Genomic DNA, 52,867 nt, shown 5'->3' with positions numbered 1-52,867 from the left:
TACTCACCCGTTCGCCACTCGAGTACCCCGAAGGGCCTTTCCGTTCGACTTGCATGTGTTAAGCACGCCGCCAGCGTTCGTCCTGAGCCAGGATCAAACTCTCCATGAAAAACCAGAGAAAAACACGCACCCCCCCAAAAGAGAAGGCAACGCGGATTTCAACACAATCTTCCCAGCAGAGAAAAAATCCCAACCAAAAAAACAACTGACAACCACCCCCGAAAGGGCGGCATCAACAAAAAACAGTGCCGGACTCAAAACCGACACCACAAAAAATGGCATAAACAATCCATCAACACACTATCGAGTTCTCAAAGAACACACACCCACGTCGTCAGGACCTCGTCGAGGCCGTCCGTTCGTGAACTTGTTCAGATGTTGTCACTCCGTCTCCGGGGCAACTTTTCCAGCCTAGCAGAGGTTCTCGGCGACGCCAACCCGGTGTTCGGGAGGCCATCTCGACTCTGCCCACCGCAGTCGTGAACCCCGCTCACGCGGTGATCAGTGGATCTGTGATGGTCTGCGCTGAAGCCCGGTTTCCTTCTACCCGGTGATCTCTCTCCGGGGCGGCGCCGTGGCGCGCTGACTTGGAAGAAGTTACGCGGATTGCGGCAGCGGCGTCAAATCGGGTGGTGAAGGGCGTGTCGCACCCGGTGTGACCTGCGGCGTTCCTGGTACGTCCGCCCCGTTTTCGGTCGAAATCGACTGCTGGACAGCAATACTGAGACCCACGCCACACGAATCGGCCCTCAGGTGCCGGTGACCCGCTCGATCTCGGCACCCAGGCCGCGCAGCTTGTCGATGAACTCCGGGTACCCACGATCGATGTGGAAGACGTCGTGCACCTCGGTGACACCGTCGGCGACCAACCCCGCCAACACCAACCCCGCGCCGGCGCGGATGTCCGAGCACCACACCGGAGCACTCGAGAGCTGCTCGATCCCACGGATCACCGCGTGATGACCGTCGGTCCTCGCATCGGCCCCGAGTCGGATCATCTCCTCCACGAAACGGAAGCGTGCCTCGAAGACGTTCTCGGTGATGACCGACATACCCTCTGCGACGGCCGCGAGCCCGATGGCCATGGGCTGCAGATCGGTCGGGAACCCCGGGAACGGGAGCGTCGAGAAGTTCACCGCGGTGGGTCGGTCGAGCTGCCGTACACGGAACCCGTTGTCGAAGCGGTCGACCAGCGCCCCGGCATCGCCGAGTTTGTGCAGCACGAGTTGCAGGTGCGCCGGGTTCACCCCGGTGACTGTGATGTCCCCCCGTGTCATGGCCGCGGCCACCCCCCAGGTGGCGGCGACGATCCGGTCCCCCACCACCGAGTGTGTGGTCGGTGTCAGGGTGGCGACGCCCCGCACGGTGAGCGTCGAGGTCCCTGCACCTGCGATGTCGGCCCCCATCTGGGTCAGCATCTCGCAGAGGTCCACGATCTCGGGCTCGCGCGCGGCGTTGTCGATGGTCGTGACACCGTCGGCCAGCACCGCCGCCATCAGGATGTTCTCGGTGGCCCCCACCGAGGGGAACTCCAGTGCCACCGCCGCACCGGTGAGCCGGTCGGCCTCGGCGACCACGCATCCGTGCTCGATCGTGCTCTGTGCACCGAGTGCACGGAGACCGGCCTGATGCATGTCCAACGGACGCGACCCGATGGCGTCGCCGCCCGGCAGCGCGACGACCGCGCGGTGACATCGGGCGAGCAACGGCCCCAGCACACAGACCGAGGCACGGAACTGCTTCACCGCGTCGAAATCGGCGTGGAAGCTGGGCTGGGCCGGCGTGTCGATGTGGACGACCTCGCGGTCGAGAACCACCGTGGCACCCAGTCCGCGAAGCACTTCCGCCATCAACGGGACATCGGCGATCAGGGGGCAGTTCGTGATCGTCGTCCGCCCCTCGGCGAGCAAGGCAGCGGCCATGAGCTTCAGGACACTGTTCTTGGCTCCCACCACGGACACCTCACCCTGTAGGCGGGCACCTCCGGTGACGAGAAAGCGATCATTCACCCCCTGAGCCTATCGACCCCCGGCCCACGGTCGGCCCCGGGAGCGCCACCGACACAGACGGTAGGTTGACCTGCATGGCCGTTCACCTCACCAAGATCTACACACGCACCGGCGACGACGGCACCACCGGACTCAGCGACTTCTCCCGTGTCAGCAAGACCGACGCCCGCGTCGTCGCGTACGCCGACTGCGATGAGGCCAACGCCGCGATCGGGACCGCGATCGCGCTCGGTGCGCCCGACGACCACGTGCGGGCGGTCCTGGTCACGATCCAGAACGACCTCTTCGACGCAGGCGCCGACCTCGCGACGCCTGTCGTACCCGATCCGGAGTACCCGCCCCTGCGGGTGCAGCAGTCGTACGTCGATGCGCTCGAGACGTGGTGCGACGAGTTCGCGGACGGTCAGCCGCCGCTCGACTCGTTCATCCTCCCGGGGGGCAGCGTCCTGAGCGCGCTCCTCCACCAGGCGCGAACCGTGGTCCGGCGCGCGGAGCGATCGGCGTGGGCAGCCGTGTCAGCGCACCCCGACGACATGTCGGCGTTGCCGGCGAGGTACCTGAACCGACTGTCCGATCTGCTGTTCATCCTCTCGCGCGCGGTCAACACCGACGGAGACGTGCTGTGGACACCCGGCGGCGAACGTCAACGTCCGTCGGCGAAGGACTGAGCCGTCAGGCCGAGCGGCGACGCTGCGACCGGACCGGCGGCCGAGACTCGACCCACGACTGGAACGCGGTGATCGCGCCCGGGGCCATGGCCAGCTCGTAGTCCGCCCCGTCGGCGCCGATCTCCACGATCGTCATCGCGTCGATCACGTCGACCTCGGTGCCCTGGGGACGACGGCGACCCCGGGTCTCGATGGACTGCCGGGCGATGACCTCGCTCGGTCCCGTGCGGAGACTGCTCAACCGGTAGAAGACCATCGTGTTGTCGTCGTAGCGGACGATGCCGTGCCGCCAGCCCTGGTCGGGTCCGGCCGGAAGTGGGCGCAGGAGCACCGCGGTTCCGCTGTTGCGCAACCGGTTCACGCGGGAACCGACGACCACGACCATCCCCACGGCGAGCACAGCGAGCGCGACGGCGATGGTCACCACGACCGTCGTCGTGTTCATCGCCACCTCCTGTCCGAGCCCCGCCGACCGCAGGGCATCGTGTCCGCGCCGGTGTGTCGCGCGCCGGATACAGCGATCCCCGCAAACACGACGTGTTTGCGGGGATCGGCACCGTATCGGCGCTGACCTCCCCAGAATGCCACGGCGACAACGCCGTGGGCATCTGGCGAGGTGGAGATCACTTCTCCTGGTTCAGCTGTTCCACCGCTCGGATCCGAGACAGTGCACGCTCGTGCTCCTCGGTGCCCTCCTCGGACGACTCGAGGTCGGCGCGCGCGGCGTCGACATCGATGTCACGAGCCCACTCGGCGGACTCCGCCAGCACCGTGACCGTCTCACCGGTGACCGAGAGGAACCCTCCCTGCACCGACGCGACGCGACGTTTGCCGTCGGACTGCTCGATCATCACGAACCCGCCGGGGATCAACTGTCCCAGAAGCGGCTCGTGATGGTTGAGGATGCCGAGCTCGCCCTCGGTGGTCTGGGCGATCACGAAGGTGGCCTCGCCCGAGTACAGCCGTTCCTCGACGGAGACGACCTCGACCGGAAAGCCTGTGTCAGCCATGGGCGTCGATCACTTCCCCGAGATCTTCTGGGCCGCGGCCTCCACGTCGTCGAGACCACCGCAGCTGTTGAACGCCTGCTCGGGCAGGTGGTCGAACTCGCCCTTGGCGACACGGTCGAACGCCTCGATGGTGTCCGACAGCGGGACGACCGAGCCCTTCTGGCCGGTGAACTTCTCGGCGACGATGAAGTTCTGACCCAGGAACTTCTGGATGCGGCGGGCACGCTGCACGGTGACCTTGTCCTCTTCGGACAGTTCGTCCATACCGAGGATGGCGATGATGTCCTGCAGTTCCTTGTACTTCTGCAGGATGCGCTTGACCTCGTTGGCGACGCGGAAGTGCTCGTCACCGACGATCGAGGCCTCGAGGATGCGCGAGGTCGAGGTCAGCGGGTCGACGGCCGGGTAGATGCCGAGCTGCGAGATGGGGCGCGACAGCTCAGTGGTGGCGTCGAGGTGCGCGAACGTGGTCGCGGGTGCCGGGTCGGTGTAGTCGTCGGCGGGGACGTAGATCGCCTGCAGCGAGGTGATCGAGTTACCGCGCGTCGAGGTGATCCGCTCCTGGAGCTCGCCCATCTCGTCGGCCAGGGTCGGCTGGTAACCGACCGCGGACGGCATACGACCGAGCAGGGTCGAGACCTCGGAACCGGCCTGGGTGAAACGGAAGATGTTGTCGATGAAGAGCAACACGTCCTGGTGCTTCTCGTCGCGGAAGTACTCGGCCATGGTCAGGGCCGAGAGGGCGACGCGCATACGCGTGCCCGGCGGCTCGTCCATCTGACCGAACACCAGGGCGGTGTCCTGGAGGACGCCCATCTCCTCCATCTCGAGGTGGAGGTCGGTTCCCTCACGGGTGCGCTCGCCGACGCCGGCGAACACCGAGGTACCGGCGAACTCACGGGCGATACGGGTGATCATCTCCTGGATCAGAACGGTCTTGCCGACACCGGCACCACCGAACAGACCGATCTTGCCGCCCTTGACGTACGGAGTCAGCAGGTCGATGACCTTGATGCCGGTCTCGAGGATCTCGGTCTTGCCCTCGAGCTGGTCGAAGGGCGGCGGCTTGCGGTGGATGCTCCACAGTTCGCCGTCCTGGCCGGTACCCGGCGCGTCGAGGCAGTCGCCGAGGGCGTTGAACACGTGGCCCTTCACGACGTCGCCGACGGGAACCGAGATCGAACGACCGGTGTCGCTCACCTCGGTGCCACGGGTGAGGCCGTCGGTGGGCTGCATCGAGACGGTGCGCACCAGGTTGTCGCCGAGGTGCTGCGCGACCTCGAGGGTCAGGGTCTTGGCGACGGACTTCAGTGCGATCTTCGCGTGGAGGGCGTTGAACAGTTCCGGAACCGACCCGCGCGGGAACTCCACGTCGACGACGGGACCGATGACGCGGACTACGCGCCCCGCCGACTCGGTCGCCGAGGAGCCGCTGGGGGCTTCGGTTGTTGCTGTGCTCATGGTGGTCACTTCCTGGCTTCGGGGGCCGTTACGTCGTTGTCGTGTGTTCGTGGCCCCGACGAGCGATGCTCGCGCGCGGCCGTTGCGTCATTTCGCGAGTGCGCTGGCTCCGCCGACGATCTCGCTGATCTCCTGGGTGATCTGTGCCTGGCGGAGCTGGTTGGCCTGCCGCGACAGATCGGTGATCAGCTCGTCGGCGTTGTCGGTCGCCGCCTTCATGGCGGTGCGTCGTGCCGCCGACTCCGAGGCCGCGGCCTCGAGCAGCGCCGCGTACACGCGCGTGGCGATGTACTTGGGCAGCAGGGCCGAGAGCAACGTCTCCGCGCCCGGCTCGAACGAGTAGTTCCGATCCGGGTTCGCGTCCGAGTCGTCGCCGTCGTCGCCCTCGTCGTCGCTCGACACCACCAGCGGCGCCATGCGACGGACCTCGGGCACCTGGCTCAGCATCGACGCGAATCGCGTGTAGACGATGTGCAGTTCGTCGACGCCCTCGGTCGACGGCAGATCCTCGTCGCCGTCGGCCTCCACCTGCTCACCCGAGCCGGCAACGAACAGGTCGACCAGTCGGTCGGTGGCCGTCTTGGCGTCGGAGTACCGCGGCTGCTGGCTGAAGCCGGTCCACGAGCCGGCCACCTCGATGTCACGGAAGGTGAAGTACAGCAATCCCTTCCGACCCATCACGAAGATGATCGGCTCTTTGCCCTCGTCACGCAGCAGGGAGAGCAGCTCGCGCGTCTCCCGCAGCACGTTCGAGTTGTAGCCACCACACTGGCCGCTGTCGCTGGTGACCACCAGCACGGCGGCCCGCTTGGGCTCGGGACGCTCGACGAGCAACGGATGGTCCAGCGTGCTCGACTTGCTCGCGAGCTCGGTCAGAACCGTCGTCATCTCCTCGGCGTAGGGCTTGGACGCGGTCACCCTGGCCTGGGCCTTGGTGATCCGGGACGTCGCGATCAGCTCCTGCGCCTTGGTGATCTTGCGCGTCGACTGCACCGACCTGATGCGTGAGCGCAGTTCACGGATGCTTGCCATCGGCTGCCTCACACCCCTTTCGGATTGGTCGTACGGACATGGTTGGTCACCGGTCTACTTCTTCTTGAGCTTGATCTCTTCGTTGGCGACCTCGTCGGGATCCAGCGAGCCGGACTCCTCCTCGTTCACCACACGCGAGCCGTCGCTCGTCAGGTAGCCCTGCTTGAACTTGTTGACCTCGGCGACCAAGGCCTCGGCCTGATCGTCCGACAGCGCCTTGCCGCCGGCGATCGAGTCGTACACACCCGACGCGGCGTGGTGCAGGTGGCTGACGAGCTCGCCCTCGAAGCGCTTGACGTCGTCGACGGGAACCGAGTCGAAGTGACCCTCACCGGCGAGGTAGATCGTGATGATCTGGTCCTCGACCGACACCGGGCTGTACTGGTTCTGCTTGAGCAGCTCGACCCACCGGGCGCCTCGCTCGAGCTGCGCCTTCGACGCGTCGTCGAGGTCGGAGGCGAAGGCCGAGAAGGCCTCCAGCTCACGGAACTGTGCGAGCTCCAGACGCAGCGAACCACTGACCTTCTTGAGGCCCTTGGTCTGCGCGGCGCCACCGACACGCGACACCGAGGTGCCGACGTTGATGGCCGGACGCACACCCTTGTTGAAGAGGTCGGACTCGAGGAAGACCTGGCCGTCGGTGATCGAGATGACGTTGGTCGGGATGAACGCCGACACGTCGTTGGCCTTGGTCTCGATGATCGGCAGGCCGGTCATCGAGCCGCCGCCGAGCTCGTCTGACAGCTTCGCGCACCGCTCCAGCAGACGCGAGTGCAAGTAGAAGACGTCTCCGGGGTACGCCTCGCGACCCGGCGGGCGACGCAGCAGCAGAGAGATGGCGCGGTAGGCCTCGGCCTGCTTGGTCAGGTCGTCGAACACGATGAGGACGTGCTTGCCCTCGTACATCCAGTGCTGGCCGATCGCGGAGCCGGTGTAGGGCGCGAGCCACTTGAAGCCGGCCGAATCCGAGGCCGGAGCGGCGACGATGGTCGTGTACTCCAGCGAGCCCGCGTCCTCGAGCGCCTTCTTGACGCCGGCGATCGTCGAACCCTTCTGACCGATGGCGACGTAGATGCAGCGCACCTGCTTCGCCGGGTCACCGGTCTCCCAGTTCGCCTTCTGGTTCAGGATCGCGTCGATGCAGACCGCGGTCTTGCCGGTCTTGCGGTCACCGATGATCAGCTGGCGCTGGCCGCGGCCGATGGCCGTCATGGCGTCGATGGCCGTGATGCCCGTGGCGAGCGACTCCTCGACCGGCTGGCGCTCGAGCACGCTGGCGGCCTGGAGCTCCAGCACACGGTCCTCGGCGGATTCGATCTCGCCCTGACCGTCGATGGGCTGGCCGAGCGGGTTGACCACGCGACCGAGGAACTTGTCGCCGACCGGGACCGAGAGCACGTCGCCGGTACGCGAGACCTGCTGACCTTCCTCGATCGACTCGTAGTCACCGAGGATGACCACGCCGATCTCGTCCTCGTCGAGGTTCAGCGCGACGCCGAGCACGCCGCCGGGGAACTCGAGGAGCTCGTTGGCCATCGCGCCGGGCAGGCCGCTGACGTGCGCGATGCCGTCGGAGGTGTCGGTCACGACACCGACCTCCTCGCGGGATGCCTCTGCTGTGAACGACGAGACGTACTGCTCGATAGCGCCCTTGATCTCGTCAGATGAGATCGTCAACTCCGCCATGGGTTTTCGTCTTCCTTGCGTAGGGGTGTGATCTGTGGTTGGTGGGTCGCCGGTCGGCGACTACGTGGGCAGCTCGTCGGCCGCGCGGGCCAGACGGGTCGCGATGTCGGCGTCGATGACCTCGTCGCCGATGGCGATCCGCAGTCCACCGAGCAGGTCGGGGTCGACCTCCACCTGGGTGGAGATCTCACGGTCGTAGATCCGACCGAGGACGGTGGTCAACTTCTCACGCTGCTCGGCGGAGAGGTCGGTTGCGGCGACGACGTGCGCCACCGACTCCCCTCGCCGCGCCGCGGCCAGCTCGGCCAGGTCCGACACCGCCGAGGCGGCCGACTGGCCACGGAGCAGGCGCACGGTCTGGGTGATGAGAGCCGCGGTGGTCTCGTTCGCCTTGCCCGCCAGCACGGTGTCGAGCAGTCCGAGTCGTCCCTCGATCGGCGCGTTGACATCGGACAGCAGTGCGCTCAGCTTGGGCTCGGCCACCAGCAGCCGGCCGAAGCGGAACAGCTCGTCCTCGACGTCGTCGATGGAGTCGGCCTTCTCCGCCACGATGAGCAGCGCGTACCGCGCCAGACGCTCGATCGCGAAGGTGAAGTCGCTCGTCGCCGACCAGCGGCCGGTCACCGCACTGTGCAGAAGCGCCCGGGTGTCCTCGCCCGAGGTGGCGAAGATGCGGTCGGAGAGTGCGGTCTTCGCCTCGGTGTCGTCCGAGGGCTCCGCGAGATGCTTGCGCAGGACGGGTTCGCGACCCAGGAGGTCGACGACGTCGGCGAGTTCCCCGGCGAGCCGGGTCAGTCCGTCGGCGTCGAGCGAGCCGGTGCGCGTCTCGAACTCCTTGCTGAGTGCGCGGACCGAATCGCGGCTCGCCGCACGCATCGAGTGGAGTCCGACGAGATCCGACGGTGCGGAGATACGCGAGTCGACATCGTCCGGACCGGCCATGCCCTCGAGCTCGGAGATCACGCGGTCGATGGACTCCTGCTGGGCGGAGACGTCGCCGAGGTGACGGCGGACGATCTGCCCGGCGAGGTCGACCGAGGCCAGACCCAGGTCACCGCGCAGCTGGCGGACCAGGCTGGCCCGGTTGAGCGCGACCTGCGTCTTACCGTGCTCGGTGATGCGCTTGACCTCGGCGTCGGCCTGCGCCGCCATCTCCTCGGCGATGGCCTGGGCGTCGCCTCGGGCCTCCTCGCGGATCTGGCTGGCCGAGGCACGGGCCTCTTCCACCGCGTTGGCGTGGGCTTCCTTCGCCTCGACCAGACGCTTCTTCGCCTCTTCGCTCTCGGAGAGCTGGGTGGCGATGGTGTCCTGCTGCTTCTTCATCGCCGCACTCACAGGTGGCGCGACGTAGCGCACCAGTACGAAGACGATGACGATGAAACCGACGAGCTGTCCGATGAAGATCCCCATGGTCAGCTCACCGTCCCGCTGGTCGTGGCCTGCTTGTCGAACGCCGCGTCATCTGCGGAGACCTCGAACCCGAGGACCCTGCTCGCGAGTTCCGACGAGAGGCGGCCGACGTCTTGACGGGCCGCGGCCGCGGCCTGTTCGCCCTCCGACCGCAGTTGCGTGGTGGCCTCGGCCAGCACGCCGTCGGACTCGGCGGTGGCGCGCTGGCGCATCTGCTCCAGCGTCTCGCGCCCCTTGGCCCGGGCCTCGTCACGGATACCGGTGGCCTCGCCGCGAGCCGACTTCATCGCCTCGCGGTACTCCGCTTCGGCGTTCTCGAACTCCTCAGTGGCCGTCCGGTTGTCGTGCCCGGTCTGTGTGACCGTCTCCTCCCGCTCCTCGAGCACCGCCTTGATCGGCGGGACGACGAACTTGCCGATCACGGCCAGCACGATGAGGAAGATGATCAGCACGACGAAGAACGTGCCGTTCGGTATGAGGAAGTTCTGTGCGGCGAGCGCCATGGTGTCTACCTGATTCCGTGTCTACCCGGGCCCCGTGGTCAGGAAGCCGAGATCGGCGTGGCGAAGACGAACAACGCCATGAATGCCAGGTTGATGAAGTACGCGGCCTCGACGAGGCCGACGGTGATGAAGAAGGGCGTGAACAGGCGGCTCTGGGCCTCCGGCTGACGGGCGATTCCCGCGATCAGCTGAGCACCGGCCAGGCCGTCGCCGATGCCGGCGCCGATGGCACCGCCGCCGAGGATCAGGCCGCCGCCGATCAGTGCGCCCATTCCAATCGTTGGATCCATGTGACTTTCCCTTTCGCTGTACTGGCACTCACGGTGCCAGTTCTGGTGTCGGCCGATGCGGTCATCAGCCAGGTCTGGCGATCGACGCGGTGTCGACCGTCGTATTTCGTGGCCGTGGGGTCCGGCCTCGCGTTCGAGGCCGGCCTCTCGGCGGTCTGGTCCGGTCCGGCGGGTGCCGAACGGAGATCTGGTGCGCGGTGGAGCTAGTGCGCGTCCTCGGACTCCATCGACTGACTGAAGTAGAGGATGGTCAGCAGGGCGAAGATGAACGCCTGGATGAGTCCGACGAAGAGGTCGAACAGCTTCCAGATCGAGTTCGGCGCCCACATGATGTACGGCGGGAACAGCGTGATCAGCGAGACCATGATGCCACCGGCGAAGATGTTGCCGAAGAGTCGCAGCGACAGCGAGACCGGCTTCGCGATCTCCTCGATGATGTTGATCGGTGCCAGCCCGATCACGTGGCCGCGCACCAGTTTCGCCGGGTATCCGAGCGGACCGCGCTTGCGGAAGCCCGCGGCGTGGTACCAGACGAACACGGTCAGCGCGAGCGCGTAGACGTAGTTGATGTCCGACGCCGGGGGCTTGAGCCACTCACCGGCGACGCCCTCGGAGTTGCCGTACTGCGCGGGGAGCACGGCGAGCCAGTTCGAGATGAGGATGAAGGTGAACAACCCCACCGCGAGCGGGAGCACGAACGGCGCGACGCGCATGCCGATCGAACTCTCGATCTGACCGCGCATCTGGTTGGTGACGGCCTCGAAGAACAGCTGCACACCGTTGGGGACGCCACGCGAGGTGACCTTCGCCCGCAGGATGAACGCCAGGCCGATCAGGATGATGGCGGCGACGGCGGTGCCGATGATGGTGTCGATGTTGAACGACATCCCGAAGAAGTCACGGACGATGTGGTGTCCGACCTCGATCTTGGAGTCGGACTCGGCCCCGGATTCGGCCTCTGCGGCCCATGTGGATACGGAGGTCATGACTGCTTGCGGAGTCCTTTCATGACGGGGATCACCGTGGAGAGGACCACGATCACCTGACACAGCGCCAGCCCGAACATCACGCCGAGTCCCTCGGGCCGGAAGATGAATGCCACCGCGAGTGCGGCGACGGTGATGATGCCCAGACGCACCGCCGTGTTGAGTACGACGGGCTTCTTACGGGGGTTCTCGTCGTCGGCGGTGGCGGCACCGACCGACGCCTGGACCATCTTCGCGTTGGCGAGGGAGAGCACCATGCCGACGGCGAACCACACGCCGAAGAACACGTGCCCCACCACCGCACTGATGACGAGGACCGCCGTGGCCGCGACGCCGGCGATGATCGCCGGGCGCGCCAGACTGAGCGGGATCTCGGGATAGAACTGTGTCGACTCGGGGGCTGACATCGTCATCTGCCTCTCCTCGGGTCGGGAGCGCGCGGTGCTCGTCGTCGAGCGCCGCGGTCGTGCGGGCGGGTGGCCTCACGGTCGGTCGTCCACTGCCCGTTGCCAGAGCACTGTCCATCGAGCGTGCGTGCCGCGCAAAGTAAAGCGGACGTAAGCTCACCGGTTGCTGTGACCATATCAACCTGCCGCCGGGGGTGTGACGTGGGGTGGGGCTCGGTGGGACGGGTCCCGGCTGAGGTCGACCGACCTACTACGCGCCATAGTACTACACCGACTAATATGTCCGGTTCACCGCGCCCGGAACAGGCGTCGCGGGGGGTTCCACGCGGCGGTCGACGGCGCGACGACGCAGTCGCGGGACGATCGTCGCGATCATCGCGAGGACCAGGCCGGCGGCGAGTGCGGGCGCGACCACGGTCACCGGGAACACCGTGCTGGCCGCGACACTGAACGCGAGGACCGCGACCCACAGGTAGATGACGAGCACCACGCGTCGCTGCGAGTGTCCCAGTTCCAGCAGTCGATGGTGCAGGTGCATCTTGTCCGGCGTGTAGAAACCGACGCCCGCACGGGTCCGACGGATGACCGCGAGCAGCATGTCGAGCATCGGGATGAACATGACCGCGGCGACGAGGATCAGCGGCGAGAGCAGCGAGAACAGGTCGGCCGGACCGTAGGCGTTCACCGCGATGCGACCCGAGGCACTCGTCGACGCCGTGGCCAGCATCAGGCCGATGAGCATCGATCCCGAATCGCCCATGAAGATGCGTGCGGGCTGGAAGTTGTGCGGGAGGAATCCGAGGCACGCACCGGCCAGGCTCACCGAGATCAGCGCGGGCGGGTAGTAGCTGACGTCTCCCCCCTGGTCGCGGAGCAGACCGAGCGAGAACATGAGGATGGCCAGCGCGGCGATGAAGGCGAGGCCCGCGGCCAGACCGTCGAGGCCGTCCACGAAGTTGATCGCGTTGATGGTCGCGACCGTGATCGCGATGGTCAGCAGGCCCGACTGCAGCGGGTCGAGCACGACGGTCCCGGTGTCGCCGATCGGGATGGGGACGACCGTCCAGCTCACGCCCATCAGCACCAGGACGCCCGCCGCCGTCAGCTGACCGACGAACTTCGTCAACGCGTCGAGACCCCACCGATCGTCGATGATGCCCACCGCGACGATGACCAGCCCCGCGACGAGCACCGCGTTCATGTCGTCGGTGTAGGCGAAGCCGCGCGTGAGCGCAGGGAGCTGTTGGGCGAGGACGATCGCGGCGAGAACCCCGAGGAGCATGCCCACCCCGCCGAGCCGGGGTGTGGGGATCGCGTGGACGTCGCGCACACGGGGAACGGCGACCGCGCCCACCCGCGTGGCCACGACACGGACGAATCCCGTCGCGAGGTAGGTGATGACGGCAGCGGTGAGGCCGACCAGCATCAACTCGCGCAGGGGCACACCGGCACCGCCGGTGGACACGTCTGCAGCCGCGAGAAACACGGCTCAACGGTACTGGTGCGCGACCGCGATGTGGTCATCCGCACGCGCCCGACGTGGATGTGGCGCCCGGGGCGTCAGTCGAGGAGGGTGGCCGTCTCGACGCCGAGCACCTCGGCGATCTCCGCGGCGGCGACGGCCCCGGTCCGCAGGATGCGTGGGGCCGAACCGGTCAGGTCGACGATCGTCGACGGCGTGGCGTGGGCGGCGGGACCGCCGTCGAGGTAGACCGAGACGTCATCGCCGAGCTGGCCGCGGGCCTCCTCGGCGGTGGTGGCCGGCGGCTGTCCCGACCGGTTGGCACTCGACACCGCCATCGGACCGACCTCGCGCAGGACCTCGATCGCGACAGGATGCAGGGGCATCCGCACCATGACCGTCCCGCTGGTGTCGCCGAGATCCCAAGCCAGCGACGGGGCCTGCTCGACGACGAGACTCAACCCGCCCGGCCAGAAGGCGCGGACGAGTTCACGCATGCGGGTGCTGACCGACAGCACGAGGCCGTCGATGGTGTCCCAGGAACCCACCAGCACCGGCACCGGCATGTCGCGGCCCCGGTTCTTCGTCGCGAGAAGGGCGGTGACGGCGTCGGAATCGAAGGCGTCGCAACCCAATCCGTAGAGGGTGTCGGTCGGCATGACGACGAGCCGACCCTGCCGCACCGCACCGACGGCCGCGTGGACCCCTGCGCTGCGGGAATGGTCATCATTGCAATCGAACACCGTGCTCACGCAGTCATCCTTGCACGTGCCCGCGGGCGCCATCGGTCGCGCCCGTGCCCGCCGACCCGGGGTCGTCGGTCACCCGGCGGGCGGTCACGAACCGGGGTCGACCGGCCAGATCGGCGTGCGCGGTGATGTCGGTGAAGGCACCCGAGGACTCGAACGCCGCCACGACGGCGTCGGAGGTGGAGTCGTCGTGTTCGATGCCGCACGCTCCTCCGGCGCGCAGGATGCCTGCGATCACGCCGATCATCGGCGCGATCACCGACATGCCGTCGTCGCCACCGAAGAGCGCGACAGCGGGGTCGTGGTCGACGACCTCCGGGTCGAGCGATGCACCGAGCGGGACGTACGGCGGGTTGCTCACCACGACGTCGGCACGCAGGTCGCCGAGCGCGTCGGGGTCGAGCACGTCGGCGCGCCGGGTCGTTATCCGTCCGCGCACCGCGTCGGTGGTCTCACCGGCGTTGCGCAGCAACCACGTCCACGCCCCGGGATCGTTCTCGACGGCGGTGACCGATGCATCGGGGACCGAGGCCGCCACCGCGAGGGCGAGAGCACCGCTGCCGGCACACAGATCGACCACCGCCGGCGCAGGGACGTGGCGGGCACACTCCCCCACCGCCCACCCGAGCAACGCCTCGGTCTCCGGGCGCGGCACGAAGACCCCGGGCCCGACGGCGAGGTCGATCGGACCGAAGGCCGCTCGACCGATGATGTGCTGCAGAGGTTCTCGGGCCGCGCGGCGCGTGATCAGGCCCTCGAGGCGGTCACGTTGCCCGGCGTCGATCGCGTCGACGACGAGCAGCCGCCCGCGGTCGACGTCGAGCACGTGTGCGGTCAACAACTCGGCGTCGACCCGTGGCGATGCGACACCCGCGGCGCGCAGGAGGTCGGTCGCGGCACGCAGCGTCGCGCGCAGGTCGACGGTCGGGGAATCCGACCCGGTCACTGCGCCTCGAGCCGGGCCTGCTTGTCCGCGGCGGTCAGGGCGTCGAGCAAAGCGTCGAGGTCGCCGTCGAGGACGGAGTCGAGGTTGTTCGCCTTGTATCCGATCCGGTGATCGGTGATGCGGTTCTCCGGGAAGTTGTAGGACCGGATCCGCTCGGAGCGGTCCACGGTCCGCACCTGGGCCGTCCGGCCCTCGGATGCCTCGGCCTGGGCCTTCTCCTCGGCCGCGGCCTGGAGACGGGCGGCCAACACCTGCATGGCTCGGGCCTTGTTCTGCAGCTGCGACCGCTCGTTCTGGCACGTGACCACGATGCCGGTGGGCAGGTGGGTGATGCGCACGGCGGAGTCGGTCGTGTTGACGCCCTGCCCGCCCTTGCCGGAGCTGCGATAGACGTCGATGCGGAGGTCGGACTCGTCGATCTCGATCTGCTCGACCTCGTCGGGTTCGGGGTACGCCAGCACCCCGGCGGCAGAGGTGTGTATGCGGCCCTGGGACTCGGTGACCGGAACACGTTGTACGCGATGGACTCCGGCCTCGAACTTCAGTCGGGACCACACCCCGTCGGGCGAGTCCCCCGCCGACTTGATCGACAGCGTCGCGTCCTTGTAGCCACCGAGGTCGGACTCGGTGACGCCGAGGATCTGCGCCTTCCAGCCGTGGCGTTCGCAGTACTTCAGGTACATCCGCGCGAGATCTGATGCGAACAGTGCCGATTCCTCACCGCCCGCGCCGGACTTGATCTCGAGGACCACGTCATCACCGTCGTGCGGATCGCGCGGGGCGAGAAGATCGGTGAGCGCGGCGTCGAGGGTGGCGACCGCGAGTTCGAGTTCGGGGATCTCCGCGGCGAACGAGGGGTCGTCGGCGGCCAGTTCCCGCGCGGCCTCGAGATCGTCACGCGCAGTGGACAACCGGGTGTGGGTCGTCATCACCGGGGCGAGCTCGGCGAAACGCTTGCCGACACGCCGCGCGGTCGTGGGGTCGTCGTGGAGCGACGGATCCGACATCTGCGACTCGAGGCCTGCGTACTCGGCCAGCACGTCGTCGATCGCGGTTCCCGCGGGCTTCTCGGTCACGATACGACTCCGTTCTGGCGATGAGGGGTGGAGAAAGCGAAGACGCCCGCCCCGTGCGTGTGCACGGGACGGGCGTCGACGGACGGGCTACTTCGAGGCGTCGGCCTCGGTGGCCGCGGCGCCCTTGGGGCTGCGCTTGCCGTAGCGCTTCTCGAACCGTGCGACGCGGCCGCCGGTGTCGAGGATCTTCTGCTTGCCCGTGTAGAACGGGTGGCACTGGGAGCAGACCTCGACCGTGATCTGGCCGCTCTCCTTCGTGCTCCGGGTCTGGAAGGTGTTCCCACAGCCGCAGACCACGGAGGTCTCGACGTACTGGGGGTGGATGCCCTGCTTCATCTGGTGTCCCTTTCATGGTCGCCGGGTCACCGATCTCCGCGTGTGCGGGGGCGGTGTGAACCGGAACCGGACTGTGATGATGTGCACCGGGGTGGCGCACAACCGTGACGAGTATGCCAGAACGACGCCTGCGGACCGAATCGGTGCCGCCGGTGCCGATCGCACCCGACATGGGCTTCAACCGGCGCTCACCTGGGATAATTCCCGAGGCCGCGTACGCCACTACAGTGGCGGCCGGCGATGGGCGATCGCCGCAAACCGAGGGGACATCGATGGCGCTTACACGACGCGGACGCGTGCTGGACGTGGTGATCGGCGTGCTGGTGGCCGCCGTGGTCCTCGGCGTCGGCGTGTTCGCGCTCACCCGCCCCGGCATCACCGACGACTCTGATGCATCTGCGTCGGGGTTCGTGCCCACCGTCGACGACCCCGATCCGGCGACGCGCATCCCCGGCGTGGTGAAGAAGTTCTACGTGGGCGGCCATGTGGGTCCGGGCAAACGCGTCCGCTATCAGTTCTCCCCGCCCATCGGGGGTCGCCACGACGCGGTCTGGGCGACCTGCACCGGCATCGTCTACCCCGTCGCCCTACGCAGCGAGAACGCTGTGCACTCCATGGAGCACGGCGCGGTATGGGTGACCTACGACCCGGCGCGGGTCGACGCGGCAGGAGTGGCAGCACTCGCCGCCCGGGTGCAGGGACGCGACCACACGCTGATGTCGCCCTACCCCACCCTGGACCGACCGATCTCGATCCAGTCGTGGGGACACCAACTGAAGGTCGACCGGGCCGACGACCCCCGCATCGACGAGTTCATCACCGCGACACGGCAGAACGGACGGCTCGGCGTGTATCCCGAGGACCGCCGCTACGCCGGACACCCGGAGGTCGGCGGGACGTGCGCGGCGACCGGCGTGTACGACGTCGCCGACCCGCCGCGGTTCGACACCTCTCCGCTACCGGCCGACGCCGTACCCGACGCCTGACGGGACGGCCGAACGGCCGTCACCGGCGTGACGTCACTCCTGGCCGGGGACGTTCGGGGTGTTCTTCTGCACCTGCATCAGGAACTCGATGTTGGTGGTCGTCTTCTTGAGCTGCGAGATCAACAGGTCGATCGCCTGCTGTGAATCGAGCCCCGACAGGACGCGACGCAGCTTGTGCACGATGGCGAACTCCTCGCGCGACATCAGCAGCTCGTCCTTGCGCGTGTTCGACGGGTTCACGTCGACCGCAGGGAAGACGCGGCGCTCGGCGATCTTGCGGTCGAGCTTGAGCTCGGCGTTGCCGGTGCCCTTGAACTCCTCGTAGATGACCGTGTCACCGGTCGACCCGGTCTCCACCAGCGCCGAGGCGATGATGGTGAGCGACCCACCGTTCTCGATGTTGCGGGCCGCGCCGAGGAATCGCTTCGGCGGGTAGAGCGCGGTGGAGTCGACACCACCGGACAGGATGCGGCCCGATGCCGGCGACGCGTTGTTGTACGCACGCCCGAGTCGGGTGATCGAGTCGAGGAGGACGACGACGTCCTTGCCGTTCTCCACGAGGCGCTTCGCGCGCTCGATGGCCAGCTCGGAGACCGAGGTGTGATCCGACGGCGGCCGGTCGAAGGTCGAGGCGATGACCTCACCCTTCACCGATCGCTGCATGTCGGTGACCTCTTCGGGCCGTTCGTCGACGAGGACCACCATGAGGTAGCACTCGGGGTTGTTGATCGAGATCGCGTTCGCGATGTCCTGCATGATCGTCGTCTTGCCGGCCTTGGGCGGCGAGACGATGAGGGCGCGCTGGCCCTTGCCGATCGGCATGATCAGGTCGATCACGCGGGTGTCGAGCTGCTCGGGACGGGTCTCGAGGCGCAGTCGCTCGTTCGGGTAGAGCGGGGTGAGCTTCCCGAACTCGGGGCGGTTGCGCGCCGATTCCACGTCGGCACCGTTAACCGAGTCCAGACGTACGAGGGGGTTGAACTTCTGGCGCTGGTTGCTCTGCTGCTCACCGTCGCGCGGCAGCTTCACCGCGCCGGTGAGCGCGTCGCCGCGGCGCAGACCGTTCTTGCGCACAAGATTCATCGACACGTAGACGTCGTTGGGCCCGGCGAGGTAACCGGAGGTCCGCACGAAGGCGTAGTTGTCGAGAACGTCGAGGATGCCCGCGACCGGCTGCAACACGTCGTCGTCGTTGACCTGCGGCTCGCGCTCGTTGTTGCCGCCGCCCTGGCCGTCACGATCGCGTCCACGACGACGCTCGCGGAAGCGACGACCGCGCCGACCCCGGCCGGTGCCGTCATCATCGTCGTCGCGAGGACCGTTGTTGCGGTTGCCGTCACGGTTCTGGCTGCCGTCGCGATTGGTGTTGTCGCCACGGCTGTTCTCGCCGCGGTTGCCACCGTTGCCGTTGTCGCCGCGGTTGCCACCGTTGCCGTTGTCGCCGCGGTTGCCGCCGTTGGCGTTGTCACCACGGTTGCCACCGTTGGCGTTCTCACCACGGTTGCCACCGTTGGCGTTGTCGCCACGATTGCCGCCGTTGGCGTTGCCCGACCGACCGCCACCCTCGCCACGGTTGGCATTGCGTCCACCCTCACGCGTCCGACCGGAGCCGTCCTGCTCGCCGCGGTCGGTGGCCGCACGATCCTGGGCGGGGCGGTCCGCGCCGCCCTCACGCTGGGTGGCTTCCCGTTCGCCGGCGTCACGTCCGGATCCGTCACGGTTGCGACGCCGGGTGCGGTCACCTGCTGTGTCGCCCGTCGCCGTCTCGCCGTTCTGGGCCCCGCCGTTCTTCCCGCTGTCGTCCTTGGCGCTGTCGTCCTTGGCGCCGTCGTTCGTGGCGCTGCTGGTCGAGGCACCGTCGGTTGCCGGGGCTCCGTCGGCCGTCCGGCCGGACGCGACGTCGGCGCGAGCGGTCGTGTCGACCGGCGCCTCGGTGGCCTTGGCCGCGGCAGGAGCCTGGTTGGTCCGCTCTCGGGAGGCGCGGGAGGAATCGCCGCCCTGCCGGTCGGCGATGGCCGCGACGAGGTCGCCCTTGCGCATCCCCGAGGTCCCCTTGATACCGAGCTCCCCGGCCAGTTGACGCAATTCGGTGAGGACCATCGAGCTCAGACCGCCGGCGCGGGCGGGTTTGGTCTTGGTGGGTGCGGCGGTCGCCGTCGTCCCCGACGACGCGTCGGCCGCAGGTGTCGAGATGAGGTCCGTATCGGTCACGGATTTCCTTTCGTTCCCCCGCAGGTCTTCAGCCTGCGCCGGGGGTGGCGATCATCCCCGCCATGGCGGCGCGGATCTCGTGCCCGTCGAGAAGGACGGGGTCAAGTGTGGTGGGTCTGCCGCCGTGATGGCGTCTGCAGGTGCGCCGTCGTCGATCGAGTCCCGATGGTGTGCCGGCACGCCCGATGGTCGGGCAGACACCGTGTGCAGGGATATCGGCGAAGAGGCGCAATGTGGACAGACGTCCGCAGCGAGACCTCTTCATGCTAACCACGAACCCGACGTCGGGCAATACCGGGCCTCCCGGCGCGTCGCGGTGGCCGGGTGTCGACGAGCGGTCGCGGTCAGCGCACGTCGACGGGACCGGCCACCCGCAGGGACCGGGCCGCGAATCCCACGCGTGCGGCGTGTTCGACGGCGGCCGCGGGTAGCGGTTGGTCGTGCAGGGCGAGGACCGAGGGCCCGGCGCCGGAGACGAACGCCGCGACACCGCGACCACGCAGTTCGTCGACGACATGGGTCGTGTCGGGCAGTACCGGTGCGCGATAGTGCTGATGGAGACGATCGGCGGTCGCGGCGTGCAGGCACCCGGGATCACTGGTGAGCGCCACGACGGCCAGCGCACTGCGGCTCACGTTGAAGACCGCGTCGGCACGCGGGACCGCGTCGGGGAGCAGTCCGCGGGTCAGTGACGTCGAGGACTCGGTCGACGGGATGAACGCGGTCACCGCGATCGCGGGGTGCACGGCCAGCGGTCGGGCGTGATAGCGCGCGACACCGTCGACGAACTCGGTCCACGACACCACCGCCGACCCGAGGACGCTCGCCGCGGCGTTGTCGGGATGGCCTTCGAACTCGCTCGCGAGCTGGATGAGTTCCTCGGTCGAGAACGGTTGCCTTAAACCGCTTTTCGCCATCAGCCCCGAGGCCGCGGCGAGGCCCGAGACGACGGCGGCCGCCGAGGACCCGAGCCCCCGCGCGTGCGGGATGGCGTTGCGACACACGATCTCGAGTCCGGTTGATCCGACCCCGCCGGCGTCGAGTCCACGCAACAGGGCCCGGACCACGAGATGGGTGTCGTCGAGGGGGACGGCGCCGTCGCCCTCACCGTCGACGCTGACCCGCACGCCCGACGCGATGGTCGTGACGATCAGATCGTCGTAGATGTCGAGCGCGAGGCCCAGTGAATCGAAACCCGCCCCGAGGTTGGCCGACGACGCCGGGACCCGTACCGAGCACGAGACGCTTAGCGGCAGTGGCTGATTCATCGCGGCGGTCAGCTCAGATCGAGTGCGCGCGCGACGGCGGCGGGATCGACGTCGATGGCCTGGACCTCGGGCATCCCGGCCAGCGCGGTGTCGGGGTCCTTCAGGCCGTTGCCGGTGACCGTGCACACCACCAACTCACCGGCGGAGATCCAACCGTCGGCACGTGCGGCGAGCAGCCCGGCGACGCTGGCCGCCGACGCCGGTTCGACGAACACGCCCTCTCGCCCGGCCACGAGACGGTAGGCCTCGAGGAGCTTCTCGTCGGTGGCGGCGAGGAACTGTCCGCCCGAGGAGTCCTTCGCGTCGACCGCCTGCTGCCAGCTCGCGGGCGAGCCGATGCGGATGGCGGTGGCGACGGTCTCGGGGTTCTTGACCGGATGCCCGCTGACCAGCGGCGCCGCGCCCGCGGCCTGCACACCGAGCATGCGGGGACGCGAGGAGGACACGCCGTCGGCGTGGTACTCGGCGTAGCCCTTCCAGTAGGCGGTGATGTTGCCCGCGTTGCCGACCGGCAACGCGTGGACGTCGGGGGCGCGACCGAGGACGTCGACGATCTCGAACGCCGCGGTCTTCTGGCCCTCGATCCGCGCCGGGTTGACCGAGTTGACGAGCTCGATCTCGGAGAACTCCGCCGTGGCCTTCCGCGCGAGCTCGAGGCAGTCGTCGAAATTGCCCTTGACCTGGATGATCTTGGCCCCGTGCATGACAGCCTGGGCGAGCTTGCCCATGGCGATCTTGCCGGTGGGGATGAGCACGGCGCAGGTGATGCCCGCCCGGGTGGCGTACGCGGCGGCCGACGCCGAGGTGTTGCCGGTCGAGGCACACAGCACCGCGGTCTTGCCCTGGTTGACCGCATTGCTGACCGCCATCGTCATGCCCCGGTCCTTGAACGACCCGGTCGGGTTCGCCCCCTCGACCTTGAGGTAGACCTCGCACCCGGTGAGTTCCGACAGGTGCGGGGCGCTGATCAGCGGGGTGCCACCCTCGAGCAGGGTGACCACCTTGCCATCGGGTTCGACGGGGAGTCGGTGCCGGTAGGCCTCGATGAGACCCGGCCAGGCTCGGTGGACGGCCCGACCTTGCGTTCCACTGTCAGTCATCTGTTCCCTCCAGGCGCAGGACGCTGGACACGCTCAACACGGAGTCGAGCTCGGTGAGTGCGTCGACCGTCTCCGACAGCGCCGAATCGGGCGCGCGGTGTGTGACGACGATGAGCCGGGCGTTCTCCTCGGCACCCTCCTGGCGCACGGTCGCGATGCTGACGTTGCGCGCGGAGAACTCCCCCGCCACGGTCGCCAGCACACCGGGCCGATCGGCCACCTTCATCGAGACGTAGTAGCGGGTGTTCACATCGCCCATCGGTGCGATCGGGAGGGACGCATAGGTCGACTCGAGGGGGCCACGGCCACCGTGCACCTTGTTGCGCGCGGCCATCACGAGGTCACCCAGGACCGCCGACGCGGTGGGTGCACCGCCCGCGCCCTGTCCGTAGAACATCAGCCGACCGGCGTTCTCCGCCTCGACCACGACGGCGTTGAACGCACCGTTGACGCTCGCCAGCGGGTGGGTCAACGGGACCAGTGCCGGGTAGACCCGCGCCGAGATCCGTTGCCGTCCCGCGGAATCGACGATCCGCTCACAGATCGACAGGAGCTTGATCGTGCAGTCCAGCGTCGCCGCCGAGGCCAGGTCGGCGGCGGTGATCGAGGAGATGCCCTCACGGTGGACGTCACCCGCGGTGACGCGGCTGTGGAACGCGATCGACGCGAGGATGGCCGCCTTGGCCGCCGCGTCGTATCCCTCGACGTCGGCGGTGGGGTCGGCCTCGGCGTATCCCAGGCGTCCGGCTTCGGCGAGGACCACGTCGTAGTCCTCGCCGTCGGCGTCCATGGCGGAGAGGATGAAGTTGGTGGTGCCGTTGACGATTCCGGCCACGCGCTGCACCGTGTCGCCGGCGAGCGACTGCATCAACGGACGGATCACCGGGATGGCACCGGCGACCGACGCTTCGAAGTAGAGGTCGACCTTCGCGTCGGCGGCGAGCGTCGCGAGTTCGCCGGTGTAGTCGGCGAGCAGAGCCTTGTTCGCGGTGACGACCGACTTGCCGTGCTCGAGTGCACTGGCGATCAGCGTGCGAGGGACGTCGATCCCGCCGATGAGCTCGACGACGATGTCGACGTCGGGGCGCTTCACCAGGGCGGCAGGGTCGTCGGTCAGCAGCGATGTCGCACACGCGCGCGCCTTGCCGAGGTCAGCCACGGCGATGCCACGGATCTCGATGGGCGCGCCGACACGGGCCTGGAGGTCGTCGGCGTTCTGCAACAGGATACGGACCACCTCGGCCCCCACGTTGCCCATACCCAGTACCGCGACCCCGATGGGTCGGTGCGAGTGTTCGGTCATTCGGTCACCTCCAGACTCAACAGATCCGCGACGGTCTCCCGTCGCAGCACCGGTCGCGACACACCGTCACGCACGGCCACCACGGCCGGACGCGTCGCCATGTTGTACCGGCTCGACATCGTGTAGCAATACGCACCGGTCGCCGCCACGGCGAGGAGGTCACCGGGGGCCACGTCGGACGGCAGCCAGCAGTCCTTGACGACGATGTCGCCGCTCTCGCAGTGCTTTCCGACGACGCGGCTGACCACGGCGGTGGCCGCGGAGGTGCGTGACACCAGCCGGACGTCGTATTCGGCCTGGTACAGCGAGGTGCGGATGTTGTCACTCATGCCGCCGTCGACCGACACGTAGCGACGGTGTGCGCCACCGCCGATGGCGACGTCCTTCACCGTGCCGACGCGGTACAGGGTGACCGTGCCGGGACCGGCGATCGCGCGTCCGGGCTCGACGGCGAGGATCGGGGTGGGCAGTCCGAGCTGGGCAGATTGCCGGGTCACGATGTCGACGAGGGTCGCGGCGACCTCGTCGACCGGCGGCGGGTCGTCGCTGGGGATGTACGAGATTCCCAGTCCCCCACCGAGATCGAGCACCGACAGCTGGGCGGTCTTGTCGACGCCGAACTCGGCGACCACGTCGCTGAGCAGACCCAGCACTCGATGGGCGGCGAGTTCGAAGCCGTCGAGATCGAAGATCTGCGAGCCGATGTGGCTGTGCAGGCCCACGAGTCGGAGGTTGTCGGCGGCGAAGACACGGCGCACCGCGTCCATCGCGACACCGCCGCTGAGCGAGAAGCCGAACTTCTGGTCCTCGTGGGCGGTGGAGATGAACTCGTGCGTGTGGGCCTCGACGCCGACGGTCACGCGGATCAGGACATCGGCGACGACCCCGGCCGCACCGGCGGCGGCGTCGAGGCGTTCGATCTCGATGGCCGAGTCGACCACGATGTGTCCGACGCCGCTCTCGACCGCCTGCTGCAGTTCCTCGGGAGATTTGTTGTTGCCGTGCAATGCGATCCGATGGGCGGGGAACCCGGCGCGCAGCGCGACGGTGAGCTCGCCACCCGAGCAGACGTCGAGCGAGAGGCCCTCCTGCTCGACCCATCGCGCGATCTCGGTGCACAGGAACGCCTTCGAGGCGTAGTGCACCCGACCGGTCGCGCCGAACGCGGCGAGCATGTCGGCACAGCGTGAACGGAAATCGGCCTCGTCGATGACGAACAGGGGTGTCCCGTGTTCGGCGGCGAGTGCGTCGACACCGACTCCGGCCAGGGTCACGACACCGTCGTCGCCGCGGGCGGCGTTGCGCGGCCACACCGCGGCGGGCAGCTCGACGAGCTCGTCCGCCGACCTTGGACGCTCCGCCGGGTGCGGACGCGCCGTGTCCTCGGCGTGGCGGGGACCTGCGGGGTGGGCCATCACATCCGCTCCGGTGCGCTGACGCCGACGAGGTCGAGGCCGTTGGCGATCACCTGCCGCGTCGCCGAGCACAGGGCGAGGCGGGCGGCGTGGATGTCACCGGGCTCCTCGTCGCCCTGGGGCAGCACGCGACACCGGTCGTAGAACCGGTGGTACGACGCGGCCAGACTCTCGAGATATCGACAGATCCGGTGCGGCTCGCGCAGGTGCGCCGCGGTCGCCACCACTGCGGGGAAGTCGCCGAGGGTACGGATGAGCTCGCCCTCGGCGGGTTCGGCGAGCAACTCCAGATGCGCGTCGGATGCGGTGATCCCGAGGTCGGCGGCGTTGCGCGCGATCGCCGAGAGACGCGCGTGCGCGTATTGCACGTAGTAGACCGGGTTCTCGTTCGACTGCGTGGTCAGCAGATCCAGATCGATGTCGAGGTTGACGTCGACCGACGACCGGATCAACGAGTAGCGGGCGCCGTCCACCCCCACCGCGTCGACGAGGTCGTCGAGGGTGATGACCGTGCCCGCCCGCTTGCTCATCCGCACCGGCACCCCGTCGCGCACCAGGTTCACCATCTGACCGATGAGCACCTCGACGGTGGCCGGGTCGTCACCGAGTGCGCCCGCAGCCGCCTTGAGGCGCTTGATGTATCCGTGGTGATCGGCACCGAGCATGTAGATGCACAGGTCGAACCCGCGCCGCCGCTTGTCGCGGAAATAGGCGATGTCGCCTGCGATGTAGGCGGCCTCACCGTCCCGCTTGATGACGACGCGGTCCTTGTCGTCACCGAAGTCGGTGGAGCGCAACCACCACGCGCCGTCGTTCTCGTAGAGGTTGCCGTTGGCCTTCAACTCCGCGATGCACTCGTCGACGCTGCCGGACGTGAACATCGAGTTCTCATGGGTGAACACCTCGAAGTGCGTCCCGAAATCGTCGAGGCTCCGCTTGATGTGGTCGAACATGAGCTCGACACCGGTCGACCGGAAGACCTCGAGTCGATCGGCCTCGGGGCGTTCGAGCACGCCGGGGTTCGCGGCGACGACGTCGGCGGCGATCTCGCCGATGTAGGCGCCCGCGTACCCCTCCTCCGGGGTCTGTTCGCCCAGGGCCGCCGCCTGCAGCGACCGCGCGAACCGGTCGATCTGGGTGCCGTGGTCATTGAAGTAGTACTCGCGGGTCACCGCCGCGCCCTGCGCATCGAGCACGCGGCCCAGGGCGTCACCGACCGCGGCCCAGCGGGTGCCCCCGAGGTGGATCGGACCGGTCGGGTTCGCCGAGACGAACTCCAGGTTGATCGCGGTGCCCTGCAGGTCGGTGCCCCGCCCGTAGTCGGACCCGGCCGACAACACGGTCGCGACGGTGGCGTTCTGAGTCGCCGCGGCGAGCCGCAGGTTGACGAATCCCGGACCCGCGATCTCGGCCGAGGCGATGCTCGGCTGCGACCGGAGTTCCTCGACGAGCCACCCGGCGAGATCGCGCGGCGCCGTGGCGACCCGCTTGCCGATCTGCAGGGCGATGTTGGTGGCGTAGTCGCCGTGGTCGGGGTTGCGAGGCCGCTCGACCACCACCGTCTCGGGGACCACCGAGGTGTCGAGTCCGCGCCGGGTGAGCACCGTGGTGGTGGCATCACGCAACACGGTGGACAGATCGGTGGGAGTCACGAGGCACCATCCTATTGGCCTGCCGCGGCGTGGCGACAATCGCGGTCACGGCTGCCCACCGCGTTCGCGATCGACCGGCGCCGCGCCGGTGGCCAGTAGACTGTGCCGCGCATCCTCGAACCGAAAGGCAGTGATGGCGACCGAGAGCCCCCGGCCGGCACCGAACACGAACTCGACGAACACCCCGTCGGCTCCGCCGGTCCCCCGCACGCCGTCCTCCCAGAAGAAGAAGAAGAAGACCAAGCCCGGCACCGTTCCCGTGGTCAAGGCGGGCGGACGCCGCCCGATCCCGTGGATGACGATCGCCGCGGTCGTGGTGGTCGTGGCCATCGTCGGTGGTCTCGCGGCCTATCTGGCCCCGAAGTACATCGACCGCGAGGAGACCCAGAAGTTCGTCCCCTCGGCCTCGAATCCCGACCCGTCCGACGACATCCCCGGTGTGGTGAAGATCTTCTATCCCGCGGGCCAGCACGTCTCCCCCACCCAGCGCGTCGCCTACGACCAGTCGCCGCCGTTCGGCGGTCCGCACGACGCGGTGTGGGCCACCTGCACCGGGATCGTCTACCCGAACCAGCTGCGCACCGAGAACGCCGTCCACGCCCTCGAGCACGGCTCGATCTGGATCACCTACAACCCCCAGACGGTGAAGGCCGGCGACGTCGACATCCTCAAGAGCAAGGTCGAGGGCAGGCCGTACACCCTCATGTCGCCCTACCCGGGTCTGAGCACACCGATCTCGCTGCAGTCGTGGGGCCACCAGCTCAAGCTCGACTCCGCGAGCGACTCCCGTGTCGACCACTTCATCACCGCGCTGCGCCGCAACTCGCAGACCAACGTCTACCCCGGCCAGCCGCAGCAGTCGTCGTATCCCGAGGTCGGCGCCGAATGTGCCGCCATCCCCGGCGCCTTCGACCCCAGCAACCCGCCGCCGGCCGACTCCGGACCCGTGCCCGCGAACGCGGTGCCCATGAACGGCGCGGGCACCCAGCAGGCGACCGACGAGGCGGGCGCGACGGGGGGCGCCACCGTCCCCGCCCCGACCTCGACCCCGGCGGGCTGAGGTCATGAGCACCGACACGACCCTCGCCGCACACGACACCGACAGCGAACCCGACCGGCGATCGTCGCTGCGCAGGCAGCTCCCGGCCCTGCTCGTGCTCGGCGGGGTGGCGCTGCTGCTGATCGGCGTGGGTCTCGGCCTGGTGGTCGGTCGGACGGTGGACTCGAGCACCGGCTCCGACGCCACACCCGCCTCGAACTCCGCGGCGGTCGGTTTCGCCCAGGACATGTCGACCCATCATTCCCAGGGCGTGGAGATGGCGACGATCGCCCTGAGCAAGGGATCCGATCCGCAGGTGCGGTCGCTGGCCTACGACATCCTCACCCAGCAGACCAACCAGATCGGCCAGATGCAGTCGTGGCTGACCCGGTGGGGCTACCCGCTGGACAACCCGTCGACGGCGATGGACTGGATGGCGGATCACCACTCCATGTCGGGTGGGGCCATGTCGGGTGGATCGATGTCGGGCCCGATGACGATGACCGCGGGCAACGGGACCACGACGCCGCTCATGCCGGGCATGGCGACGGCGAGTGAGATGAGCCGGCTGCGGACCATGAGCGGGACCGCGCTCGACGCCTACTTCCTGCAACTGATGCTGCGACACCACCAGGGCGGCCTGCCCATGATGGAGTACGCGGCCGATCCCGGGCACGTCTCGCAGGACTACGTACGGACCCTGGCGCAGCAGATGATCAACACGCAGGAGAACGAGGCGCAGACGATGACGGCGATGCTGACCGAACGCGGCGTCGCACCGCTGTCGATGAACTGAGCCACGCGACCGCACGCGGACGCGCGTCGCACACGATCGTCGCCGCCCGCGGTCGCGTGCGACGATGATCGGCGATTCTCGACCCATCACAAGTGATCGCCACCCACAGAGGAGATCGTGAAGCCCGAGGACGTCAGCTCCGAAGATCGTGACTGGACGCAGTACTACCGGCCCGACGACCACTATCAGATCGGTCGCGAGGAGATCCGGGAGTTCGCCCGCTCGATGAAGGACGGCCACATCGTCCACTGGGACGAGAAGGCCGCCGCCGACCGCGGACACAGCGGCCTGGTCGCGCCCCTGACCTTCACCGCCCGCCTCGCCGGCAGCGGTCTGAACTGGCTGCTCGACAACGTGCTGCTCGAGTACGACACCAGCGCGTTCGTCCAGACCGACCAGGTGTTCACCTACCACCGGCCCATGCACGCCGGCGACCGTCTCTCGCTGACCATGGGACTGACGCCCATCCGTCAGAAGGCCGGCGGCGACACGATCATCGTCGAGGGGCTGCTGATCAACGACAGTGGCGAGCTCGTCGCCACGCTCCTGACCACCGCGGCGGGTCGGCGCGGTGCGCACGCCGAACCCGAACTCGCCGCCGCGCTCTCCGATGTGATGATGGGCGACTTCTCGCCGCCCACGACGACCGGCTGGCAGGAGATCGACGGGGTTCCCACCCCACCGATCGGCACCTGGGACCACGATCTCGACGCAGCCGTGCCGCGGTTCGAGGATGTCTCCGTGGGCGATGTGCTGCCGCCGAAGACCGTGACCCTCCGCCGCGGTGACCTGGTGAACTACGCGGGCATCTCCGCCGACTGGAACCCCATCCACTGGAGCGAGCGGGCAGCGGGTGTCGTGGGACTCGACACCTGCGCCGCGCACGGGATGCTGACGATGGGCATCGGATCGTCGTTCGTCACCGGGTGGGTGGGAGATCCGACAGCCGTTCGCGATTATCGTGTGCGGTTCACCGGAATCGCCTACGTCGCCGAGGATGCCCCCGCCGAGGTCGAATACACTGGACGCGTCAAATCGCTGGACGACGAGGCGAGGACGGCTACGATCGCGCTCGGTGCGACCTTCCGGGGCAAGCGGATCTTCGGTCGCGCAACCGCCACGGTGGCGCTGAGATGACCGCGGCGCCGGTGTCATCACGCCGGCGCGCAATCACCGATCGAGCCCACCGAAGTGTGGGCACCACACGACCACTGGCTCCTCGCTGGTGCGAGCACACGAAAGAGGTTCACCTGTGACCACTGAAACACCGTTCTTCGAGGACGTTCAGGCCCACTACGACCTGAGCGACGATTTCTTCGCCCTCTTCCTCGACGAGTCCCGCACCTACAGCTGTGCGTACTTCGAGCGCGAGGACATGTCGCTGAACGAGGCACAGCTCGCGAAGATCGACCTGTCGCTGGGCAAGCTGGGCCTCGAGCCCGGGATGACCCTCCTCGACGTCGGCTGCGGCTGGGGTGCCACCGCGCTGCGCGCCATGGAGAAGTACGGCGTCAACGTGATCGGCCTGACGCTGAGCAAGAACCAGTACGGCCACGTCAAGAAGCTCGTCGAGGCCAAGGCCGCCGAGACCGGTCTCTCGGGCGACATCCGCCTGCAGGGCTGGGAGGAGTTCGACGGCAAGGTCGACCGCATCGTCAGCATCGGCGCGTTCGAGCACTTCCGTTTCGAGCGCTACGAGCAGTTCTTCAACTTCGCGTACAACGCGCTGCCCGACGACGGCAAGATGCTGCTCCACACCATCACCGCCTACGGCCTCTCGCACCACCACGAGACCGGCAACAAGATCAGCAAGGACGATTTCGCGTTCCTGCGCTTCATCGCGACCGAGATCTTCCCCGGCGGACAGCTCCCGCTGCCCAAGCAGGTCACCGACGGCGCCACCGCCGCCGGTTTCACCGTCGAGAAGATCCAGCCGCTGCAGTTGCACTACGCGCGCACCCTCGACGCGTGGAGCAAGGCTCTCGGCGAGCACCGCGACGAGGCCATCGCCCTGTGCGGCCGCGCGAACTACAACACCTACGTCAAGTACTTGAGCGGCTGCGCCGCGTCGTTCCGCAAGGACATGATCGACGTCATGCAGTTCACCTGCGTCAAGGGGTGATCACCCGGCGGTGAGAACCGCCCGAGAACAGCGCGACCATCGAGTCGGCGTCTCACACCGCGATGCGGGTGAACGCCGACTCGATGCGTTTCGCGGCATCGTTCACCGCGACGGTCGGTGCGGTCAGTTGCGTGCGGAGAGCGCGTGCGCGCCCCACCGTGGCCGGATCGGCCAGCACCCGCAGCCCCGCGGCCAGTGTGTCGGCGTCGAGCCCCGACAGCCTGGTCGCCGTCCCCACACCGAGCCGGGTGATCTGTGCACCCCAGTGGGCCTGGTCGGCGCCGGCCGCGCAGACCATCGTCGGCAGGCCCGCACGCAGGGTGGCCGCGGTGGTGCCCGCACCGCCGTGATGCACCGCGGCGGCGAGTCGGGGCAGCACGGTGGGATGGTCGAGCCGGCCGGCGACGAAGAGGTGCGGGTTGTCGGGATCGACGCCGACGGGTCGGCCAGCGACACCCACCAGCGCGCGCACCCCCTCCCGGCGTGTGGCCTCGGCGACGGCACGGTGTACCGCCTCGGGGTCGCCGACGGGCGCACTGCCGAAGGCGATCAGCACCGGCGGCGCTCCCCCGTTCAGCCAGCCGTCGAGACCGTCGTCGCCCGACGGGGTGTCGCCGGCAGGGCGCCTGCCGGCCGGGAGGTCAAAGAAGCCGACGACGGGTTTGCGGTCGTCCCATTCCGCGGCCAGGCCCGGGAACAGCGCGGCGTCGTAGGCCTGAATCTGCAGCGTGTTCGACCGCCGCAGGCGCTCGGGCATCGACTGCGACGCCGCCGGCAGCCCCAGCGACGCACGGAACCGGTTCTGCGACGACCGTGAGAAGGTCCACGTGAGGGTGTCCACCAGACGCCACGACGCCCGGTTCACCACCGGCGGCAGCCGGTGACGGGTCGGGACGGCACAGATCGCACCGTTCTCCGACATCGCACACAGTCGCACCGTGGCCATCTCGACGTCGAGGTACTCGGCGAGATCGGCGACGCGGTCCTGGCCCAGCGGTCCGCTGATGAGACCGTCGAGGGCCTTGCTGTCCGCCAGGTCGCGCACGAGTGCCACGAGGTCGGCGTCGAATCGGGCGAACCCCTCGCGGACCTGCGCCTGCGCCAGACGGAATTTCGTGACGGGATTGCCGGTCGACAGGATGCGCCGCGCGCGGTCGGACTCCCAGTACGACTCGCTGTCGAGTCCCACCGGGTGGGCCCGTAGGCCCATGCCCGCGGCGTCGGCGACGTAATTGGGGGGCAACGCCATCTCGACGTCGTGGCCGCGGCGGAGGAGTTCGAGTCCCAGGCACAGGCCCGGCTGCACGTCACCTCGACTGCCGTAGAAGGACAGCAGCATTCTCATGGGACGAGCCTAGATTCGCCGGCATACGACCGCAGGGCGAGAGATGTGTGGTGCCCCCGGCAGGATTCGAACCTGCGGCCTTCCGCTCCGGAGGCGGACGCTCTATCCCCTGAGCTACGGGGGCTCGATGGGCGAGGGAAAGACTATCGCACCGGCGACCCCGCCCCCAAAGTCGGTGGTGGGGAGTGCGACGACGGGTCAGACCGCCGCGCCCACCATGGCCAGACGGGAACCGGCCTCGGCGCGGATCACGTGGAGTTGCGCGGGTATCCGCGCCTTCATCTCGTCGACGTGACTCACGACACCGACCACCCGCCCCCCGGAACGGAGGTCGTCGAGCACGCGCATCACGAGATCGAGCGCCTCGGGGTCGAGGGTGCCGAAGCCCTCGTCGATGAACATGGTGTCGAGGACGCGACCACCGGACTCCGCTGACACGACGTCGGCGAGGCCCAACGCGAGCGCCAGGGATGCGAAGAACGTCTCCCCGCCCGACAGTGTCGTGGCGGGGCGTACCGCGCCGGTGTACTCGTCGCGCACCTCGATCCCGAGACCGCTGCGTCGTCCGCGCGATGCCGCCGCGTCGGTGTGGGCGAATTCGTACCGCCCCGAGGACATCTCGCGCAGTCGTGTCGACGCCGCGACCAGCACCTCCTCGAGTCGGGCCGCCAGCACGTAGGAGCGAAGCGACATCTGGCGGGAGTTCTGTCCCCGCCCGGCGACCAGATCGGCCAGCCCCTGCACCTCGCGGTCGCGTTCGAGCACCGGAGCGAGCACCGACAGCGCCGACCAGTACCCCGCCGCGAGGTCCTGCAGTCGGGCGAAGCGGTCGGCGGCGCGCGAGTGTCGATGCGTGGCCGCGTCGAGTGCCGTCGCGCTCGCTTCGTGGTCCCGTGCGCGGTGAGCGAGGTCGACGGGGTCCCCGGCGGCGGCCGCGGCCACCTCCGGGTCGTCGAGGGTCGCCACCGCGGCCGCGCGGATCGCGGACGCCTGTCGGATCTGCTCGTCCCAGGAGGTGACCGTCGCCGGATCGGCCAGGGCCGCACAGGCCTGCGCGACGTCGACGAATCCGGCCTCGGCGGCGAGGGTCTCGATCCGCCGGGTGATCTCCCGCGCCCGGGCGTCGGCGTGCTCGGCGGCGACGCGTGCGTCCCGCAGCGCGGTCGACGACCGACACAGGGCTGCGAGGTGGTCGCGACGCTCGTGCACCGTCCCGGTGCCGTCGGTCGCCGCCGACACCTCCGCGTCGAGATCGGCGAGGTCGGCGCCCAGGGTCGCGATGCGTTCGCGGCGACCGGCCTGCGCCTCGCGTGTCGCGGCGGCGCGTGAGCGGAGATCATCGACGCACGAGGCGATCTCATCGGCGGCGGCGATGCGGGCGTCGAGGGCCGCGGCGATCGTCTCGATGGTGTCCGCCTCGTCGGCGAGCCGGACCACCTCGGCTGCGGCGTCCTCGATCGTCACACCGCGACAGGCCTCGGCCACCACCGCACGTTCCCGTTCGGCCGTCGCGAGTCGATCGACGGCGACCGCGCGGCGGTCGGCGGCCTGCTTCTCGGCGTAGTCCGCGTCGATCTGTTCCGCCTCCGACACCGGGGCGCCGCTCGCGACCGCGGGAGCCGGGTGCTCGACGGCACCGCACACCGCGCAGTGCTCGCCCGCGCGCAGACGCCCGGCGAGCTCGGCGGCCATCCCGTCGATACGGCGTTGCTGCAGCGTCAGCTGTCGCTCCCGCGTGGCGAGGTGACGCTCGTGGGCCGCCGCCGCGGCGGTACGGGCACGGGTCAGCGCTTCGTCGAGCGCGGGAAGACGTTGCGCCGCTGCGTGTCTCGATCGCGCCGCGGTCAGCCGCTCCCGCAGGCCGGGCAGTCGGGAGCCCATCGTCCGGGATGCGTCGACCGCCTCCTGCGCCGCCGCCAGTGCGGCCGGCAGCGACGTCGACTCGCGGTCGATCTCCTCCAGGGTCGCGACCGCGGCCGCCGACTCGGCCTCGAGCCCGTCGATCGTGGCCACGATCTGCGGTCGCCGCCGCGCACGCTCGGCGATCGGGGCCAGCCGACCCGACTCGGCCGACCAGCGATCGATGTGGGCGTCGATGGTCGCGGTGTCGGAGTGCGCCGGGGGCCACGAGAGTTCGCCGAGCAGACCCGCCCCCTCGGGGAGGTCGACCAGTGATCGGGTCGCGTCGGCGAGCGACGCCTGTGCCCGCGCGCTGAGCGCGTGGGCCCGGTCGCGGTCGTCGATCAGGGGCCGGATCGGCTCGGCGCACCGTGCCGCGTCGAGGGCGTCGCGCGCGGAGTCGAGGAGCTCGCGACTGCTGTCGAGCGCGTCGAGGCGGGTGCGGGCGAGTGCGGCACGCGACTGCAGGTCGTGCGTGCGGGTGTCGGCGGCGAGCGCGGCGTCGGCGGTCTGCGCGGAGTCCCGGGCTCGCTGCAGTGCGGCGGCGGCGTCGGCCGCGTCGACGCGGGCGGCCTCGAGATGGGCCTGCGCCCAGTCGGGATCGGCCTCCATCGGTTGCTCGTCGCCGACGAGCCCGGCGATCTGCGCCGCGATCCGGTCGACGGTCTGTTCGCGATCCCTCCGTTCGGCGCGGGTCGATCGCGCCCGATCACGCAGCCACGCCTCGAGATCGTTGAAGCGATCGGTCTCGAACAGCTTCTCGAGCAACTTCTCCCGGTCGTCGGTGGCAGCGCGTAGGAAGCGGGCGAAATCCCCCTGCGGCAGCAGAACCACCTGGAAGAACTGCTCGGCGCTCATCCCGAGGATGCGGGAGATCACCTCGCCGATGTCGCTCAGGCGGCTCAGCGACGGACCGGACCCGTCGAGCCACACCAGCGTCCCGGCGGCGGGCACGGTCGTGAACCCCTCCCCCCGCTTCTTCCGACGGCGGTGCTCGGGCGACCGGGACACGCGCATACGTCGACCGCCGATGGTGGCCTCGAGAACGACAAGGGGGATGTCGCCGGCCGGTGCATGATCGGACACCAGCCGCCGATCCTCGTCCCGTGCACCCGGAACGCGTCCGAACAGGGCGAACGCGACCGCGTCGAGGACGGTGGTCTTGCCCGCCCCGGTCTGGCCGTGCAGGAGGAACAACCCGTCGCACCCGAGGGCGTCGAAATCGACCGCGGCCTCCTCGGCGAAGGGGCCGAAAGCACTCATCTGCAGGGTGTGCAGCCTCATGCGGTGAGGCCGGGGTCGAGCTCGAACAGCGTCAGCTCGACCGGGTGGTCGGACTCGGGTTCGCCGACGACGGCGCGGATCGCGAGATCGAGCAATGCTGTCTCGCCGGGCGTCGGGGCGCTGCGCACGTCGCTGACGAACGAGCGCACGATCTCGGTGTCGGACCTGTTCACCACGCGGCTGCGGTAGTCGATGCCGTCCGCGGAGTGCGGGCGATCCCACTCGACGTGAACGACGCGCGGGAACCGGGTTCGCAGGCGGCGCAACGCATCCACGGGCCGGACCGCGTCGGTGAGCGACGCCTCGACGTAGTGCTCGAGCGCGGTCTCGTGCTGCGGCGAGGTGAGGAGCTCGTCGAGGGTGCCGCGCAGTGAGCTCAGCCCACGAACCGGCGCCAGCTCGACGGTGCGGATGTCGGTGACCCCGTCTGCACCCAGGTCGATGATGGTCACCGCCTTGGTGTGACTGCGCTCGCCGAACGAGTACGGCAGTGGCGAACCGCTGTAGCGCACGGTCTCCCGCACGACCTGCGGGGAGTGCAGGTGGCCCAGCGCGACGTAGTCGACGCCGTCGAAGGTGTCGACCGGGACCGTCTCGACGCCGCCGACCGCGATGGACCGCTCCGACCCCGTGGCGACCGCACCCACCACGAACGCGTGAGCGAGCACCACCGAGCGGCGCGGACTCCCGGCCAGATGGCCGCGCACGCGATCCATCGCCGCGGCGAGCACCTCGGAGTGGCTGCGCGCCTGCGGGACCCCGAGTCGGTCACGGACGGTGTCCGGCTCGAGGTACGGGATGCCGTAGACCGCGACCTCGCCGTGGACGTCGGACAGCACCACCGGCTCGTCGATGGCGTCGACGGTGGTCCGCAGGTGCAGACCACCGGCCGCGGCGAACGACGACCCCGCTCCGAGGCGGGTCGGCGAGTCGTGGTTGCCGGAGGTGACGACGAGCGTCGCGCCGGCGGCCGCCATCGCCTGCAGCGCCCCGTCGTAGACCTCGACGGCGTCGGATCCGGGCACCGACCGGTCGTAGACGTCGCCCGCCACCACCACGACGTCGACGCGCTCGTCGGCCACCAGTCGCGCGAGATCTGCCAGCGCACGGCGTTGATCGTCGAGGAGCTCGACGCCGTGGAAGGTCCGACCGATGTGCCAGTCGGAGGTGTGCAGGATGCGCATGGTCCCACCGTAGGGGCGGGTACCGACAGGTCCCGGGAACCACGCAGGCGTGGCCGCCGACCGTGTGGATACTGGATCGGGTGACCACCACCCCCGACCGTCTCGACGAACCCGACTCGGGCACGCCCGACAGGGCGACCCCGCGCCGCGGCCCCGAGCGGGCCGTGATCGCCCTGCGTGCACTCAACGGCGTCGTCGCGGCGGCGGTGACGATCGGTGTCGGTCAACTCGTCGCGGCGCTGTTCGATCGCGCGGCCTCACCGCTCTACGCGGTCGGATCGGCGGTCATCGATCTGACGCCCAAGGGCGTGCGCGAATTCGCGATCAGCACCTTCGGCACGGGAGACAAGGTCGCGCTGTTGGTCGGTATCGGGATCATCGTGGCCGTCCTGGCGGTGATCGCCGGTGTCATCGAACGTCGGTCACGCTCCTGGGGGTCGGCGATGTTCGCCGCGTTCGGGATCCTCGGGGTCGCCGCCGCGGTCACCCGACCGGGAGGTGGTGCCGACTGGTTCGTGCCGACCGTCGTCGGCGTGGTCGCCGGGATCGTGTTCCTGCAGTGGATGGCCCGCCGCCTCGATCCGGCGCCCGACCCGATCCCCGACGCCCCCGGGGGCTCGACCGACGAACCGGTCCACACGCAGACGGTCCCCACCACCGACCGACGTGCGTTCCTCATCGGGGCCGGCACGGCCGGCGCGGGCGCGGTCATCGCCGGGGTCGGTGGCGTCGCCCTCGACCACCGTCTCAACGACGTCGGTCGCGATCGCGCCGATTTCGTGGTGCCCGACGCGACGAACTCGGTCGACACCGCCGCCGACGGTGGCGACGGGCTGCCCTCGTTCATCACCTCGAACAGCGACTTTTACCGCATCGACACCGCGCTGTCCCCGCCGCAGATCACCAGCGGCGCATGGTCTCTGCGCGTCCACGGCATGGTCGACCGCGAGTTCGAGATCGACATGGCTCAGCTGCGGCGCATGCCCGCCATCGAGAAGATGGTCACGCTCACCTGCGTGTCGAACGAGGTCGGCGGGACGCTGATCGGCAACGCGACGTGGACCGGGTACCGCGTGCGGGACCTGCTGGCCCGCGCCGGACCGTCGCCCGACGCCGACATGGTGCTCTCACGCAGCTCCGACGGGTTCACCGCGGGCACCCCCATCGAGGCGTTCACCGACGACCGTGACTCGATCCTCGCCGTGGCGATGAACGGCGCTCCGCTCCCGGTCGAACACGGATACCCCGCGCGGTTGGTGGTGCCGGGGCTCTACGGGTACGTCTCGGCGACCAAATGGGTGACCTCGCTGGAGGTCACGCGGTTCGACCGGGCGAAGGCCTACTGGTCGACGCGCGGGTGGTCGGAGAAGGGACCCATCAAGACGAGCTCCCGGATCGACGTGCCCCGTGACCTCGCCGACGTACGCGCAGGCCGCGTGATGGTGGGCGGTGTGGCGTGGGCGCAGCCGCGCGGCATCAACGCCGTACAGGTGCGTGTGGACGACGGCGCGTGGCGCACCGCGACCCTGCGCGCACCCGACCTCGTCGACACGTGGCGGCTGTGGAGTTGGGAGTGGGACGCCGCGCCCGGCGACCACGTTCTCACGGTGCGTGCGATCGACGGCGAGGGTCGCCAGCAGTCGGCGGTCGAGTCACGCCCCGATCCCGACGGGGCCACCGGACTGCACTCGATCTCGGTCACCGTGCGCTGAGCGCTCCCGGTACGACGGGTGTCGCGCGCTCGGTGATCCAGTCACACAGCAGCGCGATCGATGTCCGCGCCCGGTCGTCGTCGCGGTCGACCAGCCACCACTGGATCATCCCGTAGATCAGCTGCAGCGCAGCGCGGACCACCGCGCGTTCGGACCCGTCCCACGTCATCGCGGTGCGGGCCCCGATCGCCGACAGGTAGCGCAACCCGTAGTCCTCGGCGAGGTCGTTCTGCCGCGCCGCGGTCGAGTACGCGCCCGAGGTCGACGGCGCCCGCAACGAGACGACCGTCGACTCGATGAGCACCAACCATCGCTCGGGCGCCTCCTGGACCACGTCGAGCACCGAGGTGAGGGCTCCGGTGAGAAGCGCACGCAGCTCGTCGGTGCCGACCGGGCCGGACACGTCGGCCGCCGCGACGTCGCCTCCGAGGTCGTCGAGACTCTCCACCCGCAGGAACGCAGCCAGATGGTCGCCGACCGCACGCTCGATCATGGCGGCCATCAGGGCGTCCTTGCTGTCGAAGCAGTAGTGGACGATCCCCAGGGAGACGCCGGCCTCCTCGGCCACGGCGCGAACGGTCACCGAGGACATACCGGTGCGCTGCGCCAGGTCGAGAGCGCAGTCGATCAGCTGGACACGGCGCTGATCGATCGAGAGGCGCGACAACATCGGCCCAGTACATCCGACCTGGTCAGGCAGCGTCAACCGCGGTGGCGCTCAGCTCTGCCCGACCGCCGACGTCGGTGTCGCGGCGGGCGCGGAGGTGCCGTGCACCGGGGTGGGATCGGCGGCCGCGGCGGTCGGTGCGGCCACCGGCGCCGTCGGCGGGACCGACATGTGCCGCGGACGGGCCAGGAACAGCGCGGCGATCACGCCGAGACCCAGCACCGCGGCCGGCAGGTACATCGACTGACCCATCGCGGTCGCGAACCCGTCACGGGCGATCTCGGGGATGCGATCGGTGGCGCCGGACGAGGCGACCTGCGCGCCGGGGAGTTCGGCGGCGAGCCGCGTCTGCAGCAGCGCGCCGACCGCGGCGCTGCCGAGCACCGACCCCACCACGCGCATCGTGTTGTAGACACCGGCACCGGCGCCGGCCTGCGCCATCGGCAGGTTGCGGTTGGCCGTGGCGGCCAACGGTGCCCAGATGCCGGCGCTGGCCAGACCCATGAGCGCGATGGGCAGCAGCAGGACCCACACCGGGGTGTCGGGACGGGCGAGGACACCGAGGCTTCCGATCGCGACGGCGTTGAGCGCCAGCGAGGTACCGATGATGTAGCGCGGGTGCACGGTGTCGACGAGGCGACCGACGACGGGCGCGAGCACTCCGGTGATCAGGGCCATCGGCACGAGCATGAGCGCCGATCGCGTCGGGGTCATGCCGCCGACGAGCTGCAGGAAGAACATCATCGGCACGAACAGTCCGGAGGTGGCGAAGCCCATGGTGGCGATGCCGATGTTCGACAGCGAGAAGTTGCGGTCACGGAACAGCGACAGCGGGACCAGCGGCTGGGTGCGGATCTTCGACTGCCACCACACGAAGACGCCCATGATGGCCACACCGGCCGCGGCCAGTACCCAGATCCAGGCCGCCCAGTCGTACTTCTCGCCGTCCTGGATGGCGAAGACCAGCGCGGTGAGGCCGGCGGCGCTCAGCGCGACACCGATCAGGTCGAACTGGCGTCCGGTGGTCTCGACGGTCGGCACCAGCCACCAGGCGAGCACCAGACCGACGACGCCGACGGGGACGTTGACGAAGAAGATCCACTCCCAACCGAGGCCGTCGACGAGGACCCCACCGAGCAGGGGGCCGACGAGGGTCGCGACACCGGCGACGGTGCCCCACAATCCCATTGCGGCACCGCGCCTCTCGGCCGGGAACATGCGGGTGATGAGCGACATCGTCTGCGGTGTGATGAGTGCGGCGCCGAGTCCCTGCAGGGCGCGTGCGGCGATCAGCTCACCGATCGATCCCGACAGTCCGCACCACACGCTGGCGATCGTGAAGACGACGAGTCCGGCCTGGTACATGAGCTTCGGGCCGAAACGATCGCCGAGGCGACCGGTGATGAGCAGCGGCACCGCATACGTCAGCAGGTAGGCGCTCGTCACCCAGATGACTCCGTTGAAGTCGGTGTCAAGGCCCTCCTGGATCTTCGGCTGCGCGACGGCCACGATCGTCATGTCGACGAGGATCATGAAGAACCCGATGCACAGCGCACCGAGCGCGGCCCACGGCCTGTCGGTGACCGGCACGAACTTCGCCGGTGCGGGATGTACCTGTGTCATCGTGGGCCCTCGTCTCGGGTCGTGGGGTCGGTGGCGAAGTCGTCGGATGTGAGCGGTGGACCGCCGCCGCGGCCCCCGCGGACGGCGTCCCAGGGCAGCGTCCCGTCGACGAGTCGGGCGTGCAGGTCGGTCAGCCAGTCGATCTGCGCGGTGAGAGTGGCGCAGCGACAACCGATGTCGAGCAGGTAGATCTCCGACACCCCGCGACCGGTCGCCTGCTCGGCGGCCACGGTGAACAGGGCTCGTTCGGCGGTGAGGACATCGATCCGCACCGCCAGCGACTCGATCACGGTCGCCGCGGGCAGTTCGTGGGCCTCGGCGAGCCCGAGGTAGAGCTCGGGGTACTCCGCCGACGGCGTCTGGAGGAGCACGGTCAGCCGATGTGCCAGGGCCGCCCGCCCGTGGTCGGTGATCGCGTAGACCGTGCGCTCGGGCCTGTTCCCCGAGCGTTCGATGTCGCTGACGCACAACAGCTCTCGCGCCAGAAGCCGGTCGACGGTGTGATACAGCGACCCCGGTCGGATGTTGGCGAACCGGTCCTCCTTGCGGGCGAGGAGGGTCTGAAGCATCTCGTAGGGGTGCATCGGTCGTTCGGCGGCCAGACCGAGCACCAGCACGGCGAGCGGGGTCATGGCGCGGTCGACCGCAGTCGCCGTCGGCGCCCCGCCCGGATGGGTCGACGCCACGTGGTCGGTCGTCATCGAGTCCCTCCCGTCGAGGATCGATCGGCATATGTTCCGCGTGGAATATTCGCACATCGATCATCTCCACGGCAACCGTGTCCGTCGATCCGCCGACGTGTCAGCGGGAGCCGCTAACCTGGGAATCGATGAGCACACAGGAGTCAGACGCCAGCGGCAACAGCACGTGGACCACGCCCGGCAAGTACGTCGAGCCGGGTTCGGACTTCGTCCGCGACACCAACTACATCGAGACCCGCATCACCCGCGACGGGTCCGATGGCTACCCGGTCGAGCCGGGCCGCTATCGGCTGGTCGTGGCGCGGGCCTGCCCGTGGGCCAACCGCACGATCATCGTCCGCCGGCTGCTGGGGCTGGAGGACGCGATCTCCATGGGGTTGTGCGGCCCCACGCACGACGCCGACAGCTGGACCTTCGACCTCGATCCCGGCGGCGTCGACCCGGTGCTGCAGATCCCGCGGATCAAGGACGCCTACCTCGCCCGCTTCCCCGACTACGAGAAGGGCATCACCGTCCCGGCGATGGTCGACGTCCCCACCGGACAGGTCGTGACGAACAACTTCCCGCAGATCACCATCGACTTCTCGACGGAGTGGACCGAGTACCACCGCGACGGCGCCCCCGCGCTGTATCCCGAGCACCTGCGGGCGGAGATCGACGAGGTGAACCACGGCGTGTTCACCGAGATCAACAACGGTGTGTACCGATGCGGGTTCGCCGGCAGTCAGCAGTCCTACGAGCGCGCCTACGCCCGTCTCTTCACCCACCTCGACGTGATCAGCGAACGCCTGTCCCGCCAGCGATACCTGGTGGGCGACACCATCACCGAGGCCGACGTCCGCCTGTTCACGACGCTGGCCCGCTTCGATCCCGTCTACCACGGACACTTCAAGTGCAACCGGTCGAAGCTGTCGGAGATGCCGGTCCTGTGGGCCTACGCACGCGATCTGTACCAGACCCCGGGTTTCGGTGACACCACCGATTTCACCCAGATCAAGCAGCACTATTACATGGTCCACACCGACATCAACCCGACCGGGATCGTCCCGCAGGGACCGGATCTGAGCGGATGGAACACCCCGCATCACCGCGAGGAGCTCGGCGGCCGCCCGTTCGGCGACGGCACCCCACCTCCCCCGCCGCCCGCGGCCGAGCAGGTCTCCCCGCGTGATGCCGCGCCGGTCGCCGCGGACCCGCTGTGATCTGGAACCGCTCGCACGGCGACGACGCGGGCGCGCAGTCGGCGGCGGTGGCCAAGCAGGAGGGCAGTTCCGGCACGATCGTCTCGATCATCGATCGGGCACAGCGCCTGCAGTCGCCGGCCGTCGCGGCCTACGTGCGTCGTATGCGGTCGGCACATCCCGCCGACACCCCCGCACAGATCATCGAGCGGCTCGAGAAGCGCTACCTCACGACGGTGATGTCCTCCGGTGGCGCCGCGGGCGCCACGGCCGCCGTACCCGGCGTGGGCACCATCGCCTCCATCGCTGCGATCGGTGGTGAGTCCGCGTTCTTCGTCGAGGCGTCGGCGCTGTTGGCGTTGGCCGTGGCCGAGGTGCACGGGATCCCGATCGACCACGCCGAACGGCGCAAGACCCTCGTCCTCGCCGTGGTCCTCGGCGAGGAGGGCGTCCTTGCGCTCGGGAAGGCCCTGGGCTCCAAGCGCAATCCGCTGAAGAGCATGGCCGGCGGCGCGATCCCGACGCCCGCGCTGAACAACCTCAACAAGGCGCTCATGAAACGGATCATCAAGAAGTACGCCGCGCGTCGGGCACCGTTGATGATCGGCAAGATGTTGCCCGCCGGGGTGGGCGCCGCCATCGGCGGTGCGGGCAACCGTGCCCTCGGCAAACGCATCATCGCCAACGCCACCGAGGCATTCGGTCCGCCGCCGCCCGCCTGGACGATCGAGGGCACCGTCGTCGATCCGATCTCGGCCCTGCCAGGGCCCGACGACGAGAAGGGCCCCGCGAACACCGGCCGTCGGTGAGATCGGGCTGGGTCGCGCGTCTGGCGCGCGAATGTCTGCACAACCGCACCCTGGTGACCGTGACCCTCACGGTCACCGTCATCGGTGTCGCCATCGACCTCGGTGTCCCGCTGATCGCGAAGGCGGCCATCGACACCGCGACGCGCACGGCGTCGCACGGGTTCTCCATCGACACCCTCGCGGTGATGCTCGCGATCGCCGGCGTCGTCCGGTTCGGTTCGGCGTATCTACGGCGCCTGACCGCCGGACGGCTGTCGCTCAACGTGCAGAACACACTGCGCCTGTCCCTGCTGCGGACCCTCCTGCGTCTCGACGGCACGGCACAGGACCAGATCGTCACCGGTCAGGTGGTGTCGCGCTCGATCTCCGATCTGCAACTGGTGCAGGGACTGCTCGCCATGGTGCCGTTGTCGATCGGAGCGCTCCTACAGGTCGTCCTGGCCTTCGGCATCATGGCCTACCTGTCGCCGCTGCTGACCGTCGTCGCCCTGCTGGTGATCCCGGCCATCGCGGTCGTCGCGTTCCGCACCCGTAAGGCCCTGTTCGCCGCGACCTGGTCGGCCCAGCAGTCGGCCGCCGACGTCGCCCAGCACGTCGAGGAGACCGTCACCGGGGTGCGCGTGGTGAAGGGCTTCGGCCAGGAAGACCGCTCGGTGGACGAGTTGGTCGGCCACGGTCGGCGGTTGTTCGCCCAGCGGATGCGGGCCGCGCGGATCAACTCCCGCTTCACCCCGACGATGAACGCGATCCCCCAGATCGCCCTCGTCGCGGTGATCGCTCTCGGCGGCTACCTCACCGCCCGCGGCGACATCACCGTCGGCACGTTCCTGGCCTTCGCCACCTACATCACCACGATGACCGGGCTCGCCCGGTTGCTGACGAACCTCATCGTGTCGGCGCAACTCGCGCGCGCCGCCGTCGAGCGCGTCTACGACGTCATCGACCACCCGACCGACCCCGCGCTGGCGAACACCGGGCGGCTGTCCCCCGGGCCCGTCGGACTGCACGCTCACGACCTGCGGTTCACGTTCCCCGACGGGACCCCGCTGTTCTCCGGGGTCGACCTCGACATCGCGGCGGGCGAGTGCGTCGCCGTCGTCGGTCCGCCGGGCAGCGGCAAGTCCACGCTGGCCGCGCTGATCGGGGGGATCTACCGTCCCGACTCGGGCGACCTCGACCTCACCGTCTCGGCCGTCGGCGCCGACGCCGGGACGGGACGCACCCGCCACCCGCTCGCCGATCTCGCCCCCGACAGCGCGCGGGAACACGTCGGGATCGTGTTCGACGAACCGTTCCTCTACTCCGACACGATCGCCGCCAACATCGGTCTCGGGCCGGGCTCGGATCGCGACCACGGCGAGGACGGCCGCGACGGATCGGTCCGCGCCCGTATCGAGGCCGCCGCGCGGCGCGCGGCGGCCCACGACTTCATCGCCGCGCTGCCCGACGGCTACGACACCGTCGTGGGCGAACGGGGGCTGACGCTCTCGGGTGGACAACGCCAGCGGATCGCCCTGGCCCGAGCCTTCTTCGCAGATCCCCCGCTGCTGGTGCTCGACGACGCCACCTCCGCCGTCGACGCCACCACCGAGGCGGCGATCCTCGGGTCCCTGCGCTCGACCGACGACCGGACACTGGTGCTCGTCGCCCACCGCCCGTCGACGCTCACCGTCGCCGACCGTGTCGTCGTCCTCGACGAGGGCCGTGTGATCGATTCCGGGACGCCGGCGGAGCTCGACGAGCGGTGCCCGCTGTTCCGTGCGCTGATGTCGCCGGCCGCGCCGGTGGTCGCGCACACCGACGAGGTACAGCCGACCGCTGCGGACGAGCGCGTCGTGGACCCGACCGCGCTGTGGCCCGACGACCCCGAGGTCTCCGCAGACACCGACACCCTCGACCCGGCCGCGCATCAGGCCGGCCTCGGCGCACCCCGGGTCGCCCCGGCCCGGGTGGGACGCCGCGGCGGAGGCGGCGTGTCGGGTGCGTTGGGATCGATGCCGGCGACCCCCGCCCTGCTGCGCGCCGTCGACGCGTTGCCACCCGCCGACGAGGACCCCGACGTCGACGTCGACCGGGCCCGCCGCCACGACCCCTCGTTCTCCCTGCGCGGTCTGTTGCGACCGGTGCGACTCCTCCTCGCGGTGGCGATCGGCGCGATCGCGATCGACACCCTGGTCGGGCTCGCGTTCCCGTCCCTGGCGCGGGTCGGCGTCAACGCCTCGACCGCCGATCATCTCGACAACCTCGTGGTCGCCTCGATCGCCGGACTCGCGCTGGTGGCGATCGGCTGGGTCGCGCTGTCGGTGGTGACGATCACGAGCACCCGTGCCGGCGAACGCATCCTGTTCACGTTGCGGGTCCGGAGCTATGCGCACCTGCAACGCCTCGGTCTCGACTACTACGAGCGCGAGCTCTCCGGCCGCATCATGACGCGGATGACGACCGACATCGACGCGCTGTCGTCGTTCCTGCAGACCGGTCTGTCGACGGCGGTCATCTCGGTGCTGACGATCGTCGGGGTCGCGGTGGCCCTCGTGCTCACCGACCCCACCCTCGGCGCGGTGATGCTGATCGTGTTCCCGCCGCTGATCGTCGCCACCGTCGTGTTCCAGCGCGTGTCGTCACGCGCCTACACCCGGTCGCGGGAACTCGTCAGTGTGGTCAACGCCGACTTCCAGGAGAACGTGTCGGGTCTGCGTACGACGCTGCTCTACCGCAACGCCGAGCGCGCCGACGAGCGCTTCGCCGGACGTGCCGGGGAGTACGTCGCCGCGCGGATGGTGTCGCAGCGGGCGATCTCGCTGTACTTCCCCTTCATCAGCCTGATGTCGGATCTCGCCACCGCCGGGGTCGTCGCGATCGGTGCGCGTCAGGTGCTCGACGGCAGCGCCGGGCCGGGCACCCTCGTCGCCTTCGTGCTGTACCTCGGCATGCTGTTCGCGCCGGTCCAGCAGCTCTCGCAGGTGTTCGACGGTTACCAGCAGGCCGTCGTCGGGCTGCGTCGGATCGGCGACCTCCTGCGGACGCCGAGCAGCGTCATCACGCCCGACGGTGACATGTCGGAGGGGGACAGGTCGGACGGGGACGGCATCGTCGACCGGGAGGACATCGCGCCCCTGCGGTTCGACGGTCACGCCGAACTCGACGCCGTCGGGTTCCGCTACGCGGGTGCCTCGAGCGACGCACTGGGCCGGGTGTCGTTGGACATCCCCGCCGGCACGTCGTTGGCCCTGGTCGGCGAGACGGGCGCGGGCAAGTCGACGATCGTCAAGCTGCTCGCCCGCTTCTACGATCCGACCACCGGATCGGTCCGGATGGACGGCACCGACATCCGCAGCCATCCCCTCGCCGCCTACCGAGCTCGGCTCGGGGTGGTACCGCAGGAGCCGCACCTGTTCACCGGCACGATCGCGTCGAACATCGCCTACGGCCGCCCCGGCGCCTCGCGCGCCGACGTCGTCGCGGCGGCGACCGCCGTCGGTGCCACGCAGATGATCGCCCGCCAGCGCGGCGGCATGCTGCACCGGGTCGGTGAGCGCGGACAGGGACTCTCGGCAGGCCAGCGCCAGCTGATCGCCCTCGCCCGCGCCGAGTTGGTCGATCCCGACCTGTTGCTGCTCGACGAGGCGACCGCCACCCTCGACCAGGCCACCGAGGCCCAGGTCCTCGACGCGAGCCGACGGTTGACCCGTGCCCGCACGTCGGTGATCGTCGCCCACCGCCTCGCCACCGCCGCGCGCGCCGACCGGATCGCCGTGGTGTCGTCGGGCGCGGTCATCGAGCTCGGAACTCATGACGAACTGTTGGCGTTGGACGGGAAGTACCGCGAGCTGTGGGACAACGGGATGGCCACGGTCGACCCCGTGTCGAACGGTCGACACTGACCGTCGAGACCATCGGCCCGTCGACACCGACGTCGGCGCTGCCCGACCGGCCGACAACGACGTCGGCGCCCCCGGTGGACCGTCCGTCACACGCCCGGCCCCACCTCGACGGCCGTGTGACCGACAGTCCACGGAGTCCGTATGCGACGCAGGTGAGCGGGGACTAACCTCGACGTGGCAGGCGTTGTTCCACGGGGCCGTACGCGTTCGATGGGTTCGCTCCGGACCTCACGCCGAGACGACCGCGGTGCACGACGACGAACAGACGATCAGGGAATAGAGGCGAGATTCTGCCGTGAGCAGTAGTTCGGTTTCAGACTTCGGACAGAACGAGTGGTTGGTCGAGGAGATGTACGAGCGCTTCCGCGCCGATCCCGACTCGGTGGACCGGAGCTGGCACGACTTCCTCGAGACCTACACCCCCAAGGCGGGTGGCGCGAACGGCTCGGCCGCGAAGACCAAGTCCACCAACGGAACCGGCGCCTCGACGGCGTCGGCCGGCGCGCGGTCGTCGTCGTCGATGGAGGCATCGTCGTCACGCTCGTCGAACGGCGTGAGCGAGGCCCCCGCCACGAAGGCCGCGTCGGGTCAGGCGATCGAGAGCCGTGACAGTTCGGCGGGCAGCGACGCGACGCCGCCGCCCACCCGCACCGCACCGGTCGCCAAGACCGTCCCCGTCGAGAAGGCCGTGGCGAAGGCGCCGAACCCCAACAAGGGCACCGGCTCCGGAGCGAAGAGCTCCACGAACGGCAACGGTTCGAGCACGAACGGCACGGCGAAGAAGGCCTCGGCATCGACCGACTCCTCCACCGAGGCCGCGTCGGCCCCGGCCGAGGACACCAGCAAGGTGTTGCGGGGTGCCGCCGCGGCGGTGGCCAAGAACATGGCGTTGTCGCTGCAGATCCCGACCGCGACCAGCGTCCGCGCGATCCCGGCGAAGCTGATGATCGACAACCGCGTCGTGGTCAACAACCACCTCGCGCGCACCCGCGGCGGCAAGATCTCGTTCACCCACATCCTCGGGTACGCGATCGTGCAGGCGGTCAAGGCGTTCCCGAACATGAACCGGCACTTCGCCGAGGTCGACGGCAAGCCGAACGCCGTCTCCCCCGCCCACATCAACCTCGGTCTCGCCATCGACCTGCCCGGCAAGGACGGCAGCCGGTCCCTCGTCGTCGCGGCCATCAAGAACACCGAGCGGATGAAGTTCGGCGAGTTCCACGCCGCGTACGAGGACATCGTGCGTCGCGCGCGCGACGGCAAGCTCACCGCCGACGATTTCGCCGGTGTCACCATCTCGCTGACCAACCCCGGCACCATCGGCACGGTGCACTCGGTGCCGCGACTGATGAAGGGTCAGGGCGCGATCATCGGTGCGGGTGCGATGGAGTACCCGGCCGAGTTCCAGGGCGCCAGCGACGAGCGGATCGCCGAGATGGGCGTCGGCAAGCTGATGACGCTGACCTCGACCTACGACCACCGCATCATCCAGGGCGCGGAGTCGGGCGATTTCCTGCGCACCATCCACAACCTGCTCCTCGACGACGCGTTCTTCGACGAGATCTTCACCGCGTTCCACATCCCCTACGAGCCGATCCGCTGGCGCAAGGACATCGCGTCGCCGTCGGTCGACAAGAACGCCCGTGTGCTCGAACTGATCGCCGCGTACCGCAACCGCGGTCACCTCATGGCCGACATCGATCCCCTGATGATCGACTCCGACGCACGCGCGGCGCACCCCGATCTCAACGTGCTGACCTACGACCTGACGCTGTGGGATCTCGACCGCGACTTCAAGGTCGGCGGATTCCACGGCCAGGACACGATGAAGCTGCGCGACATCCTGTCGGTGCTCCGCGACGCCTACTGCCGCCACGTCGGCGTGGAGTACACCCACATCCTCGAGCCCGAGCAGCAGCAGTGGTTGCAGGAGCGCGTGGAGATCAAGCACTCCAAACCGCCTGTGGGCGAACAGAAGTACATCCTGAGCAAGCTCAACGCCGCCGAGGCGTTCGAGACGTTCCTGCAGACCAAGTACGTCGGGCAGAAGCGCTTCTCACTGGAGGGCGCCGAGACGGTCATCCCGATGATGGACGGCGTGATCGACCAGAGCGCCGAACACGGACTCGACGAGGTCGTCGTCGGCATGCCGCACCGCGGTCGCCTCAACGTGCTGGCCAACATCGTCGGCAAGCCCTACTCGAAGATCTTCTCGGAGTTCGAGGGCAACCTGAACCCGTCGCAGGCGCACGGATCGGGCGACGTGAAGTACCACCTCGGCGCGGAGGGCAAGTACTACCAGATGTTCGGCGAGAACGAGATCAACGTCTCGCTCACCGCCAACCCCTCGCACCTCGAGGCGGTCGACCCGGTGCTCGAGGGTCTCGTGCGCGCCAAGCAGGACCTGCTCGACCGCGGCGACGGCGTGTTCTCTGTGCTCCCGCTGATGCTCCACGGCGACGCCGCGTTCGCCGGGCAGGGAGTGGTCGCCGAGACGCTCAACCTGGCCCTGCTCCCGGGCTACCAGACCGGCGGCACCGTCCACATCGTCGTCAACAACCAGGTCGGCTTCACCACCGCGCCGGAGCACTCACGGTCGTCGGAGTACTGCACCGACGTCGCCAAGATGATCGGTGCGCCGATCTTCCACGTCAACGGCGACGACCCCGAGGCGTGTGTGTGGGCGGCCAAGCTCGCCGTGGACTACCGCCAGGAGTTCCACAAGGACGTCGTCATCGACCTTGTCTGCTACCGCCGTCGCGGTCACAACGAGGGCGACGACCCCTCGATGACGCAGCCGGCGATGTACGACGTGATCGACACCAAGCGCGGTGTCCGCAAGAGCTACACCGAGGCGTTGATCGGCCGTGGCGACATCTCCACCAAGGAGGCCGAGGACGCCCTGCGTGACTACCAGGGACAGCTCGAACGGGTCTTCAACGAGGTCAAGGAACTCGAGAAGTACCAGGCGGCGCCCAGCCCGTCGGTCGAGTCCGACCAGACCCTGCCGACGAAGCTGATGACCGGTATCGATCGCGCGACGGTCGAGGCCATCGGCGACGCCTTCGGCAACGTGCCCGAGGGATTCTCGGTCCACCAGCGCGTCAAGCCCGTGCTCACGCGTCGCCAGGAGATGTCCCGCGAGGGGAACATCGACTGGGCGTTCGCCGAGCTGCTCGCGTTCGGTTCGCTGGTCGAAGAGGGACGGCGCGTCCGGCTCTCCGGCCAGGACTCCCGGCGCGGCACGTTCAGCCAGCGGCACTCGGTCATCATCGACCGCAAGACCGGCGAGGAATACACCCCGCTCAACCAGCTGGTGCAGACCGAGGGCGAGAACACCGGCGGTCGGTTCAACGCCTACGACTCGGCGCTGAGCGAGTTCGCCGTCGTCGGTTTCGAGTACGGCTACTCCGTCGGCGACCCCGACTCCCTAGTGCTGTGGGAGGCGCAGTTCGGCGACTTCGTCAACGGCGCGCAGTCGATCATCGACGAGTTCATCTCCTCCGGTGAGGCCAAGTGGGGCCAGCTGTCCGACGTGGTGCTGCTGCTCCCCCACGGCCACGAGGGTCAGGGCCCCGACCACACGTCGGGCCGTATCGAGCGGTTCCTGCAGCTGTGCGCCGAGGGCTCGATGACCGTCGCGCTGCCGTCGACACCGGCGAGCTACTTCCACCTGCTGCGTCGTCACGTGCTCGACGGGATCAGCCGGCCGCTCGTGGTCTTCACCCCGAAGTCGATGCTGCGCAACAAGGCCGCGGTGAGCCCCGTCGAGGACTTCACCGAGGGCAAGTTCAAGTCGGTCATCGACGACCCGTCGATCACCGACCAGAAGGTGCGCGACAAGGTCACCCGCGTGCTGATGGTGAGCGGCAAGCTCTACTACGAGCTCGCCGCGCGCAAGGAGAAGGACGGTCGCGACGACATCGCCATCGTGCGCATCGAGCAGCTCTACCCGATCCCGCACCGTCGGCTCGGTCAGGTCCTCGAGCAGTACCCCGGCGTCCAGGAGTTCTTCTGGGTGCAGGAGGAACCGGCCAACCAGGGACCGTGGCCCTTCTTCGGCCTGCACCTGCCCGAGGTGCTGCCGGAGTACTTCGGCAACCTCAAGCGGGTGTCACGTCGCGCGATGTCCGCACCGTCGTCGGGCTCGAGCAAGGTCCACGCCGTCGAACAGCAGGAGATCATCGACAAGGCATTCGGGTGATGCGTGATCGCCTCCGGCGCTCCGCATCGGCATTCGGGTGATGCGTGATCGCCTCCGGCGCTCCGCATCAGCTTTCGGGTGATCCGACCGACCCGGTGATTCACTCACTCGCTGCCGCTGCGGCCAGCAGCGGCAGCGAGGACGTGATCAGGTCGAGGAGCGCCTCGCGGCGGATGCCGTCGTCGTCGGTCAACCAGGCGACGACGACTTCCTCGACGAAGGCCATCCACCCGTCGACGGCGATACGGATCATCGGTGTCGGGGTGATGTCGAGGGAACCCGCCCGATCGAGGACACGCTGGGCCATCACACGCCGGGTGTCGGTGAAGACCTCCTGCATCGCCGGGTCGGCGCCGACCGCCCCGCGCAGCATGGTCAGGTAGACGTGCCGGTTCGCCGACACGTAGTCGACGAACTCCGACATCGATGCCCGCAGTATCGCGATCGGGTCCCCGAGCGACAGATCCGGTTCGGTGCACTCGAGCATCCGGCGGCTCTGCTCGCGGGCGATCGCGACATGGAAGTCGTGCTTGGACTCGAAGTAGTGGAACAGCAGGGCTCGCGACACCCCGACCGATTCGGCGATGGCGTCGATGGTCAGTTGATCGAGCGGCCGGTCGGACAGCATGGACATCCCGTGGGAGATGAGCTGCTCCCGACGGGCTTCCGGACTCATCCGCGTGCGCTTGGCCTGCGTCATGGCGATCAGTGTACTGAACATGGGTCAATAAGCTATTGACCCGTCGTCAATAGGGTGTACGATCGTTCCTATGAACGATGTCAAGATCGCAATCATCGGTGCGGGCTTCTCCGGCATGGGAGCAGCGATCAAGCTGCACCAGAACGGATTCGAGGATTTTGTCGTCCTCGATCGTGGATCGGACTTCGGCGGCACCTGGCGCGACAACACCTACCCCGGCGCGGCGTGTGACGTCCCGTCGCACCTGTACTCGTACTCCTTCGAGCTCAACCCCGACTGGTCGCGGTCGTTTTCGAAGCAGCCCGAGATCCACGCCTACATCAACCGCGTGGCGAGCAAATACGACCTCGCCCGGCGCACCCGCTTCGGCACCGAGGTGACCGACGCGCGGTGGGACGAGAAGGCCAACCGCTGGATCATCGAGACCAGCCACCCCGAGCACGGCGACATCACCGTCCGCGCGGAGATCCTCATCGGCGCGATCGGCCCGCTGTGCGAGCCACGCCTGCCCGACGTGGCGGGCATCGGCGACTTCGCCGGCGAGATCTTCCACTCCGCACGCTGGAACCACGAGACCGACCTCCGCGGCAAGCGTGTCGCCGTGATCGGGACCGGTGCCTCGGCCATCCAGATCATCCCCGAGCTCGCGCCGAAGATCGGCCACATGGACGTCTACCAGCGCACCGCTCCGTGGGTCCTCCCCCGCGCCGACCGCCACTACACGCGCGTCGAGAACTGGCTGTTCCGCAAGGTTCCCGGCATCCAGCGCCTCTCGCGCAGCGGCATCTACCTGGCCCACGAGCTCGTCTCCTACGGGCTCACCCACCGTCCCGATGTCCTGCGCCCCGCCCACGCCGCGGGCAAGGCCAACATCCGCCGCGGCATCGCCGACCCGGTCAAGCGCGCCAAGGTGACCCCGAAGTTCAAGGTGGGCTGCAAGCGCATCCTGCTGTCGAACACCTACTACCCGGCCCTGGGCCAGGACAACGTCGACGTCGTCACCGACGGGATCGACCACGTCACCCCCACCGGGATCGTCACGAAGGACGGCACCGTGCGCGACGTCGACGCCATCGTCGTCGCCACCGGCTTCCACGTCACCGACTCCCCCGGTTTCGAGCACATCATCGGCAAGGACTCCGAGAGCCTGGCGCAGGTGTGGGCACGCGGCGGCATGAGCGCCTACAAGGGTGCGATGGTGCACGGGTTCCCGAACATGTTCCTGATGGTCGGTCCGGCAACGGGTCTCGGCCACACCTCGATGGTGTTCATGATCGAGTCGCAGCTCAACTACCTGATCGACTTCCTGAAGACCACCGAGCGCAATGCGATAGCACGCACCGAGGTGCGCGCCGCCGACCAGAAGGTCTACAACAAGAACCTCCAGAAGACGCTGTCGACCAGCGTCTGGGAGAACGGCGGCTGCGCGAGCTGGTACAAGGACGAGTTCGGTAACATCACCACCCTCTGGCCCGGGTTCACCTTCAACTTCCGCAAGGCGACCAAGAACTTCGACATCGCCGCCTACGACACCAGCCGTGCGGACACCACGGGCACGTCCGATCGCAGCCCCGCGACGGTCAACTCCTGAGAGGCACCACCATCATGAAGAACTTCGCAGGCAAGGTCGTGGTCGTCACCGGAGCGGCATCGGGCATGGGACGCGAACTGGCGCTCCAGCTCGCCGACAAGGGTGCGCGACTGGCGATCTCGGACATGACCCCGAGTGGGCTCGAGGAGACCGCACGGTT

42 protein-coding genes, 1 tRNA gene and 1 rRNA gene (1 of these 44 running past the window's edge) are annotated in these 52,867 nt (G+C 68.9%); 13 read left to right on the top strand and 31 right to left on the bottom strand.

Translation table 11 applies throughout. The features are described 5' to 3' along the window. A 16S ribosomal RNA gene (locus TU34_RS07740) occupies positions 1-109 on the bottom strand; the annotation flags it as partial. Positions 110-749: 640 nt separating this feature from the next. Continuing rightward, positions 750-2,009 carry a UDP-N-acetylglucosamine 1-carboxyvinyltransferase gene (gene murA / locus TU34_RS07735; protein WP_045822212.1) on the bottom strand — a complete coding sequence of 420 codons (1,260 nt, stop codon included), beginning with the start codon at positions 2,007-2,009 and terminating at the stop codon, positions 750-752. A 74-nt stretch (positions 2,010-2,083) separates the two neighbouring features. Between murA and TU34_RS07730 the strand changes: the two genes are divergently transcribed. Next, complete coding sequence (locus TU34_RS07730; protein ID WP_045822211.1) at positions 2,084-2,677, top strand: cob(I)yrinic acid a,c-diamide adenosyltransferase; 594 nt, start codon at positions 2,084-2,086, stop codon at positions 2,675-2,677. Between the two features lie 4 nt (positions 2,678-2,681). Here the strand turns inward: TU34_RS07730 and TU34_RS07725 are convergent, their stop codons facing one another. From TU34_RS07725 to rpmE, 15 genes are all read right to left on the bottom strand, one after another. Beyond that, positions 2,682-3,122, bottom strand: coding sequence for a DUF2550 domain-containing protein (locus tag TU34_RS07725; RefSeq protein ID WP_045822307.1), 441 nt, complete (start codon positions 3,120-3,122; stop codon positions 2,682-2,684). A 178-nt stretch (positions 3,123-3,300) separates the two neighbouring features. Next, a complete protein-coding gene (locus tag TU34_RS07720) occupies positions 3,301-3,687 on the bottom strand; it encodes a F0F1 ATP synthase subunit epsilon (protein WP_045822210.1) in 387 nt (128 codons plus the stop codon). Between the two features lie 9 nt (positions 3,688-3,696). Further along, positions 3,697-5,148 carry a F0F1 ATP synthase subunit beta gene (gene atpD / locus TU34_RS07715; RefSeq protein ID WP_045822306.1) on the bottom strand — a complete coding sequence of 484 codons (1,452 nt, stop codon included), beginning with the start codon at positions 5,146-5,148 and terminating at the stop codon, positions 3,697-3,699. Between the two features lie 87 nt (positions 5,149-5,235). After that, complete coding sequence (locus TU34_RS07710) at positions 5,236-6,180, bottom strand: F0F1 ATP synthase subunit gamma (protein WP_045822209.1); 945 nt, start codon at positions 6,178-6,180, stop codon at positions 5,236-5,238. 54 nt (positions 6,181-6,234) lie between these two features. Beyond that, complete coding sequence (gene atpA, locus TU34_RS07705) at positions 6,235-7,866, bottom strand: F0F1 ATP synthase subunit alpha (protein ID WP_045822208.1); 1,632 nt, start codon at positions 7,864-7,866, stop codon at positions 6,235-6,237. Between the two features lie 60 nt (positions 7,867-7,926). Then, positions 7,927-9,276: a F0F1 ATP synthase subunit B/delta gene (locus TU34_RS07700; RefSeq protein WP_045822207.1), complete on the bottom strand. Its 1,350-nt coding sequence runs from the start codon at positions 9,274-9,276 to the stop codon at positions 7,927-7,929. Between the two features lie 2 nt (positions 9,277-9,278). Further along, positions 9,279-9,779 (bottom strand): F0F1 ATP synthase subunit B, encoded by a 501-nt coding sequence (locus TU34_RS07695; protein WP_045822206.1) that lies wholly within the window; start codon positions 9,777-9,779, stop codon positions 9,279-9,281. A 38-nt stretch (positions 9,780-9,817) separates the two neighbouring features. Further along, entirely contained in the window at positions 9,818-10,069 is a 252-nt protein-coding gene (locus TU34_RS07690) for a F0F1 ATP synthase subunit C (protein ID WP_045822205.1), read from the bottom strand. A gap of 203 nt (positions 10,070-10,272) precedes the next feature. Continuing rightward, positions 10,273-11,055 (bottom strand): F0F1 ATP synthase subunit A, encoded by a 783-nt coding sequence (gene atpB / locus TU34_RS07685; protein ID WP_045822204.1) that lies wholly within the window; start codon positions 11,053-11,055, stop codon positions 10,273-10,275. After that, positions 11,052-11,468, bottom strand: coding sequence for an ATP synthase subunit I (locus TU34_RS07680; protein WP_045822203.1), 417 nt, complete (start codon positions 11,466-11,468; stop codon positions 11,052-11,054). Before TU34_RS07680 ends, atpB begins: the two co-directional genes overlap by 4 nt. 268 nt (positions 11,469-11,736) lie before the next feature. Beyond that, complete coding sequence (locus TU34_RS07675) at positions 11,737-12,888, bottom strand: glycosyltransferase family 4 protein (protein WP_082080012.1); 1,152 nt, start codon at positions 12,886-12,888, stop codon at positions 11,737-11,739. A 134-nt stretch (positions 12,889-13,022) separates the two neighbouring features. Beyond that, on the bottom strand, positions 13,023-13,676 hold the full coding sequence (locus tag TU34_RS07670) for an L-threonylcarbamoyladenylate synthase (protein ID WP_045822305.1): 654 nt from the start codon (positions 13,674-13,676) through the stop codon (positions 13,023-13,025). A 4-nt stretch (positions 13,677-13,680) separates the two neighbouring features. Continuing rightward, positions 13,681-14,619, bottom strand: a complete 939-nt coding sequence (gene prmC, locus TU34_RS07665) for a peptide chain release factor N(5)-glutamine methyltransferase (RefSeq protein WP_082079982.1) — start codon at positions 14,617-14,619, stop codon at positions 13,681-13,683. After that, positions 14,616-15,695 carry a peptide chain release factor 1 gene (gene prfA / locus TU34_RS07660; protein ID WP_420835165.1) on the bottom strand — a complete coding sequence of 360 codons (1,080 nt, stop codon included), beginning with the start codon at positions 15,693-15,695 and terminating at the stop codon, positions 14,616-14,618. The genes prmC and prfA overlap by 4 nt, the downstream gene beginning before the upstream one ends. An 87-nt stretch (positions 15,696-15,782) precedes the next feature. Next, the gene (gene rpmE / locus TU34_RS07655; RefSeq protein WP_045822200.1) at positions 15,783-16,031 is read right to left on the bottom strand and encodes a 50S ribosomal protein L31; all 249 of its coding nucleotides are present in this window, start codon (positions 16,029-16,031) and stop codon (positions 15,783-15,785) included. A 272-nt stretch (positions 16,032-16,303) separates the two neighbouring features. Here rpmE and TU34_RS07650 point away from each other — a divergent pair, with 272 nt between their 5' ends. Then, positions 16,304-17,017, top strand: coding sequence for a DUF3105 domain-containing protein (locus tag TU34_RS07650; RefSeq protein ID WP_045822199.1), 714 nt, complete (start codon positions 16,304-16,306; stop codon positions 17,015-17,017). 33 nt (positions 17,018-17,050) lie between these two features. Here the strand turns inward: TU34_RS07650 and rho are convergent, their stop codons facing one another. The 6 genes from rho to argS all read right to left on the bottom strand — a co-directional run bounded on the left by rho (position 17,051) and on the right by argS (position 25,966). Next, a complete protein-coding gene (rho, locus tag TU34_RS07645; RefSeq protein WP_045822198.1) occupies positions 17,051-19,228 on the bottom strand; it encodes a transcription termination factor Rho in 2,178 nt (725 codons plus the stop codon). A 344-nt stretch (positions 19,229-19,572) separates the two neighbouring features. Beyond that, positions 19,573-20,496, bottom strand: a complete 924-nt coding sequence (gene thrB / locus TU34_RS07640) for a homoserine kinase (protein ID WP_045822197.1) — start codon at positions 20,494-20,496, stop codon at positions 19,573-19,575. An 8-nt stretch (positions 20,497-20,504) separates the two neighbouring features. Further along, positions 20,505-21,596, bottom strand: a complete 1,092-nt coding sequence (thrC, locus tag TU34_RS07635; protein ID WP_045822196.1) for a threonine synthase — start codon at positions 21,594-21,596, stop codon at positions 20,505-20,507. Beyond that, positions 21,589-22,899 (bottom strand): homoserine dehydrogenase, encoded by a 1,311-nt coding sequence (locus TU34_RS07630; protein ID WP_045822195.1) that lies wholly within the window; start codon positions 22,897-22,899, stop codon positions 21,589-21,591. Before TU34_RS07630 ends, thrC begins: the two co-directional genes overlap by 8 nt. After that, a complete protein-coding gene (lysA, locus tag TU34_RS07625) occupies positions 22,896-24,317 on the bottom strand; it encodes a diaminopimelate decarboxylase (protein WP_045822194.1) in 1,422 nt (473 codons plus the stop codon). Before lysA ends, TU34_RS07630 begins: the two co-directional genes overlap by 4 nt. Next, the gene (gene argS, locus TU34_RS07620) at positions 24,314-25,966 is read right to left on the bottom strand and encodes an arginine--tRNA ligase (protein WP_045822193.1); all 1,653 of its coding nucleotides are present in this window, start codon (positions 25,964-25,966) and stop codon (positions 24,314-24,316) included. The genes lysA and argS overlap by 4 nt, the downstream gene beginning before the upstream one ends. 133 nt (positions 25,967-26,099) lie before the next feature. Here argS and TU34_RS07610 point away from each other — a divergent pair, with 133 nt between their 5' ends. The 4 genes from TU34_RS07610 to TU34_RS07595 all read left to right on the top strand — a co-directional run bounded on the left by TU34_RS07610 (position 26,100) and on the right by TU34_RS07595 (position 29,923). Then, positions 26,100-27,026, top strand: coding sequence for a DUF3105 domain-containing protein (locus TU34_RS07610; protein ID WP_082079981.1), 927 nt, complete (start codon positions 26,100-26,102; stop codon positions 27,024-27,026). Positions 27,027-27,030: 4 nt separating this feature from the next. Further along, positions 27,031-27,801 carry a DUF305 domain-containing protein gene (locus TU34_RS07605; protein ID WP_045822190.1) on the top strand — a complete coding sequence of 257 codons (771 nt, stop codon included), beginning with the start codon at positions 27,031-27,033 and terminating at the stop codon, positions 27,799-27,801. Positions 27,802-27,918: 117 nt separating this feature from the next. After that, positions 27,919-28,938, top strand: coding sequence for a fused (3R)-hydroxyacyl-ACP dehydratase subunits HadA/HadB (locus tag TU34_RS07600; RefSeq protein ID WP_052688807.1), 1,020 nt, complete (start codon positions 27,919-27,921; stop codon positions 28,936-28,938). 115 nt (positions 28,939-29,053) lie between these two features. Beyond that, positions 29,054-29,923 (top strand): cyclopropane mycolic acid synthase family methyltransferase, encoded by an 870-nt coding sequence (locus tag TU34_RS07595; protein ID WP_045822188.1) that lies wholly within the window; start codon positions 29,054-29,056, stop codon positions 29,921-29,923. A 52-nt stretch (positions 29,924-29,975) separates the two neighbouring features. Here the strand turns inward: TU34_RS07595 and TU34_RS07590 are convergent, their stop codons facing one another. From TU34_RS07590 to TU34_RS07575, 4 genes are all read right to left on the bottom strand, one after another. Beyond that, a complete protein-coding gene (locus TU34_RS07590; RefSeq protein WP_045822187.1) occupies positions 29,976-31,268 on the bottom strand; it encodes a glycosyltransferase in 1,293 nt (430 codons plus the stop codon). 48 nt (positions 31,269-31,316) lie between these two features. Beyond that, positions 31,317-31,392: transfer RNA gene (locus TU34_RS07585), tRNA-Arg, on the bottom strand. Between the two features lie 74 nt (positions 31,393-31,466). Next, positions 31,467-34,451 carry an AAA family ATPase gene (locus TU34_RS07580; protein ID WP_045822186.1) on the bottom strand — a complete coding sequence of 995 codons (2,985 nt, stop codon included), beginning with the start codon at positions 34,449-34,451 and terminating at the stop codon, positions 31,467-31,469. Next, positions 34,448-35,635: an exonuclease SbcCD subunit D gene (locus tag TU34_RS07575; RefSeq protein WP_045822185.1), complete on the bottom strand. Its 1,188-nt coding sequence runs from the start codon at positions 35,633-35,635 to the stop codon at positions 34,448-34,450. Before TU34_RS07575 ends, TU34_RS07580 begins: the two co-directional genes overlap by 4 nt. 80 nt (positions 35,636-35,715) lie before the next feature. On the opposite strand from TU34_RS07575, the gene TU34_RS07570 reads away from it, so the two are divergent. Continuing rightward, entirely contained in the window at positions 35,716-37,347 is a 1,632-nt protein-coding gene (locus TU34_RS07570; protein ID WP_338062992.1) for a molybdopterin-dependent oxidoreductase, read from the top strand. Here the strand turns inward: TU34_RS07570 and TU34_RS07565 are convergent. The 3 genes from TU34_RS07565 to TU34_RS07555 are packed head-to-tail and all read right to left on the bottom strand — an operon-like array spanning position 37,334 to position 40,338. Beyond that, positions 37,334-38,017, bottom strand: coding sequence for a TetR/AcrR family transcriptional regulator (locus TU34_RS07565; RefSeq protein WP_045822184.1), 684 nt, complete (start codon positions 38,015-38,017; stop codon positions 37,334-37,336). The two genes, TU34_RS07570 and TU34_RS07565, sit on opposite strands and share 14 nt — an antisense overlap. A 48-nt stretch (positions 38,018-38,065) precedes the next feature. Then, positions 38,066-39,637 (bottom strand): MFS transporter, encoded by a 1,572-nt coding sequence (locus TU34_RS07560; protein WP_045822183.1) that lies wholly within the window; start codon positions 39,635-39,637, stop codon positions 38,066-38,068. Further along, positions 39,634-40,338 (bottom strand): PadR family transcriptional regulator, encoded by a 705-nt coding sequence (locus TU34_RS07555; protein ID WP_150116441.1) that lies wholly within the window; start codon positions 40,336-40,338, stop codon positions 39,634-39,636. Before TU34_RS07555 ends, TU34_RS07560 begins: the two co-directional genes overlap by 4 nt. A 128-nt stretch (positions 40,339-40,466) precedes the next feature. Between TU34_RS07555 and TU34_RS07550 the strand changes: the two genes are divergently transcribed. The 4 genes from TU34_RS07550 (at position 40,467) to TU34_RS07535 (ending at position 50,416) form a co-directional block, all read left to right on the top strand. Then, positions 40,467-41,540, top strand: a complete 1,074-nt coding sequence (locus tag TU34_RS07550; RefSeq protein WP_045822182.1) for a glutathione S-transferase family protein — start codon at positions 40,467-40,469, stop codon at positions 41,538-41,540. 47 nt (positions 41,541-41,587) lie between these two features. Next, on the top strand, positions 41,588-42,328 hold the full coding sequence (locus TU34_RS07545; RefSeq protein ID WP_045822302.1) for a hypothetical protein: 741 nt from the start codon (positions 41,588-41,590) through the stop codon (positions 42,326-42,328). Then, positions 42,325-46,212 carry an ABC transporter ATP-binding protein gene (locus TU34_RS07540; protein WP_045822181.1) on the top strand — a complete coding sequence of 1,296 codons (3,888 nt, stop codon included), beginning with the start codon at positions 42,325-42,327 and terminating at the stop codon, positions 46,210-46,212. Before TU34_RS07545 ends, TU34_RS07540 begins: the two co-directional genes overlap by 4 nt. Before the next feature lie 349 nt (positions 46,213-46,561). Next, the gene (locus tag TU34_RS07535) at positions 46,562-50,416 is read left to right on the top strand and encodes a multifunctional oxoglutarate decarboxylase/oxoglutarate dehydrogenase thiamine pyrophosphate-binding subunit/dihydrolipoyllysine-residue succinyltransferase subunit (protein WP_045822301.1); all 3,855 of its coding nucleotides are present in this window, start codon (positions 46,562-46,564) and stop codon (positions 50,414-50,416) included. Between the two features lie 100 nt (positions 50,417-50,516). On the opposite strand, the gene TU34_RS07530 is transcribed toward TU34_RS07535, so the two are convergent. Then, positions 50,517-51,137 carry a TetR/AcrR family transcriptional regulator gene (locus tag TU34_RS07530; RefSeq protein ID WP_238981206.1) on the bottom strand — a complete coding sequence of 207 codons (621 nt, stop codon included), beginning with the start codon at positions 51,135-51,137 and terminating at the stop codon, positions 50,517-50,519. A 49-nt stretch (positions 51,138-51,186) separates the two neighbouring features. Here TU34_RS07530 and TU34_RS07525 point away from each other — a divergent pair, with 49 nt between their 5' ends. Both TU34_RS07525 and TU34_RS07520 read left to right on the top strand, forming a co-directional pair. Then, positions 51,187-52,707 carry a flavin-containing monooxygenase gene (locus TU34_RS07525; protein WP_045822180.1) on the top strand — a complete coding sequence of 507 codons (1,521 nt, stop codon included), beginning with the start codon at positions 51,187-51,189 and terminating at the stop codon, positions 52,705-52,707. A 14-nt stretch (positions 52,708-52,721) separates the two neighbouring features. After that, positions 52,722-52,867 carry the beginning of an SDR family NAD(P)-dependent oxidoreductase gene (locus TU34_RS07520; protein ID WP_045822179.1) on the top strand. 682 nt of this gene lie beyond the right edge of the window, so 146 of the gene's 828 nt are visible here — the first part of the coding sequence; the start codon lies at positions 52,722-52,724; the stop codon falls past the right edge of the window.

This window comes from Williamsia herbipolensis (genome assembly GCF_000964005.1).
Taxonomy (GTDB): domain Bacteria; phylum Actinomycetota; class Actinomycetes; order Mycobacteriales; family Mycobacteriaceae; genus Williamsia_A; species Williamsia_A herbipolensis.
The sequence above is the reverse complement of the archived record's forward strand: the minus strand, read 5'-3'. Positions and strand labels throughout refer to the sequence as shown.

Excerpts from the sequence above, each read along its gene's own strand:
- TU34_RS07730 (WP_045822211.1), top strand. The coding sequence starts at position 2,084 with ATGGCCGTTCACCTCACCAAGATCTACACACGCACCGGCGACGACGGC.
- TU34_RS07725 (WP_045822307.1), bottom strand. The coding sequence starts at position 3,122 with ATGAACACGACGACGGTCGTGGTGACCATCGCCGTCGCGCTCGCTGTG.
- TU34_RS07720 (WP_045822210.1), bottom strand. The coding sequence starts at position 3,687 with ATGGCTGACACAGGCTTTCCGGTCGAGGTCGTCTCCGTCGAGGAACGG.
- atpD (WP_045822306.1), bottom strand. The coding sequence starts at position 5,148 with ATGAGCACAGCAACAACCGAAGCCCCCAGCGGCTCCTCGGCGACCGAG.
- TU34_RS07710 (WP_045822209.1), bottom strand. The coding sequence starts at position 6,180 with ATGGCAAGCATCCGTGAACTGCGCTCACGCATCAGGTCGGTGCAGTCG.
- atpA (WP_045822208.1), bottom strand. The coding sequence starts at position 7,866 with ATGGCGGAGTTGACGATCTCATCTGACGAGATCAAGGGCGCTATCGAG.
- TU34_RS07700 (WP_045822207.1), bottom strand. The coding sequence starts at position 9,276 with ATGGGGATCTTCATCGGACAGCTCGTCGGTTTCATCGTCATCGTCTTC.
- TU34_RS07695 (WP_045822206.1), bottom strand. The coding sequence starts at position 9,779 with ATGGCGCTCGCCGCACAGAACTTCCTCATACCGAACGGCACGTTCTTC.
- TU34_RS07690 (WP_045822205.1), bottom strand. The coding sequence starts at position 10,069 with ATGGATCCAACGATTGGAATGGGCGCACTGATCGGCGGCGGCCTGATC.
- atpB (WP_045822204.1), bottom strand. The coding sequence starts at position 11,055 with ATGACCTCCGTATCCACATGGGCCGCAGAGGCCGAATCCGGGGCCGAG.
- TU34_RS07680 (WP_045822203.1), bottom strand. The coding sequence starts at position 11,468 with ATGACGATGTCAGCCCCCGAGTCGACACAGTTCTATCCCGAGATCCCG.
- TU34_RS07675 (WP_082080012.1), bottom strand. The coding sequence starts at position 12,888 with ATGCTGGTCGGCCTCACCGCTGCCGTCATCACCTACCTCGCGACGGGA.
- rpmE (WP_045822200.1), bottom strand. The coding sequence starts at position 16,031 with ATGAAGCAGGGCATCCACCCCCAGTACGTCGAGACCTCCGTGGTCTGC.
- TU34_RS07650 (WP_045822199.1), top strand. The coding sequence starts at position 16,304 with ATGGCGCTTACACGACGCGGACGCGTGCTGGACGTGGTGATCGGCGTG.
- thrB (WP_045822197.1), bottom strand. The coding sequence starts at position 20,496 with ATGAATCAGCCACTGCCGCTAAGCGTCTCGTGCTCGGTACGGGTCCCG.
- thrC (WP_045822196.1), bottom strand. The coding sequence starts at position 21,596 with ATGACTGACAGTGGAACGCAAGGTCGGGCCGTCCACCGAGCCTGGCCG.
- TU34_RS07630 (WP_045822195.1), bottom strand. The coding sequence starts at position 22,899 with ATGACCGAACACTCGCACCGACCCATCGGGGTCGCGGTACTGGGTATG.
- TU34_RS07610 (WP_082079981.1), top strand. The coding sequence starts at position 26,100 with ATGGCGACCGAGAGCCCCCGGCCGGCACCGAACACGAACTCGACGAAC.
- TU34_RS07605 (WP_045822190.1), top strand. The coding sequence starts at position 27,031 with ATGAGCACCGACACGACCCTCGCCGCACACGACACCGACAGCGAACCC.
- TU34_RS07590 (WP_045822187.1), bottom strand. The coding sequence starts at position 31,268 with ATGAGAATGCTGCTGTCCTTCTACGGCAGTCGAGGTGACGTGCAGCCG.
- TU34_RS07580 (WP_045822186.1), bottom strand. The coding sequence starts at position 34,451 with ATGAGGCTGCACACCCTGCAGATGAGTGCTTTCGGCCCCTTCGCCGAG.
- TU34_RS07575 (WP_045822185.1), bottom strand. The coding sequence starts at position 35,635 with ATGCGCATCCTGCACACCTCCGACTGGCACATCGGTCGGACCTTCCAC.
- TU34_RS07565 (WP_045822184.1), bottom strand. The coding sequence starts at position 38,017 with ATGTTGTCGCGCCTCTCGATCGATCAGCGCCGTGTCCAGCTGATCGAC.
- TU34_RS07560 (WP_045822183.1), bottom strand. The coding sequence starts at position 39,637 with ATGACACAGGTACATCCCGCACCGGCGAAGTTCGTGCCGGTCACCGAC.
- TU34_RS07555 (WP_150116441.1), bottom strand. The coding sequence starts at position 40,338 with ATGACGACCGACCACGTGGCGTCGACCCATCCGGGCGGGGCGCCGACG.
- TU34_RS07550 (WP_045822182.1), top strand. The coding sequence starts at position 40,467 with ATGAGCACACAGGAGTCAGACGCCAGCGGCAACAGCACGTGGACCACG.
- TU34_RS07535 (WP_045822301.1), top strand. The coding sequence starts at position 46,562 with ATGTACGAGCGCTTCCGCGCCGATCCCGACTCGGTGGACCGGAGCTGG.
- TU34_RS07530 (WP_238981206.1), bottom strand. The coding sequence starts at position 51,137 with ATGTTCAGTACACTGATCGCCATGACGCAGGCCAAGCGCACGCGGATG.
- TU34_RS07525 (WP_045822180.1), top strand. The coding sequence starts at position 51,187 with ATGAACGATGTCAAGATCGCAATCATCGGTGCGGGCTTCTCCGGCATG.